Origin of the sequence: Snodgrassella sp. B3882, from assembly GCF_026535915.1 — a bacterium.
Lineage (GTDB): Bacteria > Pseudomonadota > Gammaproteobacteria > Burkholderiales > Neisseriaceae > Snodgrassella.
On sequence record NZ_JAFNPF010000005.1, the window covers coordinates 1 to 48,319 of the forward strand.

Below are 48,319 nucleotides of genomic sequence, written 5' to 3' on the forward strand. Positions count from 1 at the left end.
GTGCTGCGGTGCTGCGGTGCTGCGGTGCTGCGGTGCTGCGGTGCTGCGGTGCTGCGGTGCTGCGGTGCTGCGGTGCTGCGGTGCTCATAATTTTCTCCAGCTTATTTTATTTATGTATATATTTTATCATATTAATTTAACATAAGCAATATATTCCGCAATTTTTCTTAATTAAAATAAACATATACGCATTTATCATTAATTAAAATTAATTCATTTTGGATATTTAGCGGATATTAATTTTACTGGTTTCCTGACCAAGGTTGGGTGTGTCTATTACGAATCATTATTGTGAGGCATATCATATTCAAATTACTGCAAAAACATATTTATTCATTTTGCATTATTATTATAAGAAATGAGATTGAATAATAAAATAAATTAATACGTTGATATTAGAATATGATTTCAACTCAATATGGCAACCATCAAGTTGGCATTGCAATAATCAGCTAATTTACTATCTGGCCAATAATTCTCCAAGCAAAAAAAACCGGGCTAGTGCCCGGTTGTTTCTATAGTTCTTTTTTACTAGGAATTATAAGCTTCTTTGACCTCCCGCCAAGCTAGACGTTTGAATGTCAGCTTATCTTTTGCACAAAGGACATTTTGAATATCTTCTGACTCAATTAGTCCCTCTGTTGTTGCAACAACCGGAAGTTTTTCCATACAACTATCTGGTGAAGGTGGTGTCTCACCCAATGGCCGCCAGTTACCGGTAGCACCAATATTTTGTGTGATTTCCGAAAGTATCTCAAAACCAGTTAATCCTTCTTTAGTCACAATTCCCAGCGGATTATTTTTGTCAAAAACAATATGTGGGCTCTTGTCTGATAATCCTGAACCTGTTCGCAGGTTAAATTGGATCAGTCTGGTTTTGGCTGATACATCCTGTGTATGAATCAAAGAAGTACATGGATCTGCTATGTTTGGTTTTATCTCACCTTTTTTAATGCTATATATTCTTGTGGGAATAATACCTGTGGTCAGTAAGCGCGAAAAATTAGATACCACACGCTCACCATCTTGAGGATCTAGATTGATATACCATCCTTTATGTAACGTCTGGTCAAATTTGTTCTTACTTATTGTGCGATATTGTCCACTTATATTGATTCTCTGTTCAAGCAGATCATTTTGGAACACCTCTGATTGTCCATCGGCCAATTCATAGTCATCATAAATGCCATAAATGGTTTGCTGATCGACGTTTTCTAAATCGTCCTCATATATATCACTACCTGTACCAAACACCACAATCAGTTTGGCGTTGCTGTTTGCCTCACGATCAGCTTTGACAACCAATGGTGCTGTTGTAATTGGTTTATGGGCAGAGAATATCTTCACACCCTTCCAGGTGCTCGGATCTGGATTACGTATATCGAAGCGGAACATATTACCTGCATAGTCACCGGCATACACGATATCGGCAATATTATCGCCATCAATATCAAAAGCTGTTGGGCTGGATAAGCCACCTTTGCCATTAACCGCTATAATTTTTTTGATTAAATCACCTTTGTTACCTAAGGGTTTATATCCGTCAGTACCAACATCAGCGCCCAGTATATTGTAGACATATAATGCGCTTTCTTGAGCTTCTTTTCTTGCGGTATCCTGAGCCAGTGTGTCAGTGTAGTTGTAACCATTGCTGATAAAGGCTGCCGCAACGATATTATGTTTATATGACTTAGTATCGGCCAAACTGGTTCCATAGTTGACTCTTATACGTGCTACAGCAGGGGTTCCTACGGTGTAACCCAATTTATTGTTGACGCCATCTTCGGTACGGAATAACTGTAAATTTTTATACCAGTCAGGCGAGTTCATATTTTCAACGCCAATATTAGCTCTGGTCAGAATATCTTTACCACCAATATTGATGGCAAACGCGCCTCGTCCACCCTGTCCCATGGTTGATACCATAAAGGTTTGCTTAATACCGTCACCACGATCATCTGTCTGCTGCACAATCATGCCACCATTTAGCAAATAACGGTGTGGCTTGTCGGTGGAAAATTGTCCATATTCATTATCTGTCAGATCTTTAAAATAATGGGTGTTCAGATCACTGTTGTCGTTACTTTGCCGCTGCATATTCAATGGCATGTAATTGAACTTCAGATCATAGGGTTTGTTATTATCATTGGTGGCACCAAAGACATAAACCAATCCATCATTAGATGAGGTGATCAAGTATTTCTGGTGCCGTGCATTCGGTAGTGCATCACCAAAGGATAGCAAAGGATTATTTAGAATATCACCAATATTCCGACTGCTGCCAAAATCTTTCACATCCTGACGATCGCGATAATTGAGTACAAATAAATCATTATCGCCAACTCTAATCAGACTGTCTTCTTTAGCTCGCGCCATCCATGTTAACAATCCATCATGCCACTCGGCTGCATTGGTTAAGTTTTTTTGTGCATTCGGATGTTTAACATCGCGTATTTTAAAGGTGGCATTACTCATGCCACTGCTTTGGATTGAATCGGTGGAATACAGATAGCTCTGCTTACCATCATTCACCACGAGTTGACGATTTTGATAGGTTGGCTGCACGCTACATGAATTTGGATCATCACCTCGATTATGGATACAAATCTGACTGCTCCAAGTGCTGGTATCCACTTTTGCCGTAAATGAAGTATCCCCTTCGGTGGTACTGGAAATACCGACTGTTGAAGCGACTGTTTCAGTCATGACAATGGCCGTAGAGGCAGCAACAATTTTCTCCAGAATATTTTCAAAAGTCGCGAGTACGCTGTCTTTGTCGGCCGTAATATCAAAAAAACGACCATCCGGATTTGAAATTGGATCATGTTTACCTGTTCCTGCCGGTGTAGCTGCATAAAATAATATATCGCTGGTATCGCGTTCCAGTCTTGGGTTATTTGGGTCATAATAGTTATATCGCTTCAGATCCATACCAACGGTAAAGGTTTCCGCTATCTGAGTATAGGGCTTGCCGGTCAATGGATTGATCGAATCCCATGCTTTACCCGCATCATCTGTCAATCTTCTTGGTCTTTGTGTAAGAGGATTAGGATCAGTTCTGCCGGTGCATAACAATTGGTTTTGATAGGTTGGTAGGTCATAACCCGAGTGACCGCCTTGACTACCGGATATTCGATCTATGGTTACCCATCCCTTGTTGCCCCACCCCATAGACTGCAATGCACTACAAGCCTGATAATAATCATCTTGATAAATGTAGTGGCCAAAATTTTTTGTTGCCAGGCGATTGGTAAAATAACCTAAATATTTGTCGTTATCGCCCACTGGCGCTGGCACTGGTTGATTGAGGGCATATTCACATCCTGGCGAATTGATATTGCCAGGTCTAAAACAATCTGGCAGGTCATTAAACATAGATCTTCGTCTATTACTATCAAAATAGCCATCAAAAATCTCTCCGCCTGGTTTTTCATTTTTGTTATTAAAATGACCATATCTGTCATACCATACACCTTCTGTATCTGAGACTTGAGGATCAATTAAACCATTGTTAGTTATCTGATAACCATTGGTTAACAATATAACATATGATCTCTGACAACGATATTTTTGTCCTTTCATTACAACATGTTTGAAGATTTTCGGAAGTGCCGGAAAAATATCAGTACCTGCAGATATATTCAATTTATCGATATCGTTCAGCATCATTTTTAATTGCCGGTCATCAGATAAATCCAGATATTTATGATCTTTTTTTCTTGTGTCTTCCTGCACACCATAGATCCAAGGGTATTTGTCTTGATGTTCAAATTTGCTAAATCGGTCATTGAATGTGCCAATTACATTTTGGCTTTTGAAATAGGCATCAAATACATCGGTCTCCTTTTTTGAATATGCGTATCGCATACTTACATCTTTATTAAAATCGGAAAAAGGAGCAAGTGAAAAATAAATATCATTGCGATATTTGTTGATGATGAGCTTAGTCACTTCCTGAACTTGTTCCAAGGCTGATTTATTGGCAGGCCCCCAGAGTCGAGATGTTGTACCACCATTACGAGGGTCAGGGTATGAATAACCGTTTTTATATCCTTCTGCCTTGTCTTTTTCAACCCGATCGATCAGATCTTGTTTACTAGCAAACCAAGTACACATTGTCCAATCAGTATTAGGATAACCACCAAACTGAGGGATTGCGCAAACGCCTTCATTAGGTGCTTCCTTACGCCGCCATAACATTTGGGTATTATTATCAATCGCTAAAACTAGATTTGGTTTAACTTTTTGCGGAGTGGTGGTCTTTTTATTTTGTAATACTAATGGAACATCGGCAAAGATATTGGGAGCTGCATAGACCTGTAATGACATTAACAGTCCAGCTAGCAAAGTTAGCTTATGAAATCGATATTGTTTGGTTTTCATAATTTTATCCGATTTAATCAATATTTTAAATAATGATGTTAATTTAAATTTTTATACCATTATCCTTTAATAAATTATCATAATCAAGTTTTAGAAAATTTTTGTGACGTTTATGAGAGTTGTGCTTAACAAGAAAGCAGCAATACTTAAGTTTTTTTTTTCATATTAGATGTCTAAAACTGATATTTATCCAAATTTTTTATTATTAAATATTATGTAATTGATTGATTTAATGATATTAAATAATTTAGAAATGAATTAAACGTAATAATTTTCATTGTCATTTAAGAAGTGAACTCTTGGCTATGCTATTTTATACATAATGACCACTGTGGTTTTTTAAGTGAAGAATTGGGTAAATTATGGTGTCTGAAATTAGGCGTAAGTGTTATTAGTATTGTCTGGCAATAGTTTTATAGGATTAATTTTATCTCTTTAGGAAATTAAGCTAAAATAAATTCAAAAATGTGATAAGGGAATTGTGTTTTGGAAGCTGAGATCGTCTAAGTAAGTTTGGTTATTGAGCCAATTATCTTGAATCAAGCTTTCGTAATAGTTATATCATATATCCTAATTATTACAGTGTTTGCTGATTTCTGTTTAGCTAAAAGCCATAGGTTATTGTTTTGGTTTTCTATATGCTGGCTCACTTTGGTTCATCAACTAGATTTTTAAAGACTGCACGATTGGTAAGCAAATATTTTTTGAGACGTTTTTAAAGGGAACCATACCAATTCTTTCAAAAATAGTACATTAAAGGTTGATGATGGTATTAGCCTACACGTAGATATGAGTAAAATTGAAAAAAATAGGCTGGCTAACTAATGGAGTCTAACCGGCAATACAGGCAAGATATATTCAACTAAGAAGATTGGATTCTATTGTATGTGTTGGTTTGTCAAAAATATGATCTGGCCGTTTAGCAGTTTTTTGAATCTTTGTACACTATATGATTAGGAATTAGGATCTTTTTTAGAATTGTGAGCTGAAACTTAAGGCAAAATTGGTGTAGATATTACGCTTGTTGACTTATTATGATCATTTTATGATCATTCTTATGAGTATGTTATATGCTTTTTATATTTTCATTCGCAGTCTAATATATAAACATATTGACGAAAAATTGGATATAGTGTGAATCAATCTGACTAAGCTTTATAAAATGTTCACTAACCATTTTTGGACAAAGAGATTGGTTAAAACAATTTGCTGTTTAATTGGCGAATGATTTAGCTGCATGATCTTAAGCCCAAAGAAAATAAGTACATCATTTTGATCGCTTGGATAGAACAATTAAGTTTATTGTTTTTGTACAAACAGTTAAGAATATATTGAATATTTAATATTAGATGGACGGATATATAAAGTATGTGGTGTGAATTACGAATGGTGAAAAGATTTTCATTGGTTATTTGCAAGAAAATAATTTAGATATCCAGATGGAACTCAAATTACTCTTATCAGATAATGATTTTCACCAAATTTTTAGGCATGAATGTAACTGGCGATCATGTCTTTAAGCCTTTTGCCAGTAAGTTACTTATATGCGTTTATATTAAGTTTAAATAAAAGCTGCTTAGTTATCTAAGCAGCTTTGGTATGGTTAATCTTCGGCAGGCATTTCACCGTCGGTATCATCAAGCTGACCTTCGGTGTTCTGGGCGGTAATGCCCACTTTGCTGCGAATTTTCTGATTGATCTCGTTGGCTATTTCATGATTGTCTTTGAGCCACTGGCGCACGTTGTCTTTACCCTGACCGATTTTGCTGCCGTTATAGCTATACCAAGCACCCGCTTTTTCGACGATGCCCAATTTGACACCAATATCGATTAATTCGCCTTCCCAACTAACGCCTTCGCCATAGAGGATATCAAATTCAGCCTGTTTGAATGGTGGGGCCACTTTATTTTTGATGACTTTAACTCGGGTCTCGTTGCCGATGACTTCATCGCCTTTTTTGATCTGACCAATTTTGCGAATATCAAGGCGTACGGATGAGTAAAATTTTAGCGCATTGCCACCGGTAGTGGTTTCAGGGTTACCAAACATAACGCCGATTTTCATGCGGATTTGGTTGATGAAGATCACCAGTGTATTGGTTTTTTTGATGTTACCGGTTAGTTTGCGTAGCGCCTGACTCATAAGACGAGCTTGTAAACCAACATGGCTGTCGCCCATTTCGCCTTCGATTTCTGCTTTAGGTACCAAGGCAGCTACGGAGTCTACTACTACCATATCTACGCCACCGCTGCGCACCAGCATATCGCAGATTTCCAGTGCTTGTTCACCCGTGTCTGGTTGGGAAACCAGTAATTCTTCTACTTTTACGCCTAATTTACGCGCATAGATGGGATCGAAGGCGTTTTCTGCATCGATAAAGGCACATACGCCGCCGTCTTTTTGGCATTGGGCAATGGCTTCCAGACACAGAGTGGTTTTGCCTGAAGACTCAGGACCGTAAATTTCTACGATACGACCACGTGGCAGCCCACCCACGCCTAAGGCCAAATCTAGACCCAGTGAACCAGTGGAAATGACGTCGAGATTCTCATCGGTATGGCTGCCATCCATTTTCATGATGGAACCTTTACCGAAATTTCGTTCTATTTGCGCTAGCGCTGCAGCCAGCGCTTTGCTTTTTTCATCTGACATGAAATTACTCTCTATTTTAGAATTTTTAACTTGATGCTCTAATTATCGCATAAGCGTTTGGAAAGGTGTTCAGCAAAAGTTATTGGAATTATTTGGATTTAACCATCAATATGTTTGTGATCACTGGCGTAAGCACCCATTATAATGAATATGCAGGCAATTGGGTTGATGAATGTAGGCGAATATTTTTACAATTTTTTATTTGGGCTGGTTAGTTAAGCTGTTGGTGCATTAATTGATCGCTAAAAATGATACACTATGTTGATATAAAAATTTTATTTATTGGTTGAATTTGATAACGGTTGTCGATATGGAAATTTGATCAGTCAACTGAGGTTTATAACGATATGAATGCTTTCGCCAGTTTAGGCTTATCTGAAGAAATTGTCTCAGCTCTTATTGAACAGGGTTATCACTCGCCAACGCCAATTCAGGAAGCGGCTATTCCTAAAGCTTTGGCTGGTAAGGATTTGCTAGCTGCTGCTCAAACCGGCACGGGCAAGACAGCTGCGTTTATGCTTCCTAGTTTGGAACGGCTAAAACGATATGCTAACTCGAGCACTTCTCCGGCTATGCATCCTGTACGTATGCTGATTTTGACACCTACACGAGAACTGGCTGATCAAATTGATCAGAATGTAAAAGGTTATTTAAAAAATTTGGCGCTGCGTCAGACGGTGTTGTTTGGCGGTATGAATATGGATGCGCAGAAACAAATTTTGTCTCAAGGCTGTGAGATTGTGGTAGCCACTGTTGGCAGATTGTTAGATCATGTACAACGTAAGAATATTGCGTTGAATAAGGTGGAAATTGTGGTCTTGGATGAAGCTGACCGCATGCTGGATATGGGTTTTATTGATGATATCCGCAAAATTATGCAGATGCTGCCGGCACAGCGTCAGACTTTGCTCTTTTCTGCCACTTTTGCTCCGGCAATTCAGCGTTTGGCGCAGGATTTTATGCAGCAGCCAGAAGAAATTCAGGTGGCAGCACAAAATACGACGTCGGCCAATGTGGAGCAGCATATTATCGCGCTGGATAGTGGTCGCAAACGTGCGCTGTTGCAGCGGTTAATTGTTGATCTGGATATTAATCAGGTTATTATTTTTTGCAATACTAAGCAAAGTGTGGATCAGGTAAATCGTGAACTCAACCGCCGCGGTATCAGTGCACAGGCAATTCATGGTGATAAATCACAACAAACTCGGCTGGAAACTCTAGCGTTATTTAAGGAAGGCAGTTTGCGCGTATTGGTGGCTACGGATGTGGCTGCTCGTGGTTTGGATATTGCTGAGCTACCATTTGTGATCAATTATGAGTTACCGCTCAATGCGGAAGATTATGTTCATCGGATTGGTCGTACAGGACGAGCTGGAGCGGAAGGAATCGCTATTTCGCTGATGGATGAGCTGGAACAGAAGGCTTTTCATGCTATCAAGGAATTGACGGGCAATGATCTGGTGATTGAACGGATTGAGGGTTTTGAACCGCGCTGGGGGGATCATGCTGTTAGTCAGGATAAAGCTGAAAAGGGTTCCAGTGTAAAGGTGGAGCGTCCATTGGCTGTTACATCTGAACGAGCAACAAAGTCGACTTCCACTAAGGTTAATCATCGGGCAGATAGGTCTAAGGAGAGTAAGGGAGACAGTATTGACTGTCAGCAAATTCCTGGTCGTACACGCCGTTTCAGCAGGCACAATCATCCACAATGTGCTTTGTTGCAGCATAATTATGGTGCTCTTAAAACTAAACTACAGCTTTAAGGTTTCAAGTTAAGTTTTGCAGGTATTGCGATGATATTTAGGATGGTATTCTTCCCCACCCACTTGATTATTGCACTATGTCTGCTTGGCTTTCCATTTTCAATGTGATGTGCGTTGTCATTTCGGCGTTGTGAGGTAGATACTTGCAACGCTTTAACTTTGATTTGTCAGTTATTGAAGTCGGTTTGAGATTTTTTACTGCTATAATTTTTGATAAATTATTGTATTTTCATATAGTATTTTAATGATTACTGAATTTGCAGCTGTGGTTATGCAACTGTTTTGGATAATTTGTTAAAAAATATTTGGGTAATGTACCAATTATCGGTATAATGCGCTGCTGTGGCGGGTCTCCTCGCATGGTTATTTAGGACACCGGGTCAGGTGCGGAAGCAAGCAGCCCATCTTAAAGCGACCAGTGCCGGGGGTCGGGCTCGTCACCCTCATCTCTGATTTGATCTCTCTAACATTCCCACTTTTCTATTTTATTTAGCTATTGCTCATTCTGATTTGTTAAGCTGTTTGCGCTTAGGTTCAAAGCATTTATCGTGGAATGATTATTTAAATTCGATACATAATTAGATTTAACAAATCTATGTCAGACCTCATATCCCAAGAATTTGTTAGGTGATTTGTGCTTAGTCAGTAAATTTAATCGCTCAAAAATTGGATTTAACCAAAACAAAATCTCTGTTTTTATGGAAAGATAAGGCTTTCTTAGCTATTGAAGATAAGAATACAGAAAAATTTATTTATTGGTAGCTTTATTGTATTTTGGTCTGTTTAATGCGGGTTGGTGCGCGAAGTTACAGGCTTTCCGATTAAGGTTATAGTGACGTTGCATAGTTTGTTTAATAATTTAGAAGATGACTTTAATGCGCTGAATGAGGAGGTTCATTATCCAGACTTTTTTGCTGTCGTTCGCAAACACGGCGTTTATACTGTCTCGATTGTGCTTAGTTACTCAGGGCGGGAAATTTTGCATATGGTTAGCAAAATTCCGCTAATGGTATTGGATAAAGCAAGATCAATAGTCGATTGAATCATTAATTTGATTGTGGTGAATTTAATATTGTGGTCTGAGATAACATTAAAGCCAGTTATACTAAACTGGCTTTACTGATATATTGGTACGCCCACGGGGAATCGAACCCCGGTTACCGCCGTGAAAGGGCGATGTCCTAACCGCTAGACGATGGGCGCAAGGATCTGGTGCACCCGGAGCGATTCGAACGCCCGACCCTCTGGTTCGTAGCCAGATACTCTATCCAACTGAGCTACGGGTGCGTGAAAGATGTGTAGTATAGAAAAGTATCTTACTTCTGTCAATATGGGTTGCTAATCAAAATGTTAATTATATGCAATTGTCTGTTTTATATGAATAAATTTGTAGTTTATATTTTGGCTGGGATTTTTTGCAAAGAATGCTAAAGTATTCAATAGAATCATTTATTCTGGTTGATGTTTTGCGTTAGAATTAAAGCTTTTTGGCATAAGTTTATTTGCGTCATGAGTATTATTACTGAAAATGACGCCGCTGCATTTGCCGAGCTGGCAGCGGTTTTATTCACGCTGCCGTTACCTGTAGCGATTGTTGATTTGGAAACGACAGGTGGTCACTTTGAACAAGATCGCATTACTGAAATTGCTATTTTGCGTTTTCATCAGGGAGTCATCAGCCGGCATCAATGGTTGATCAATCCGCAGCAGCCGATCAGTGACTTTATTAGTGAGCTGACTGGTATTAGTAATGCTATGGTTCAAAACGCACCGGTCTTTGCAGATATGGCAGCAGATTTATTGCCGTTATTACGTGGACATTTAATTGTCGCGCATAATAGCCGTTTTGATTATACCTTTTTGCGTTATGCTTTTGCCCGTGTGCAGATCAGTTTTGCCGCTCTGACACTGGATACGGTGCCGTTTTCTCGCAAATTATATCCACAATTTTTCAAGCACAATTTGGATGTCATTATTGAACGCTTCAATATTGCCATGTCCACCAATGAACGACATCGGGCAATGGGCGATGTTGTGGCCTTAACCCATTTTTTGCAGGAAAGTTTGCGCGATAAAAAGCCAGCAGTGTGGCTTTCGCAATGGGAGCAATTGATTCGTCCTGGATATTTGCCTGCAGGTCTCAATTCTGATTTGTGTCAGCAAGTTTATGCCCTGCCTGATAGTCCCGGACTGATAATCTGGCAGTTTAAGCATGGCGCTGATGTGCTGATGCTTAAGGAGCAAGCTTTTACTGATACGATTAATCAGTTACGGCATAAACCCAGTTATAAGCGATGGCAACAGGCTACTGCTATTCGGTTTGTGCCGGCGATCAGTATGGCTCATGCAATGTGGTTGCGGGGTCGTTATCAACTGCAACATGCTGAAGTTAGCTATTTTAATGATGATTCTGTGTCTTCAACTAATTGGTATACGATTTCGTTTGTACCCAATCAAAAGGGGCAATTGCAAGCCAGAGTGGTGCGTTTGAAAGAAGGTATTCTGACGCATGCACCTTATGGATTATTTATGCATCCACGAGCTGCTAAACGCGCTTTAGCATCCTGGGCTCGGCAGTATGATTTATGTCCCGCCAGTCTGGATATTTTGCCGCAAACGATCGGTCAACATGATCTTTGTCCGAAGCAAGCTGCGGGACAATGTGACGGACAATGTCGTCAAGATGAGGCCATTGCGACCCAGAATCAGCGCATTTTGCAGCATGCCGCTTTATTACCGGTGTGTGATTGGGGAAAATGGCACCGCTTGCGTATTACCGAGGTAAATAAGCTAACTGCTGAATCTGTGCAGTTGGAATTTCAAGCTGGATGCGTACGGCTAGATAAGAACCTTTGGTACTTTCATCCGATGTTGCCCAAAATTGTTAAGTATAGATTAAAACAATTACAAGGTATTGAGTTTTTAGGCTAAACAAAAAACCACCGGCTGCTAAGTGATCAATGCAGCCGGTGGTTGGTGATAGCAATTTGGTTTTAAAAGCTGATCCGGCTTTGCCGGCAACCATGTCATGCATCAGGGTTATGGTTTATGGTGCAGACTTTCATTACGATGGTTGGCTTTAGGACCAATACGATCTGGAACCTGATCTGGCAATCCGTTAACCGGAACAACCTCTGCAGTAATTATATCTGCATAAGTTGGGATGGTATCTGAATCTGAATGGCTATCGCCAATGTCTTTTTCGGTTAGAAAAGCCATGGTTACGCTTTTATCCGCACGCTTAATCAATTGTTCCTGAATGGTGCTGTGTTCCATTAACTGACGAGCATCTACGCTTAATTGTTGTAGTACTTTTTGATAGCTACGGTTCATTTCATCAACAGCGCTGGCGGTATCGATAAAGTGTTGGTCGACTTGCTGACGATACTGATCAAAACTGGCTTTGACAGCCTCATATTGCTGGCGTTTTTTTTCGCTGCGATTACTGCGCATAATGAACCACATCAGTCCTAATCCGGCAATAAAACCGATAATCAACGCAATAAACACATATAGCCACAACTGATTACTCATTTCATTTTCCTTTTTTCATGCCGTCTTACCATTTTCTGATTAATATTGCTCAGCGAAGCAATTATTGCATCATAACATAGACTTTTGCTGGCAAATACCGTTGCCTATTAACTTTTTCAGTCGAAACGCAACGTTACTGATAGAAAAAATGGACAAGCGGAATCAAGATAATCAAACTAAAAACAGCAGCAATCAAGTCATCCAGCATGATACCCAATCCACCATGAAAACGTGCATCAAACCAGCGGATCGGCCATGGTTTTACTGCATCAAAAAAGCGAAATACTGCAAAGGCAATAATCCACCACATCGCATTGGATGGAACACAAAATAAAATCAGCATCATAGCTGCAATTTCATCCCAAACGATACCTCCATAGTCAGGGCGATTTAAGCACCGTTCTGTTATAGCACAGATTGGAATACCCATCAGGAAAAGTATCAGAGCCAAAACGATGTTTTGCCATAAGGGTAAATGCAGTGTTTGCCATAGTGCTGCTAATGGCAATGCGGGCAAAGTACCAAACGTACCGGGAGCTTTCGGTGCCAGTCCGGCACCAAAACCGAAGCCTAGCCAGCAGATGGGGTGTTTGCATAGCCAACGCCACGTAGGCGTAATGGGGGTTGTGGATGCAGTATTAGCCAAAATGATCAAATCCTTGTTGCTGTAATTGAATGATGTTGCCCGCCTGATCGTGTAACTTTAAATGTGGATCCTGATGAATGAAACCGATACGGGTTACTGGGGTATTGGTTTCCGTCGCAGCGGCCATGATTGCTTCTCGCTGTGCTGGTGCAGCGGTAAACACCAGCTCATAATCGTCACCTCCAGCTAATAGCCAATGTCTAAGCTGGGCTAAGCTGAGAGCGGGTTGCTGTTTTAACGCAGGCAAAGTAGGTATTAAATCTACATTTATGGTTGCGCCCACGTTGCTGGCTGTCAAAATATGCCCGATATCTTGTGCCAGTCCATCGGAAATATCCTGTGCAGCATGTGCCAAAGGCAATAGTTGCTGCCCTAGCGCCACTCGCGGTTCTGGTCTTAGTCGTTGGTGTTCACATTGCATAAATACTGATGTTGGTAAGGTAGCTTTATGCCAGTGTACATCTAATGCTGCCGCTGCCAACCCCAGCTGTCCAGATACCCAGATATCGTCATCCGGCTGAGCGGCATCGCGCCTTAAAGCTTGTTGACTGGGTGTTTCTCCGATAATGGTAACGTTAAACACCCAATTGCCTTTAGTAGTATCTCCGCCAATTAGTGCTACGTTGAAACGGGCAGCCAAGGCAAATAATGCGTCACAAAATGCCGTTAACCAATCTTGATTTAATTCAGGTAAGGCGACACTGAGCAATGCCCAGCGCGGTGTGGCACCCATGGCTGCCATATCCGACAAATTGACCGCGAGTACTTTATGGGCCAAATCTGCAGGTGCCACATCTGGAAAAAAATGTGTTCCACCCACTAGCATGTCAGTACTCAAATGTAAATCATAACCCTTGCGCGGTCTAATAATGGCTGCATCATCACCAATTCCCAGAATGATTTGCTCATCTTGTTGCTGGCGGAGCAGATATTGACGAATAAAATCAAATTCTTTCACGATAAACCGTCTTTTGAAATTTCATCAAATTAGTCAATACCAAAGCAGATTTAGAGTCATTAGCTTTGACCAAATTAGATGATTAAAAATATAAATATGTAAGTAAAGTTCAAGTGCGAACTGGAAATGACATCATAAATTAAAAACCATTTCTAAAAAAGTTGATATTGTTCGCTGGTTAAGTTTGATTGATGATATATGAATAATCAGGTGTTATTAATTTATTGCGGAAGTTACCGCGCATACCTTGATAGATAAATTAAGCTGGTTGCTAAATATCCAAATAGCACATTAAAAAAACACTGCGGTTGTAAGATTGATAGAGAATGATTTCTCGGTGCAGAATAGATTTGATTTAAGGCTATTAAACCTGATTAAGATGGCAAATGTTTGCATGACACAGCCCAAACATATTGATGACCACAGCTCAATGCCTTCGGCGAATCTTCATTCAATACCTTTATTCAGGCAGGCATACGTTACCATTTACATTCATGTTTAACTCTTATTGCTGTTTAAGCATGTTTTCTTACATTGGCAAAGCCATTTTTTCATCAATCATAACTAATACCAAAGTTTAAAATAAGCTGTAAACATCATGAGCCCCCCTCACTATGATCCTATCGAACCAAAAGCGATCATTTCGGATTGAATTATTTGGTTTAGAGCTAATAGTAGCTTATATATAAACAGCACAATCAGCCTCTAATTCTGGGCACAGAGAATTGATGCAATCTGTGTTAATATGCCTATGTTCTTGATTAGGAGAATACATACAGCTGTGGCTGGCTTGAAATATTAGTTGTTTTAAGAAATACTGACTAAAAAGGGCGGAAACATCAAATTAGTGAGAAGTTAAACTATTATTTAAATTAATCGCAAGCTATTTTGAATTTGGATATGGCTAACCTCGCAGCTGACCCAGCTATAACAACAGCTAACTGCATCCAATATTATCTTCTTAAAATACCCATTCATCTATGCACAATATTCTTATTCTTGGTGCCAGATCACCCGCCAGTCTAACCTGGGCACGGCTACTGGCGAAGGCTGGCTATAGGGTGCATTCGGCAGACAGCTTACTCTTTGCCCCAAGCCGTTTCAGTCGATATAGCGTCACCTTTACTTGTCTGCCCAAGCCAAAACAACAACCGAAGCAATGGCTACAGCAGCTGTTACAACTGTTGAAACGTGAAAAGATCGATGCCATTATTCCAACTTGTGAAGAAGTGTTTTATCTGGCATCTGCTCAAACACTGATTCAACAGGCTCACCCCTGTCAACTTTTTACCAGCACCATCACATTATTAAGACAATTGCATCACAAAGGCTTATTTGCCCAAATGACGCAAAACTGGTCACTGACCACCCCTGAAACCGTTTTACTCACTGATCAACTTTCATTCAATACATTTAAACAGCAACAATTTATAGCCGATAGCCAATGGGTTTTTAAACCGGCTTTTTCACGCTTTGCTACCAAAACCTTGCTTTGTCCAAAAACAATTGACTACAGCGAGCTTCAGGCCTGTCCACAATACCCCTGGGTGGCACAGCAGTTTATAAGCGGCAAAGAATATTGTAGTTATAGCATCATCCGTCATGGTCAGATCATTGCTCATAGCTGTTATCACCCAAAATATCGCATTGGTCAGGGTGCGGGTATTTATTTTGAACCTGTAGATGAAAACCAAATTCACCAGTTTGTCGAACACTTTGCGGCGCAAACCAAATATCATGGACAAGTGGGATTTGATTTTATTCAACACTCAAATGGTGAAATATATGTGATTGAATGTAATCCACGTGCCACTAGTGGTATTCACTTTCTTTTACAGCTACCTGAAGCAGAGCAGACAAACATTGTCCATGCTGCTTTAAATCCCGATAGAGCTGTCGCGCTAGACCAACTCAATATGCAACAAATGCTACCGGCCATGCACAATTGGGGTATGCTGATGAATCCGACAATGAGTCGTTCATGGTTCAAAAAAACCTTTTGGCGTGACTTTATGCATGCACATGATGTCATGTGGGAACGCAAGGATATGCTGCCATCTCTAAGCCAATTGTTTCCTACAGCTGAATTTCTGCTTCGCGCTGTGGCCTTTCACACTGATCCATTAAGCGCAACAACGTTAGATATTGAATGGGATGGCACACCGGTTTCTTTTGGATAAAACAAATAACCATGCTAAATACACCATACGCCACCACTGCATCGCCATCCTGTCAGGAATTTACCCGACAGCTATGTCTGCACGGCGACACCTATGTCACCAATGCACCGTTTAAAGTAACCAGCATTAATATGGATGGAGAAGAGTTGCCAGCTATCTGGAACACCAGCAACGATCCTTACATCAGTTGGGTTTGCAGTCTACTGAATAGTTTTGGTCCTGCGGTACGAGCTGAACTAAAATTGATCCCAACATCAACAGTGAGTCGTCGCCTGTTTAATGGCTTATCCCATGTGGCCGAATTCTTATTAAAGCGTAGTGGCTTGGGCGGAGGTGTCTTTGTGGAAAACTGGTTTTTACCCACCACCTTGTACCCGCAACAACGAACTGCACACAGCATCATTCACGCTGTTACCGCGTTAGAAAAACAGGCTATCGACCAAAAGCTGGGGCATCTGCCAATATTTGTGCGTTCACTTACCCCTGTTTTGCATGAAGACATCATAACAAAATTACAACACCATGGTTTTTTATTGATCCCAACCAGACAAATTTGGCTTGCCGACAACATTCAGGATGGTTCATGGCGTCAGCGCTCACACAATAAAAGAGATTTAAGTCTTGAAAGAAAAAAGGCAGCGTCCACAGAATGGATCGAAGGCAAGGACTTCAGTGATGCTGATTTTGAAAGAAGCCTGTTTTTATATAACCAGCTATATCGGGGCAAATACCCGGAATTTAACCCAGAGTTCACCTTGTCGTATCTTAAAACTGCCGTTGCTACAGGCTTCATGAAATTCTATGGGTTAAGATCAGTATCACAGTCTAACAATGAAACACACCATCCCAATCATCCCCCCTCCTCCAACCCTGCTCCTTTGAGTGGTTTTGTCGGTATCGTCCGGCGCGATCATATATTTACTACACCACTATTTGGCTATGATCTTACTCAACCAACTAAAGAAGGGCTTTATCGTCGCCTCATGCTTAAAGTCAGTTTAGAAGCAGAACAGCATCAAGGCATCTTACATTGCAGTGGAGGAGCCGACCAATTCAAATCTTTACGCGGCGCACAAACCCATATCGAATATGCAGCAGTTTGGATCAACCATTTGCCATTATCACAGCGTGCAATCTTGCAAACATTGGCAAAAACCATCAATACCCTTATCGCCCCGTTCGTCACCAAAAAATCATTTTAAGCTTATTGCCAGCTGGGTTCACATCTTATTATGGTAATAAACCACTGAGTTCACCCTGAAACCAATTTACCCGTGGATCCGGTGTAGGACGAGTTAAAGCAAAATAATTAACAATATTGGCAGCTTGTTGTACTAGCAAGGGTATCAACTCCCCATTGCGCACATAAGGTGCCGCCACTTCTTCAGATAACAAACCTAAATGACTACCCGCCAGAATAAACATCAGCGTTGCCTGCTGCTTATGCGCTACCGCAGTCGTATTGCCAGTCATCAGACCATTACCTTGCTGCTGGTGTGCATAAGTACGTTTGACCCATTGATATTCTTCAATGAGCAAATTTAACGTCAAATCCTTAAGCTTAGCCGCAGGATGAGAAGCATGACAATAAATATACTCACGCTCTTCAAATACCAACTGATACTGTAGATTTTTTAGCAGACTATCATAATATCCAACCCCAAAATCCATCTGATTATTGGCAATAGCAATTTCAATATCCTGTGGCGCACAGATATCAATCGATAACCTTAACTCCGGATAATGTTGATAAGCACTAGCAATGACACGGTTAAAAATACGTTGAAAATCAGCAGGCAAAAATTCAACCAGCCCAATACGCAACGTTCCAGATAAAACCGAGCGATGCCATTTAATATTTTGTACTTCACGATGAAATTCAGTCGTAGCTTGCAGCAACAAAGTACAAGCTTCATATAACTGGTGACCTGCCTTAGTCAGCGCAAAACCCGAACGACCTCGCCGACACAGCACCACGCCCAGACTTTCTTCAAGGTGAGCCAGATGAGTGCTAATGGCAGATTGCGACATATTCAGACGCTTTTGCGCTGCGGTTACACCCTGACATTCCACAATAGCCACAAAAGCCTGTAAAGCTTTTAAATCATGCTTAATCAAAGTGTGTAACATACAATACTCATCGCTTAAAATTCAATAAAAGTAGGAATCGCAACTTCCTCACCACAAACTGCCGTTAACACCTGATTTAGCATAGCAAAAAATTCACTGCCATCCCGTGCTGATCGCCATTGACCGTCTTTGAAGGCAAAATGATAACCACCACTACGGGCTGCGATCCACAACTCCTGAGTCGCCACATGACGATTGACCACAACCTGTTCATCATCTTCTGATTCAATCGTTAAAACATTACCACCATATTCACAATCCAACGTCCAGCCATGATCTTCAATTGTTTCTTCAATATAACCAAACAAATCATCACTGTACTGTATAAATTCACTTTCAGTCATTTTACTTACCGTCATCCCTACACTTTCTTACAAACATAACCTAATCTTGCCATATAATAGAAGCAAATCCCAGTAAATATCCGCAACACCTATGTTGGGTATTTTCAACTAAACAGCAGTTCCTATAATGAGAGTTTACACATGTCTCGTCTTTTAACATTAACTTTGCTGACAGCCTGCCTGCTCACCGCCTGTGGTTACAAAGGCGATTTATACCTTCCAAAAGAAAAAGGGAAAGCCAAATTCGGTCCCGTACAGACTGGTCTTTCCATAGAACCTATTGATCAGAGGAAATTACCCGAAAATGACTGATTCAATTCAATGTGAACAAGTTTCCTACCGCGACTTAGCGACACAATATGGCACCCCCTTGTACGTCTACAGCCAACAGGCAATGACCGCAGCGTTTGATCAATATCAGCAAGCCTTCTCATCTTTACAACCGCTAATTTGCTATGCGGTCAAAGCCAACAGTAATCTTTCCATCTTGCGCCATTTTGCCCAAATGGGTAGTGGCTTCGATATCGTTTCTGCTGGAGAATTGCAGCGTGTATTAATGGCAGGTGGCGATCCGGCTAAAACCATCTTTTCCGGTGTTGGCAAAAGCGCAGCTGAAATAGAATTTGCCCTGTCAGAAAATATCTCCTGTTTTAACGTAGAGTCACTGCCCGAACTTGAGCGCATCAACACCATCGCGGGAAAAATGGGGCTGAGCGCACCAATATCACTACGCATCAATCCAGATGTTGATGCCCGTACCCATCCGTATATCTCTACCGGTCTGAAAGCCAATAAATTTGGCATAGCTTATACCGAAGCCATAAGCGCATACCAACATGCTGCTAGCTTACCGCATCTCAACATCATCGGTATAGATTGTCATATAGGCTCACAACTGACAGATCTGAGCCCATTAGTTGAAGCTGCAGAACGCATGCTCGTGCTAATTGATCAGCTTTCAACTCTAGGAATTGAATTTCAACATATAGACTTAGGCGGTGGAATCGGCATCGTTTATCAAAATGAAAACGTTCCGGATTTATCCGCCTATGCGGCAGCAGTGACCAAACTATTCAGCGGTCGTCACCTCAAACTAATCCTTGAACCTGGTCGTAGCCTCATAGGTCAAGCCGGCGGACTACTTACCACCGTTGAATACATCAAACAAAACGAAGAAAAAAACTTCGTCATCGTTGATGCAGCCATGAATGATCTATTACGCCCCACTTTATATCAGGCTTATCATGGCATCATCAATATCAATCCAGACAGAAAAAATACCTTTAAAGCCGATGTGGTCGGTCCCATTTGCGAAAGCGGTGATTTTCTGGCTAAAGATCGGTCTATCGCAGCAGAAGCTGGCGATCTACTGTTAATACAAAGTACCGGTGCCTACGCTTCCAGTATGGCGAGCAACTACAATACTCGCGGTCGCGCAGCCGAAGTGTTAGTAAATGGCCCTAAGCATCGTCTTATTCGGCAGCGAGAGTCCATACCCTACCTACTCGCTCCAGAAATTGCTTGCCTGTAATCAAGCCCTCATCAGAATTGACCTATTCTCAAGCAATACAAACCGAACAAATAAAGCGGATGGTCATTTTAGTTACTCATCAGCGATATAGCATGCAAATGTGTGGGTTGGAAGTTACTGGTGGCGAAGTGCAACGAATATCGCCTGAACACCGTTTCTACACTAACGGAGAAAGGATAGAAGCCCGAGTGTTACAAGCAGGCGACCTGTTGCAAAATAAAGACGGCAATTAAGTAACCATTCTGAGCATAGAAACGTTACCCAATTATGAAAAAGTTTATAACTTTAATGTACAGGACAACGAAAACTATTATGTAACCGAAGAAAGAATTTTGGTGCATAATGGGTATAGAGAAAGACAAATCACTCAAGCAGAATATGATAATTTAAGAAGTAAAACACCAAGTAGAGCAATACAAAAAAGTGTAAATAAAGATGTTTCTCTTACTATGAAAGATCTCGCTTTACCTAATTTAACAATAGATAAAAATTTGCCTGCAGATCATATTGTATCAATGGATGAAATTACTAGAATGGAAGGTTTCGGAAAACTGACACAAAAACAGCAGTTGGAAGTTTTAAATAATGAAAAAAATTTTATTGGTTTAAGTGCGACTGCAAACACTTCTAAAGGAAGTAAATCATTTGTAGAATGGACTGAATATAAGAAAGAAAAAATAAAAGTAGATGAGACATTTAGGCAGGAGATGATAGAAAATCAAAAAAATTTAAAAATTGAATTACAAGAACAGATAAATAATTTTTTAAAAGGTGAACAATGAATATCCTAGAAATTTTGAAGGATAATAATTTAAAAAATGTTGTTTTAATAAATAAAGAACATATAAAATTTGATTTATTACCTAATGTTTGGAAAGAAATAATATTGGAGACAAATAACGAGCAGAAGAAAAAAATAATATTAAATTACTGGAATTCTTTTAAAGAGAAACTATCAAAAATATATCAAATTCTATCTAATGATTTAATTAATGTATGTGTAATAGAGCATAATAAAAAAATTAAAATGATATACATTTTTGATAGCAATGGTGATATCATCACTTATCAAGGAGAATTGCCATGTAAGAATAGTTCATTTTTAGCGAAAATGCCTCAAGAAATAGCTATATTCTATCAACAAATACATAATGGCTGGAATGATACTATAAATGGAGCTCTTGGATTTGTATCAATAGAAAATATAAAATATTTAGATGAGTTAGAGTGGGGAATTTTAGAAAAAATTGATATTCCTGAAATTGATTTAAAAAATACCTATTATATATTTCATAATGGAGCTGGAGGATATATATGTATTAATAATTTTGATGGAAATTATCAATACCTAATTTGGTGGAAAGATGAAAAGCCTGAGTATAATATAAATTTCTGGTCTTATTTTGACGCATGTGTTCAGATAAATTTTGGGTATAAAGAATTGTAAGAGATTAGTGAGGCTATTACCATATAATTTTACTTAATTCTTCGAAATAACAAAAACTATTATGTTTCCGAAGAAGGAATTTTGGTGCATAATGGGTATAAATTCAACGATGATGGAAGCTTAATAACATTATAACTGGTAAGCCGAATCCTGATGCATTAAGGCATCATAATGAATAAAAAGGAGTAATGGGGTTAGTAGATGAGTTTATTCATGCTAATCATGCCAAAATAGGATTATATATGGGACAAGAGATAATAATATGAAATGGAAATTCGTCAAAAAATTAAACGATGCCAACTTTATCAATCAAGTTGAACATAAATTAGCAATATCTTTCCCAAATGAGTTAAAAGAAATTGTTATAAAATATAATAATGGTATGCCTGAACCTAATACTTTTGATACTGAAAAATTAAAAGGTAAAAGTTTTGGTGAATTACTAGATTTCAATTTAGATTCCGCAAACAACATACTTGAAAATTATTCATGGATTCAGGATAAGCTACCTGCCAACGTTATTCCTTTTGCTGTTGGAGCAGGAGGTGATTATTTATGTTATGATTTTAGAACAAAAAAAATAATCCAGAAATAATTTTTTGGGATCATGAACAAATATCAGAAATTGAAGGGAATAGATTAGTAGTTCCAGATCATGAATACGAATATGAATATTATAAATTGGAATATGTTGCTGATAATCTAAATGACTTGTTGAATAAGCTGTATGACGATAAAGATGAAGAGGAAAAGGAATGGGAAAATAGAGAAATTCTATGGGAAATTTTTATGACAGAAGAACAATTAAAAGAGTTAGATGATAATGAATTAAAAAAAGTGAATCAAAGAAGAGCCAAAAATAACTTACTGCCAATTATAAAATAAATAAGCTCTGAAAATTTTCAGCACTCAAAACAATAAACTATACGGTAATTAAAAAATGTCCGGTGGTATATAATGGGTAGAATAAAGATGTTGAAGTACAAATTTCTCTAGTAAATAAGAATGAGACTATTAGAAAGATGGAGAAAAAATTATTTCTGTAGGATTAGCAAATGAATTTCTTAATAATGATCTAATGCAACAAGTTTCAGGAAAGTTTAGAGATGGCAAAAACTGTCTTTGATGGCATTGATGTAGTTTAGAAGAAAGCTCTAAATTTAAGAATGAAACTCAAACAGGGAGCGGGACCTTAACCACAAATCAACAACGATCTGGAGAATGGAGAGCATATCGTTTGAACTGGAAAAAATCTAATCATTTAAAAGTAACAACCATTTCAATAAACGATATAGCAGACAGACTTAGTCAAGTAAATTTGGATACGGGTAAGATAACAAACACAACAACGAGATCATGAATTTAAAATTAGATTATATTAAAAATGTATTGATAAATAATACGAAAAATCTTTTAAAAAAAAGAGGATTTATTTATGACAATAGAAAAGAATCTTTTATAAGAGAAGATTCATCGAGCAATAGACAAATTATCTCTTTTTTCTTTTACGCTCATGATACAAATATCCAAGTAGAAATTAAGGCAGAGCTAAAAATTAAGGAAATTGAAGATATTTATTATGGTTCAATTAGATATACAGATATAAAATACGATGACATAAAGACATTGTCGGCAAATATAGGTGTAATAATTGCATATCAAGAAAATAATGTAATTATAGGTGGTCCTAATCGAAGTAAAGTTATTTATTTAATCGAAAATAATAGCGATGCTGAATTATTATCAAATGTAATTCCAAAAAGAATAAATGAATATATTTTACCTTTTTTTGAATATAATACTTCTATTCAAAAAATCGATTATTTATTGAATAGTCATATTAAAGAAATATCTCCTTTTCGTTTTCTTTATCCATATAGATCTTGCATAGGTATTATTGCTGCAAAATTAAATAATTCTCCTTGTTTAAATGAAATAATTAGTAATTATAGGGAAAAATTAAAAAACTCTAGAGAAGAATTTCAAAAACAATTTGAAAGTGTAGTTAATCAAATTAATAAAATATAAATTAAAAAAAGTTGAGCATAGATTTAATAAATACTGTAATAATTTAACATACGAAATGGTTAAATTATAATTTTCATGTTCGAGATAATGAAAACTATTATGTTACCGAAGAAGGAATTTTGGTGCATAATGGGTATAATAATAAACTTAGAAAACCAAGTAATACAAATACTAATTTTGATCATTCTAAAACAGTTAAACATGCAGATGGAAGTGTTAGTTATACCGATAAAAAAGGAAATACTGTAAAATATAATGTAGGTGGATATCCAGATTTTTCACCATATTCTAAAAAAGATGTAGAAGTTCCAGGAATGAATGGTAATTATAGTCATGATTCAGCATTAGCTAATAAGCAAGCAGGATTATCAAGTACACCTGATGGCTATGTGTGGCATCATGTTGAAGATGGGAAAACAATGCAGCTTATACCTAAAAATATACATAATAAATTTCCTCATACAGGAGGAGCCTCAGGATTAAAAAACGGAACGTTACCATTAAATATATTATTATGAATAAATTAAATAGTTTAAATAAAGTAGACAAGTTATCAAATGAGAAAACTTTAAAACAATTGGAATTAAATTTAAAGTTTAGTATTTATCCAGATTTCAAAAAAATATTAATTAATTATAATGCAGCAAAACCTCTCTATACATATTACAAGAAAAAAAAATTAAATTTTAATCTTGCATATTTATTAGGCTTTTCAAATAAAGAATTTGAGAATTTTAAATCTGTATATACTATTTATTTAAAAAGAATGCCAGAAAACATGCTCCCAATAGGAATCATTGATGGAGGCGATTTATTATGTATGGATAACAAAACAGGAGAAGTTTATTATTGGTTTCATGAAGAAGATGATTGGGGATTTGAAGGAAATAAAAAATACCCGACTAAAGTAGGTGATTCATTAAAGAAATTTTTAGATTTTTTAATTCCTAGTGAGAAACCAACTAAAGAAGAATTAGAGAGAGTTGAAAAAGAAGGAAAAACTATTCATACCTCTGATGATTTTGATGATTTATTTTCTGATTATATAATAAAAAATTGATAATATATTTTTTTGCATCGTATTAGGTATTTTCATTTTGATAAGATTATACTTAACAAGAAAAAAGAGATGATTTATTCCCTTCTTTTGATTTAAAAACTATATAATTTTGATGTACAGGACAACGAAAACTATTATGTTACCGAAGAAGGAATTTTGGTGCATAATGAGTATAAGCATGACTTACCTACTAGAAATAATGTGGCTAGTGGAGAAGCTGGAAAATATCAGAGTAGAACTGTCGGTGATACTGAGTGTCAAAATTCTGGCGGAGGAGAAAGGGTATGGACTGATGGAAATAAATGAGACAAGAACAATCGTACAAAATGCGGAATATGTTAGGAATGAAGCTAGAAGCCCTTATGTTAAAGGTAGTGAAGCTCCAGAGTTTTTACAAGCTAAAATAGAAGATGAATTTTACAGATATTCTCAGGTTATGAATGATTCCTCTAACCCTCTAGAAAGATTAGAGCTTATAACTAATACAGAAAATTCTGTGAGTTATTTTGAGAGTTTAATGGATAAATTTAACATTTTTGATAGTGTTACAGTAAAAAAATAAAATTAATTATGAAAGCATTTATTTCACCTTATAAGGTAAAGGAATGGAAAATTAATAAATCAGAATTTATAGAATCATTGGAAAAAGGCTTTGCAAAAATAGAAATAAAGCAAATAAATAATGAAAATCGTAAGTTTTGTTTGGAATGGTCAATTAAAATTAATGATTCAATTTATATTGAGGGTATGTTAGACAAAACATTAAATTGCGTTTATTTTGAAACAAATGATGTTGAGTGGGGCTATACTTTTTCAAAATGGGTCCGGAAATTTATGCCTAAAGATGAAGAAATAATTATCTATGATGAAAGTTATGATATTGTTGAAAAATTAGATGAAAATACGAATAAAAATATTATAATAAGTAAATTTTCATAGTGTTTACACAAGATAATTTTCAAGAATGGATATTTTATATTGATACTAAAATGGATTCATTTACTAATGAATTCGCTAGAGAAAATAATTTAACCCTAAATTATAGTATTAAGTCTTTGGATGAACTCGAAAACTGAATTTTAAGTACTTTTATAGATAGTTCTGAGCTAATAGATGAGCCTAAATTATTGGATTCATAAGCAATATATATAGGGGAGACTTTTAGGAAACAGATAGGTGGTAAATGGTATATGGATTTAGAAGATAAAAAAATGCCTATTATCATATGCCTGTATTGACAGGTCCTAATTATAAAGGTTTATTTTATCTTGCACCATTAACATATGTCGCAGCTTGTATTTCAAGAAACAAAGGCAATTACATCAGTAAAATATTAAAGAATTGTATGAAAGATATGAATATTCCTATAAATGAATAATTTAAAAAAACCTCTAAAGAGGCTTTTTTATTTGAGTTTTGAAATAACGAAAACTATTATGTTACCGAAGAAGGAATTTTTGTACTTAATGGGTATGGTAAAGGGGAAGGACTTGAAGGAAACAATTGGGCTTTTGATGAGACTAAAGATATGGCTATGAGGGGAGGAGCAGATTATAGAGATGCATTAGATGAATTATTTATAAGAACAGGAATACCTGAAGAGGATTTTGAAGTAACTAAGTGGGGTATAGATGTAAAGGGAGAGGCTATTCCTGTGTAATATCTAGGGTCTAAAGGTGCTCTGGTGAATATAGATATTCCAGAATGGAATAATGTTAAACCAAATGGAAATTAGGAAAAGGACCTCATTCACCTCATATAGAATATCAATCACCTAAAAAAGGGAAAAATAGGATTAGAGGGCATATATTCGTTGATGAAGTATCTGCTACAAAATCATATAAATTAAAAATAGCATAAAATGAAAAATAAAATAGATGAATTGCAAAATGCCACTACTTTATTAAAGTTAGATTATAAAATAATTTCAGGAAATGAAGCGAATGATATAATAAATAAAATATTTAATATATATATCAACCTTTAAAATAAATGGGCATTTATTAATTGGAAATGATAATTCTACCAAATTAAAAACTGATGAAAATGAGTGTACTTTTTCCTTCAGTTGGATATTTGCTTTAAAATTAAGTGGTTTTAGAAATTATCTCCAGTCTGGTCTTGATAATGGGCATTAAAAAAATGATCGATGAGTGTATAGATTGTACTTGGAAAAATTTCAATAATTTAGCTGCTAAAATTGAAAATAGCGTAGTTTTATCCTATATAGAGAAATTAAATTTTCACAATTATCCTCTGCCAAAGCTATTTAAAGAAGCTTAAGATTCATATAAAATTGCAGCTTTGGTTAATCCAAAACTGCTTGAAATTTAAAAAAAAATATAAGTAAAGAATAAGCAGAAATGATAAAAGCATCTATATAGGCTTCTTACTAATGAGGAAAAGCATTCTGTTATTCAAGAAAGGATTCAAGCGTACAATGAGGATAACGAAGACCAATCACTCGAGCTTAATTTCTTTAAAAAAAACCAACTACAACAAAACAAAAAAAGAGTAAAAAAGTAGTTCTTATCTCAATGCAACCGTAGAAAGACCAATATGCAATGGAAATTCGTCAAAAAATTAAACGATGTGAACTTTATCAATCAAGTTGAATCTAAATTAGCAATATCTTTCCCAATAGAGTTAAAAGAAATTGTTTTAAAATATAATAATGGTGCGCCTGAACCGAATACTTTTGATACAGAAAAACTAAAAGGTAAAAGTTTTGGTGAATTACTCAATTTCAATTTAGATTCCGCAAACAACATACTTGAACATTATTCTTGGATTCAGGATAAACTCCCTGCCAACGTTATTCCCTTTGCTGGAGGAGCTGGGGGTGATTATCTATGTTATGATTTTAGAACAGAAAAAAAGAATCCGAAAATCATTTTTTGGGATCATGAACAAATATCATATATTGCTGAGAATAGATTACTAGTTCCAGATCATGAATACGAATATGAATATTATAAATTGGAATATGTTGCTGATAATCTAAATGACTTGTTGAATAAGCTGTATGACGATAAAGATGAAGAGGAAAAGGAATGGGAAAATAGAGAAATTCTATGGGAAATTTTTATGACAGAAGAACAATTAAAAGAGTTAGATGATAATGAATTAAAAAAAGTGAATCAAAGAAGAGCCAAAAATAACTTACTGCCAATTATAAAATAAATAAGCTCTGAAAATTTTCAGCATTCAAAACATGATTTCAAATCTAAATAAAAAGCCTATAAGGAGGCTTTTTAATTTTAGTTCTTAGAAATAATGAGAATTATGTTACTGAAAGAGAATTTTGGTGCATAAAGGGTATCCTTCTAAAAGAGCTAGAAATCATACAGCGAAAACAATAAAAGAAGCTTCAAATGGAACCTGAAAATTGGCTAAAAACGATTGGGTCGATTAGGTAGTAAAAAAGAATTAGAAACTTTATCTAATCCAGATGCAGTGTAATGATCTTAAGGAAAAGAGAAAAATATGATTTTCAGAAAAAAATAAAATACCGTTATTACTAAAAGTGGAAGTGAGCAAGGCAAAATGATTACTAGCTATGGGCAAAGCGGACCTAGAGGATAAAGTGGAGCAACAATATTCGGAGCTAAATCTACTGATGCTAGTTTGCCTATCAAGCATGAAAATATAATAAATGGAACAATACCTATCCCAGAAGGAGGAGCTATAGCTCCTGCTGATCAAATCTATCCGTAGAATCAACCGACAAGTAACTTAAATAATGCACATATATATCTAAATCAGAAAACAGTTTTCTCAACCACCAGAGAGTTTAATTAAACTAGAATGAATTGATAAAAGTTTATGGATTGGGAATATTTATACCGGATATGACTTGGCAACTATAATCAATCAAATGGCTTCGTTATTCCTTTTTTCTGGATATTAAAATAGTATTTTTTATTGAATATGCGGACTATAATTTATATTTTAAGCAATTGTTATCTGTGTATTGTATTAAAACCAGCTTCTTTTTTACCATTAGATTTAGGCAGTTTAAAATACAATATGATTGTTATATAAACAATGACCCATTAAGAAAGTTGATTTATGCTGTGGAAATTTTCTCAACGAGCACAGGCTCAAAAAAGCTCTGTTATTCGTGAAATTTTAAAAGTTACTGAACAAGACGATGTTATTTCCTTTGCCGGTGGTCTGCCCTCTCCTGATACCTTTCCAATAGCCGAAATCCAATCAGCTGTGAATACGGTATTCGCCAGTAATGATGTCTACGGTGCATTGCAATATGGTCCAACTGAGGGTTATGCCCCATTGCGCCAATGGATAGCCGATTATTTATCACATCGCGATCAGGTTGCTGTTAGTGCTGATGAAATTTTGATTGTGACCGGCTCACAGCAAGCACTTGATTTAATCGGCAAAGCCTTAATTGATGAACACGACAAGGTATTGGTCGAATCGCCAACTTTTCTGGGAGCGTTACAATCCTTCAATCAGTATAATCCTGAATATATTGCCGTTGAGAGTGATCAGGAAGGATTAATCCCTGAATCTATCGATGATGAACTTGCTAAATCAGCAAAATTTTTTTACACCATTCCAAATTTTCAGAATCCAACCGGCCGTCGGTTGTCGGTATCTCGTCGACAAGCATTGGCGGTAAAAACAAAACTAAACGATTTGGTACTGGTTGAAGATGATCCATATGGCGAATTAGACTATCGGGGTCAACGTTTGCCCGCTTTGTATACTCTGGCACGTGAAAATACTGTGTATTTAGGGTCCTTCTCCAAAATTCTAGCTCCTGGGTTGCGCTTAGGCTATGTGGTAGCTAATAAGCTGTTTATCAGTAAATTGGTGCAGTTAAAGCAGGCTTCCGATTTACATACGCCTAGTCTGACTCAATACATTGCCTATCAGATTGTGAGTAAAAATAATTTTCTCAGTCAGCATATTCCAAAAATCCGCCAGCTATATAGTACTCGCTGTCAGTATATGTTGCATTCTTTAGCTCAATATATGCCCAAAGAGGTTCATTGGAACGAACCTGAAGGCGGCATGTTTATTTGGGTTGAACTACCACAAAACATGAATGCGACGGAATTATTGCGTGAGGCAATCAGTAGAAAAATCGTTTTTGTTCCTGGTGAAACTATGTTTGCCCAGCGAGATAAAACCAATTGTTTACGGCTGGCTTTTGTGACTGTGCCGGAAGAAAAGATTGATCGTGGCATCAAGATTTTGGCTGAGATCATTAATCAGCATATTAAAAAATAAGCACTATGTTGGTTGATTATGCTGGTTATGATGTGCCTATACGGTTTGGCCGACAAGGTAACTTCAGTTAGCTTCACAAAATAATGCGTCGTTGAGCATCATCTTTGCTTAATTGTAGGATGATGCTTTTGATCTAGATTTGGACTGTTGATTAATTATCTATACAGCAGCAATTAAGAATAACTCAAATTTTATCTTGAGCGATATGCTATAGGTTAAGCTGTTTAATAGATTTAAGCAGTTAAGTAATTTAGATGACTTATAATTTTAAGGATAGGAAATTATTGCTGATGTGTTACGCCAACTATTTGGTCAAAGTAGCAGTCATTAATAGGTATTTTTATTTGCAAACGATTGATATCTTGACTGCAATTAAATTTAGGAATGATGGCCAGTGATGGTTCCACTTATCCTTATCCTAAATTCAGCTTAATTGCTTCCTTGACGATGACATTTTTAAGATGTTTTCAACTTAAGCACATTGTTGATATATAGATACTCGATCCCCTAAACGTTGCTTTTAAGGTATCCCATAGGACAATGAGTTAGCAAAAATGAATGTCTGACGTTATAAGATGCTATTGATGGTAGGTAAAAAACTTATGTAAAAAGGACTGGATATTATCCAGTCCTTTTTGGTCTTGCTACATAAGATTATTGAACTTTAATTTCAACATCTACGCCTGCTGGCAAGTCCAGTTTCATCAATGCATCGGTGGTTTTATCAGTCCAGTCGATAATGTCCATCAAACGCAAGTGAGTGCGGATTTCCAGCTGTTCACGTGAGGTTTTGTTCACGTGTGGAGAACGCAGTAGATTGAAACGTTCAATTTTGGTTGGCAGAGGAATTGGACCTTTTACCACAGCGCCAGTACGTTTGGCTGTGTCCACGATTTCCTGAGCTGAACGGTCAATCAGGGAGTAGTCATAAGCTTTTAGACGAATACGGATTTTCTGGTTTTTCATATCTATATTCTTCCTGATTAAGCTTCAACTTTAGCAACCACGCCGGCACCAACTGTACGGCCACCTTCACGAATCGCAAAGCGTAAACCTTCTTCCATCGCGATTGGGTGAATCAACTCTACATCGATGGTTACGTTTTCACCTGGCATTACCATTTCCACGCCTGACGCCAAGCTTACTGCGCCGGTTACGTCTGTGGTACGGAAATAGAATTGCGGACGGTAGTTTGCGAAGAATGGAGTATGACGACCACCCTCTTCTTTGCTCAATACGTATACTTCCGCTTTGAATTTGGTGTGTGGAGTGATGCTGCCTGGTTTTGCCAATACTTGACCACGTTCTACTTCTTCACGTTTGGTACCACGCAACAATACACCTACGTTATCACCAGCTTGACCCTGATCCAGCAATTTGCGGAACATTTCTACACCGGTACAAGTGGTTTTTTGGGTCTCTTTCAGACCAACGATTTCAATTTCGTCACCAACGTTGATTACGCCACGCTCTACACGTCCAGTCACTACGGTACCACGACCTGAAATTGAGAATACGTCTTCAATTGGCAACAGGAATGGTTTGTCTACAGCACGTTCTGGAGTAGGAATGTAGCTGTCTAAAGCATCAGCCAACGCCATGATTGAGGTTTCACCGATATCTGATTGATCACCTTCCAAGGCTTTCAGAGCTGAACCTTTAATCAATGGAACGTCGTCACCTGGGAATTCGTAGCTTGACAGCAAATCACGGATTTCCATTTCTACCAGTTCCAACAACTCTTCGTCGTCTACCATGTCACATTTGTTCATGTACACGATGATGTATGGTACGCCTACCTGACGTGCCAACAGGATGTGCTCACGGGTTTGTGGCATAGGACCGTCAGCGGCAGACACCACCAGAATCGCTCCGTCCATCTGCGCTGCACCAGTAATCATGTTTTTCACATAGTCAGCGTGTCCTGGGCAGTCTACGTGCGCATAGTGACGTTCTGCTGTTTCGTATTCTACGTGAGAGGTGTTAATAGTAATGCCACGGGCTTTTTCTTCCGGTGCATTGTCAATCTGGTCGTAAGCTTTAGCTGCACCACCGAATTTTTTAGACAAAATGGTACAGATTGCAGCGGTCAATGTGGTTTTACCATGGTCAACGTGACCGATGGTGCCAACGTTTACGTGCGGTTTGCTCCGCTCGAATTTTTCTTTAGCCATGAGCTAAGTTTCCTTGAATAAAGATCAATTAAAGAACGATGATAACCTAAAAGCGTCATGCTTTTAGGTTATCTATAAACACTTTAGCCTTTACGAGCAGCGATGACTTGCTCAGCTACGTTATTAGGCGCTTCAGCGTATTTTTTGAATTCCATGGAGTAGGTAGCGCGACCTTGGGTAGCGGAACGCAGATCGGTTGAGTAACCAAACATTTCTGCCAATGGTACTTCGGCACGAACTTTCTTGCCACCAATACCATCATCATCCATACCCAGTACGATACCACGGCGACGATTCAGGTCACCCATCACATCACCCATGTAGTCTTCCGGTGTTTCTACTTCAACCGCCATAATTGGCTCCAGTAATACTGGAGAAGCCTTACGCATACCGTCTTTGAATGCCATAGAACCGGCTAATTCAAATGCGATTTGTGAAGAGTCTACATCATGGTAAGAACCGAATGTTAGACGTACACGAATATCCACTACTGGATAGCCAGCCAAAATACCGTTGGTCATGGTATCACGGATACCTTTATCCACTGACGGGATGAATTCGCGTGGAATCACACCACCTTTAATCTCGTCGATGAATTCGTAGTTCACACCACCTGGTTCCAGAGGTTCCATGGTGATCACTACGTGACCATACTGACCTTTACCGCCAGACTGTTTCACGTATTTAGCTTCGGATTCCACTGATTTACGAATGGTTTCACGATAAGCCACTTGTGGAGCACCAACATTAGCTTCTACGCCAAATTCACGTTTCATACGGTCAACAATAATTTCCAGATGCAATTCACCCATACCGGAAATAATGGTCTGACCAGATTCTTCGTCGGTTTTCACGCGGAAAGAAGGGTCTTCTTTAGCCAAACGATTCAAAGCCAGACCCATTTTTTCCTGGTCAGCTTTGGTTTTCGGTTCAACTGCTACGTGAATTACTGGTTCTGGGAATTCCATGCGTTCCAAAATAATTGGTGCATCAGAATCACACAAGGTTTCACCAGTAGTCACGTCTTTCAAACCAATTACGGCTGCGATGTCACCAGCACGAACTTCTTCGATTTCATCGCGATCGTTCGCTTTCATCTGTACCAGACGACCAATACGTTCTTTGGTGCCTTTCACAGAGTTCACTACGGTATCACCGGATTTTACTACGCCGGAATACACACGGATGAATGTCAGCTGACCAACGTATTTGTCGTTCATCAGTTTGAACGCTAAAGCTGAGAATTTTTCGTCGTCACTGGCTTTACGGCTGTCTTTTTCACCATCAGGTTTTTCACCGGCAACTGGTGGAATGTCAGTCGGACTAGGCAGATACTCAACCACGGCATCCAATAAGCGTTGTACACCTTTGTTTTTAAAGGCTGAACCACACAGAACCGGCTGAATTTCACCAGCCAAGGTGCGGGTACGCAACGCAGCAACGATTTCTTCCTCGCTTAGCTCTTCGCCGCCAAGGTATTTTTCCATCAGCTCTTCATTGGCTTCAGCCGCAGCTTCCACCATTTTTTCGCGCCATTCTTCAGCGACGTCTTTTAGATCGGCAGGAATATCTGCATACTCAAATTTCAGACCTTGAGTTGCATCGTCCCATACGATAGCCTGCATTTTCAGCAGGTCGACTACGCCTTCGAAACCATCTTCCGCACCCACCGGAATCACAACCGGTACTGGATTGGCACGCAGACGAGTTTGCATCTGCTCTACCACGCGGAAGAAGTTAGCGCCCTGACGGTCCATTTTGTTGACAAAAGCCAGACGAGGCACTTTGTATTTGTTGGCCTGACGCCATACAGTCTCAGACTGAGGCTGTACACCGCCCACAGCACAGTAAACCATCACTGCGCCATCCAGTACACGCATAGAACGTTCTACCTCAACGGTAAAGTCTACGTGTCCCGGGGTATCAATAATATTTAAACGATGTTCTTTAAACTGACCTGCCATACCTTTCCAGAAGGTGGTCACAGCAGCAGAAGTAATGGTAATACCACGTTCCTGTTCTTGTTCCATCCAGTCAGTAGTGGCCGCACCGTCATGTACTTCACCCAGTTTATGGGTCATGCCGGTGTAGAACAGAATACGTTCTGAAGTGGTGGTTTTACCAGCATCAATGTGTGCAGAAATACCGATATTACGGTATTGCTCAATAGGGGTTTTACGAGCCACGATAATTGCCTTTCTGCATTAGAAACGGAAGTGAGAGAAGGCTTTATTGGCTTCAGCCATACGATGTACTTCCTCACGTTTTTTCAATGCGCCGCCGCGGCCTTCAGCCGCATCAATCAATTCACCAGCCAGACGCAAATCCATGGATTTTTCGCCGCGTTTACGAGCCGCGTCACGAACCCAGCGCATGGCCAAAGCCAAACGGCGAGCAGGACGAACCTCAACAGGAACTTGATAGTTTGCACCACCAACACGACGGCTTTTTACTTCAACGATCGGTTTGGCGTTGGCAATAGCTTCGTTAAACACTTCGATGGCTTCTTTGCCGGTTTTCTTTTCAATCTGTTCCAACGCGCCGTATACGATGCGTTCTGCTACAGATTTTTTACCGTCAATCATCAGCACATTCATGAATTTAGATAATTCGATACTGCCGAATTTCGGATCTGGCAATATGTCACGTTTTGGGACTTCTCTACGTCTTGGCATTTCAATTTCCTTAAACTATTCAGCTGGGATTTACCCACGAATATTTATGTAAATATTCACTTACTCGACAGTTAATCTGCCGATGCGTCCAATTATTTAGGACGTTTTGCACCGTATTTAGAACGGGACTGTTTGCGGTCTTTAACACCAGCGGTGTCCAAAGAACCACGTACAGTGTGATAACGCACACCTGGCAAGTCTTTTACACGACCGCCACGGATCAGCACTACGCTGTGTTCCTGCAAGTTGTGGCCTTCACCGCCGATGTATGAAATCACTTCATAACCATTAGTCAGGCGCACTTTGCACACTTTACGCAAAGCTGAGTTAGGTTTTTTAGGAGTGGTTGTGTATACACGAGTGCACACACCACGTTTTTGAGGACAAGCCTCCAGAGCAGGTACTTTGTTGACGTAAACTGGAGCCTTACGTCCTTTGCGTACCAATTGGTTGATAGTAGGCATATTTTCTCTTTTCCTGTTGAGTCAATACATGCCGACACCATGCCGGCAAAGTGTTCAATTCTAGCACCTTGAGATATATTCAGTCAAGATGATTAATCTTTTAAGTGTCTATAATATATATGTTTCGATACACAAAATTAAAAACCGCTGAAATGGATTCAGCGGTTTGTTCAGTCTATTTAATCAGATTTGAATTTTATTCACTCTGATCAACTGTTTCAGCAGCAACTTGCTCCTGCCATTTCTGGCGACGGCTGCGGTGGTAAGTCAGACCGGTACCTGCCGGAATCAGACGACCTACAATCACGTTTTCTTTCAGACCACGCAAGTCATCACGTTTACCCATGATGGCTGCTTCGGTTAACACGCGCGTGGTTTCCTGGAAGGAAGCCGCAGAGATAAAGGAGTCGGTAGACAATGATGCTTTGGTAATACCCAACAATACGTTATCAAAACGCACCGGTTCTTTACCTTCTGCCAACAATTTTTCATTGGCGATCATCACGTCACCACGTTCAACCTGCTCACCGGTAATGAAGTGGCTGTCACCGGCATCAGCGATGTTCACTCGACGCAGCATCTGGCGAATAATCACTTCGATGTGTTTGTCGGAAATCTTCACACCCTGCAGTCGATACACTTCCTGTACTTCCTGCACGATGTAGCGCGCCAGCGCTTCAATACCCTGCAAGCGCAGAATATCGTGTGGATCTACCGCACCATCAACAATGACTTCACCACGATTCACCACTTGACCATCATGTACCAACACCTGTTTTTCTTTGGAAATCAGGGTTTCGTACGCCACACCATCTGCATCGGTGATGATCAGACGCTGTTTACCTTTGGTTTCTTTACCAAAGGATACGGTACCAGTTACCTCAGCCAGCATACCCACATCTTTCGGGGTGCGTGCTTCAAACAACTCAGCTACACGTGGCAAACCACCGGTAATATCACGGGTTTTAGATGAAGCCTGCGGAATACGTGCCAGCACATCACCTTTACCCACTTCCTGCCCTTCGCGCACGGTAATCACCGCACCCACTGGGAAGGCCATGGAAACGGCGGTTTCGCTACCGGCCATGCGAATTTCTTCGCCTTTGTCATCCAATAGCTTAACGGTTGGACGCAGAAGCTTAGACTGGGTAGAGGAGCGACGTTTACCATCGATCACCACCAGCGTAGACAAACCAGTCACATCATCGGTCTGTTTTGCTACAGTCACGCCTTCTTCGATGTTTTCGAAGCGTACACGACCGGCAAATTCGGTGATCATCGGACGGGTATGCGGATCCCATGTAGCCAGGGTCTGACCAGCTTTAACTATGCCACCATCTTTGACCTGCAACAGTGCACCGTAAGGCACTTTATGGCGTTCACGCTCACGACCGATATCGTCATGAATCACGATTTCAGATGAGCGACCAATAACAACCAATTCACCTTTATTGTTGGCTACGTAGCGCATCTGGCTGGAGAAGCGTACGGTACCGCCGGATTTGGCTTCAACCTGACTGGCTGCAGCAGCTCGAGACGCCGCACCACCAATGTGGAAGGTACGCATGGTCAGCTGGGTACCCGGTTCACCAATGGATTGCGCCGCAATCACACCGACAGATTCACCAGCATTCACGAGTTTACCGCGCGCCAGATCTCGACCATAACACTTGGCACACAAGCCATGGCGAGTTTTACAGGTAATCGGTGTGCGTACTTTAACTTCATCGACACCGGAATTATCGATTAAATCAACCAGACTTTCGTTTAACAAGGTTCCAGCATCAACCAATGTTTCGCCGCTGGTTGGATCCACCACATCTTCGGCAGTGACGCGACCCAGAACGCGGTCACGCAGGGATTCGATAATATCACCACCCTGTACCACAGCTTTCATCACGAAACCATCATTGGTACCGCAATCATCTTCAACCACCACCAAGTCTTGAGTCACGTCGACCAGACGGCGAGTCAGATAACCAGAGTTCGCGGTTTTCAGCGCCGTATCGGCCAGACCCTTACGCGCACCGTGGGTAGAAATAAAGTACTGTAATACGGTCAAGCCTTCGCGGAAGTTGGAAGTGATCGGCGTTTCAATAATGGAACCATCTGGTTTCGCCATCAAACCACGCATACCAGATAGCTGTTTAATCTGCGCCGCAGAACCACGGGCACCAGAGTCAGCCATCATGTAGATGGAGTTGAAGGATTCCTGATCAACCAAATTGCCATCACGGTCAACCACTTTCTGGGTAGACAGATTATCCATCATCGCTTTGGCGATCTTATCACCGGTACGACCCCAGATATCGACAACTTTGTTGTAGCGTTCGCCGTTGGTAACCAAACCCTGACGGTATTGGTCTTCAATCTCTTTCACTTCGGCATTGGCTTCAGCCAGCAACTGTGGTTTGCTTTCTGGCACCAGCATGTCATCTACACAGATGGAGATACCAGCACGAGTAGAGAACGCATAACCGGTATACATCAGATGGTCAGCAAAGATGACGGTATCGCGCAAGCCACAGCGACGGAACGAAGCATTAATCAGCTTAGAAATTTCTTTTTTCTTCAGCGTTTTGTTAATGTGTTCGAACGACAGGCCTTTAGGCAAAATTTCTGACAGCAACGCACGACCAACGGTGGTTTCGTAGCGATTTACCACGGGCACAAACTCATCCTGACCGTTTTTCACCCATTCGCGCAGACGCACGGTAATTTTGGTACCGAGCTCAACCTGACGGGTCTGATAAGCACGATGAACTTCTTTCACATCGGCAAACAGGCTACCTTCACCTTTGCCGTTAATTTTGTCGCGGGTCATGTAATACAGACCCAAGACAATATCCTGTGACGGTACAATAATCGGATCACCATTGGCTGGTGACAACACGTTATTAGAAGCCAGCATCAGAGTGCGTGCTTCCATTTGCGCTTCCAGACTCAATGGTACGTGTACCGCCATCTGGTCACCGTCAAAGTCTGCGTTGAACGCAGTACAAACCAATGGGTGCAGCTGAATCGCTTTACCTTCAATCAGAATCGGTTCAAACGCCTGAATACCCAGACGGTGCAAGGTTGGTGCACGGTTAAGCAATATTGGATGTTCACGAATCACATCTTCGAGAATATCCCATACAATCGGTTCTTCCTGCTCCACCATCTTTTTGGCTTTTTTGATGGTGGTGACAGTTGGATCAAGTTGTTCCAGTTTGTGGAAAATAAATGGTTTGAACAGTTCCAAAGCCATTTTTTTCGGCAGACCACACTGGTGTAGACGCAGGTAGGGTCCCACGGTAATCACCGAACGGCCGGAATAATCCACACGCTTACCCAGCAAGTTTTGACGGAAACGACCGCCCTTACCTTTAATCATGTCGGCCAGTGATTTCAACGGACGCTTATTGGCCCCGGTCATGGCTTTACCACGACGACCATTATCCAATAGTGAATCAACCGCTTCTTGCAGCATACGTTTTTCATTGCGTACGATGATGTCTGGTGCACGCAATTCAAGCAAGCGTTTCAAACGGTTATTACGGTTGATGACACGGCGATACAGATCATTCAAGTCAGAAGTAGCAAAACGACCACCATCCAGCGGTACCAGCGGACGCAGATCCGGTGGCAATACTGGCAACACGTCCATAATCATCCATTCCAGCTTCATGCCGGAACGTTGGAAGGCTTCCAGTACTTTTAGACGTTTCGCAATTTTCTTGATTTTGGTATCGGAGCTGGTGGAATCCAATTCCTGCCGCAATACCATCACTTCATGCGCAATATCCATAGCGCGCAATAAGTCGCGAATACCCTCAGCACCCATTTTGGCTTCGAAATCACCGCCATATTCTTCATATTTGCTGATGTACTCTTCTTCACTGAGCAGTTGACGCGGCTGCAATGAAGTCAAGCCTGGGTCTGTAACCACATAAGCTTCAAAATACAGAATGCGTTCAATATCGCGCAATGTCATATCCAGCACCATACCCAAGCGGGATGGCAACGATTTCAGAAACCAGATATGCGCTACGGGTGCGGCCAATTCAATATGCCCCATGCGTTCGCGACGCACTTTGGACAAGGTTACTTCCACACCACATTTTTCACAGGTTACCCCACGAAACTTCAGGCGTTTGTATTTACCACACAAACATTCATAATCTTTGATCGGGCCGAAAATTTTGGCACAGAAGAGACCATCACGTTCTGGCTTGAACGTACGGTAGTTAATCGTTTCCGGCTTTTTCACTTCACCGTACGACCAAGAACGAATGGTATCCGGCGATGCAATGCCGATTTTGATCGCGTCAAATTCTTCTTCGGCACTGGCATTTTGCAGCGGATTAAATAAGTCTGATAAAGCTTTCATATTTGCTCCTGACGATGCCGCATGCAGTAGCAGCTACTGCATGCGACCGGTGTCGGTTAATAACGTTCCAAATCCATATCCAAGCCCAAAGAGCGAATTTCTTTCAACAATACATTGAAAGATTCCGGCATACCGGCATCGATTTTGTATTCGCCTTTAACAATGTTTTCGTACATTTTGGTGCGACCGTTCACGTCATCTGATTTCACAGTCAACATTTCCTGCAAGGTATAAGCAGCACCATAAGCTTCCAGTGCCCACACCTCCATCTCACCAAAACGCTGACCACCAAACTGAGCTTTACCACCCAGCGGCTGTTGTGTCACCAGACTGTACGGACCAGTTGAACGGGCATGCATTTTTTCATCCACCAAATGGTGCAGTTTGAGGTAATGCATCACACCCACGGTGACCTTACGGTCAAAAGCTTCACCAGTACGACCATCATACAGGGTCATCTGCGTACGGGTATCGTTAAAGCCCAGTTTCTGGATTTCCGGATCGTCTTCAGGGTAGGCCAGTGCCAACATGTTTTTGATTTCGGATTCTTCCGCACCATCAAATACAGGGGTGGCAACAGTCATCCCTTTACGCAGATGTTGAGCCAGATTGATGATTTCTTCATCATTAAACTGAGACAAATCTTCTTTCTTACCACTGCTGTTGTATACCTTCTCAAGGAAAGCACGAACTTCATCAGCAGCACGTTTTTCGGTCAGCATGCGGTCGATGCGTTCACCAATACCTTTGGCAGCCCAACCTAAATGCACTTCCAGAATCTGACCAATATTCATACGGCTTGGTACACCCAGCGGATTCAGTACAATATCCACGGAACGGCCGTCAGCCATATACGGCATGTCTTCAACTGGCAGAATGCGAGATACCACACCTTTATTACCGTGACGACCAGCCATTTTGTCACCGGCTTTTAGGCGGCGTTTGATGGCGATAAAGACTTTAACCATCTTCTGTACGCCCGGCTGCAGTTCATCGCCCTGAGTCAGTTTTTTCTTCTTGATTTCGTACTGAGCGTCTGATTCTTCATGTTTAGCTTGTAAACTTTCTTTAATCAGTTCAACCTGTTTAGCAATACTTTCATCACTCAGGCGAATATCAAACCATTCATGGCGACTTGGCAACGAAGCAAGATACTCTTTAGTGACTTCGGCACCTTTTGCCAGTTTTAATGGACCACCGTTTACTTTCTGACCCAAAATCAAGCGTTCAATACGATCAAAGGCATCGTCATTGAAAATACGCAACTGGTCAGTCAGGTTTTGACGATAGCGTTTGAGCTCAGCTTCAATAATGGCTTTGGCGCGTTTATCGCGTTCAATACCTTCACGGGTAAATACCTGTACGTCAATCACGGTACCGCTCATGCCGGTAGGCATACGTAAAGAAGTATCTTTTACATCGCTGGCTTTTTCACCAAAAATAGCGCGTAACAGTTTTTCTTCTGGCGTTAGCTGAGTTTCACCTTTAGGTGTCACTTTGCCCACCAACACGTCACCAGCTTCAACTTCAGCACCGATGTACACAATACCGGATTCATCCAAACGATTTTGCATGCGCTCAGACAGATTCGGAATATCGCGGGTAATTTCTTCCGCCCCCAGTTTGGTGTCACGTGATACCACATTCAATTCTTCAATGTGAATAGAGGTATAACGATCACCGGCAACCACCCGTTCTGAGATTAGAATCGAGTCTTCATAGTTGTAACCATTCCATGGCATAAACGCGATGGTCATGTTCTGACCCAGTGCCAATTCACCCAAATCGGTTGACGCACCATCAGCAATCACGTCACCACGGGCGATCACGTCACCTTTTTGCACGGCTGGACGCTGATTGATGTTGGTTGACTGGTTCGAACGGGTGAATTTCACTAAATTGTAAATATCCACACCCACTTCACCAGCGGTCGCTTCATCGTCGTTAACGCGTACCACCACACGGTTGGCATCAACGTATTCAACGATACCGCCACGACTAGCAGCAATGGCAGTTGCACTGTCGATCGCAACAGAGCGCTCAATACCGGTACCCACCAGAGGTTTTTCTGCCCGCAGACAAGGAACTGCCTGACGTTGCATGTTGGCACCCATCAAGGCACGGTTCGCATCATCGTGCTCCAGGAATGGAATCAATGAAGCTGCCACAGAAACCACCTGCCCTGTTGCCACGTCCATATATTGCACGCGGTCAGGGGTGGCCATAATGGTTTCACCTTTTTCACGACAGGTAACCAGATCACCAATAATGCGACCTTCATTATCTAAATCAGCATTGGCCTGAGCAATAACAAAACGACCTTCTTCGATAGCAGATAGGTAGTCAATATCATTAGTTACTTTACCATCCACAACACGGCGGTAAGGGGTTTCCAAGAAACCGTATTTATTGGTACGCGCATAAACAGCCAGAGAGTTAATCAAACCAATGTTCGGACCTTCCGGTGTTTCAATCGGACACACGCGGCCATAATGGGTTGGATGTACGTCACGTACTTCAAAGCCGGCACGTTCACGCGTCAGACCACCCGGACCCAGCGCAGAAACACGACGCTTATGCGTAATTTCAGACAATGGATTGGTCTGATCCATAAACTGAGATAACTGACTGGATCCAAAAAATTCTTTAATCGCAGCAGATACAGGCTTAGCGTTGATCAAATCATGTGGCATTAGATTTTCGGATTCAGCCTGATTCAAACGCTCTTTTACAGCTCGTTCTACACGTGACAGACCACTGCGGAACTGATTTTCAGCCAGCTCGCCTACGGAGCGCACACGACGATTGCCCAGATGATCGATATCATCGACTTCACCATGACCATTTCGCAGTTCAACCAACGTGGCAATAACAGACACGATATCTGGAATAGTCAGAACATTGTTGCCTTCTTTATCAGCATCGGCAAAGGTTTGCGTCATCAGACGACCATACCAAGATTCCAACTGTGCTTCCAATAGTTTCTGCTGATAAGTGCGAGTATTGAATTTCATCCGACCAACACGAGACAGATCATAACTGTCTTCATTGAAGAATAAGCGGTTAAATAACGCTTCAACAGCATCTTCAGTTGGTGGTTCACCCGGACGCATCATGCGATAAATGGCAATGCGTGCAGCCTGCTGCCCATCGGTTTCATCGGTGCGCAGTGTATTGGAAACATAGCCACCCTGATCCAGATCGTTGATATAGAGGGTAGAAATTTCTTTAATTCCCTGAATATCAAACTGAGCCAGTAATTCTTCGGTGATTTCATCATTGGTTTTTGCCAGAATCTCACCTGTATCAGGCACGACAACATCAGTGGCCAGTACTTTACCAATCAAACTTTCAGGTTCAACTTCCAACCATTTAATATCGGCAGCAACGATATCACGTATGTTTTTAGCATTGATGCGTTTACCCTTTTGCACCAATACTTTGCCGTCTTTATCCATCAAATCGTATTTGGCCGTTTCGCCTTTCAGACGAGATGGAATCAGATTGGTATGCACGCCATCTTTAGACAAATAGTAACTTTCACGGTCATAGAACATATCCAAAATCTGTTCAGGCGTGAAACCCAATGCTTTCAATAAAATCGTTACCGGCATCTTACGACGACGGTCAATACGGAAATACAGCAGGTCTTTTGGATCAAATTCAAAATCTAACCATGAACCACGGTAAGGAATAATTCGAGCTGAGAACAGTAGTTTGCCTGATGAGTGTGATTTACCACGGTCATGCTCAAAGAATACGCCGGGCGACCGGTGCAACTGAGACACAATTACGCGTTCTGTACCATTGATGATGAACGAGCCACTCGGTGTCATCAAAGGTATTTCACCCATGTACACTTCGTTTTCTCGAACTTCTTTAACCACATTAGGCTTGGATGACTCTTTGTCCAAAATAACCAGCCGGATGCGCGCACGTAATGGTGCGGCATAGGTAATACCACGTAACTGACATTCTGGAATATCAAACAGTGGCTCACCTAAGACATAGTGAGTAAATTCAAGACGAGCGTAACCATTATGACTAATAATTGGAAAAATAGATTGGAAAGCTGCCTGAAGACCAATATCCGCACGTTGGTCAAAAGGGGTCTCCATTTGCAAAAACTGCGAATAAGAATCCAACTGGGTAGCCAACAGAAACGGTACTTCCAACACATTGGCACGCTTGGCAAAGCTTTTGCGGATGCGTTTTTTTTCAGTAAAAGAGTAGGACATGGACAGTCTCCAAAAGGGAGGTTTGGCAAGTAAGGTTTTATAAGTATTTAAAAGACGACCAAATCAGCTATAAATTAAGAAAGCAAAATTTGGTAAAATATCGGCATTTATGTAAATATTTATAAAAATTCACTCTATATAGACAAGCGAAAGCAGGCTGGTAGCCTAAGCTACCAGCCTGTAAAACGCAACTGAGATTACTTAATTTCTACAGATGCGCCAGCTTCTTCCAGCTGTTTCTTGATGTCGTCAGCTTCAGCCTGTGAAACACCTTCTTTAAGGGTTTTAGGTGCGCCGTCAACCAAGTCTTTAGCTTCTTTCAGACCTAAGCCAGTGATGGCACGAACCACTTTGATCACGCCAACTTTTTGCGCACCGGCAGAAGCCAATACTACGTCAAATTCGGTTTTTTCTGCAGCAGCAGATGCACCGCCGGCAGCAGCACCACCAGCCACAGCCAATGCAGCTGCAGACACGCCAAATTTTTCTTCAAAAGCTTTAACCAGATCGTTTAATTCCATAACGGTCAAGTTACCTACTGCTTCTAAGATGTCTTCTTTAGTAATAGCCATGCTATTAAACTCCAATATTTAAGAATGAAAATTTATATTTAAATAGAATAAAAATTATGCAGCTTCTTCACCGGCTTTTTTCTCAGCCAATGCAGCCAATGCACGAGCGAAACCTGAAACAGGTGCTTGCATAATACCCAACAATTTGGCCAGCAATTCGTCGCGACTTGGAATAGAAGCAAGTTCTGCTACCTGAGCTACATCCAGCAACTCACCATTGTATGAGCCTGCTTTCAGCACAATTTTTTCATCTTTTTTCGAGAACTGGTGCAGTACTTTTGCAGCAGCAACCGGGTCTTCAGATACCGCATAAACCAACGGACCAACCATTTGGTCAGCCAAGGCGGCAAATGAGGTACCATCTACTGCGCGACGAGCCAAAGTATTTTTCAATACATGCAGGTAAACACCTGCTTTACGGGCATTGGCACGCAGTTCGGTCATGCTAGCAACACTGATACCACGATACTCGGCAATCACCATAGTCTGTGCGTTAGCGATAGCGCTAGCGATCTCAGCAACGGCTGCTTGCTTGGTTTCAATATTGAGACTCAAGGTCTACCTCCCACTGTTTTTAATCAGAGTAATACACGTATCACTCCACCCAGCGCGGCAACCCAAAAAGACATCTGTAAGCAGGATACCTACATAAGATTATCTGGGACTACCGTCTGCGTAGGGTTGGGTTTTAAAATTTACATCAGTAAATTCCCTACGGTCTTGGACATCTACTTATCGCTAAGTAGCCCTACATATAAATATAAAATTTATATGAATTTTTGCGGTAGTCGGATTGAAGAATCCGACTACCAAATATAATTAGCTGTTTACTGAAGCAGTATCTACACGCAAACCTGCGCCCATAGTACTGGATACAGCGATTCTACGTAGATATTGACCTTTAGCTGCAGCTGGTTTGGCTTTAATAATGGCATCCAGCAAAGCATTAAAGTTTTCACGCAGATCAGCAGCTTCGAAAGAAGCACGACCAATAGTAGCGTGAACAATACCCGCTTTATCCGTACGATACTGTACCTGACCTGCTTTAGCATTTTTCACCGCTTCAGCGACATTTGGCGTAACAGTACCCACTTTTGGATTTGGCATTAAGCCACGAGGACCAAGAATGGTACCTAACTGACCAACCACACGCATGGCATCTGGAGAAGCAATTACCACATCAAAATCCAGATTACCCGCTTTAACTTCGGCAGCCAGATCATCAAAGCCCACTACATCTGCACCCGCAGCTTTAGCTGCTTCGGCATTAGCACCTTGAGTAAACACCGCGACACGCACAGTTTTACCAGTACCTTTAGGTAATACAACAGAACCACGAATAACCTGATCAGATTTACGTGCGTCAATACCCAAATTAAAAGATACATCAATTGATTCATCGAATTTGGCAGTAGCATTGGCTTTAACCAGATTCAATGCCTCATCAATAGCGTACAATTTGTTGGTTTCAACAGCAGCACGAATAGCCTGCATACGTTTAGAAAGTTTTGCCATTTACACACCCTCCACATCTAAACCCATTGAACGGGCACTACCAGCGATGGTGCGTACCGCTGCGTCCAAATCAGCAGCAGTCAAATCAGGCTCTTTGGCTTTGGCAATTTCTTCCAACTGCGCACGAGACACTTTACCCACTTTTTGTGTCAATGGGTTTGAGCTGCCTTTTTGCAAACCAGCTGCTTTTTTCAGCAGAATGGATGCAGGTGGGGTTTTCATCACAAATGTGAATGATTTATCTGCAAATGCAGTAATGACAACTGGAATTGGCAATCCTGGCTCTACATTTTGTGTAGCTGCATTGAATGCTTTACAAAATTCCATAATATTCAAACCGCGTTGACCCAAAGCTGGACCTACCGGAGGAGATGGATTGGCTTTACCTGCAGGAATCTGCAGTTTGATATAGCCGACTATTTTTTTTGCCACTTTCGTAACTCCAATTAAACGGGTGATGGCGCAGCATTTGCTGCTTCCCAAAAATAAGACCGACAATTATAAAGAAAATTTCTTTTCATTACAAGTGTCGATCTGATTTTAATACCAATATGTATTTTAAATTTTTTCAACTTGAGAAAATTCGAGCTCAACTGGCGTTTCACGACCAAAGATTTGAACAGCAACACGCAATTTATTGCGCTCGTAATTAACTTCTTCAACAATACCATTGAAGTCTTTGAATGGGCCTTCGTTAACACGCACTTGCTGACCAACATCAAAGAGAACTTTAGGTTTGGGTTTTTCAACGCCACTTTGTACTTGATGCAATATTGCATCAACTTCTTTGCTGGATATAGGCAACGGCTTATTAGCTGTACCACCAATAAATCCGGTAACACGTGGGGTGTTTTTAACCAGATGCCAAGAAGCATCGGTCATGTCCATTTCTACTAGCACATAGCCTGGGAAAAATTTACGCTCAGTAATACTGCGGCGTCCATTTTTAATATCCACCACTTCTTCTACTGGCACCAAAATCTGACCGAAATAATCGGACATATTTTCCCGCTCAATACGCTCTTTTAGGGTTTTTTGTACGTTCTTTTCAAAACCGGAATAAGCATGTACTACGTACCACTGTTTTGCCATGACTAACTCCTTTTCATAAAGATGTCGAATAGCAGCCACGAAATCAGGCTGTCAACACCCCAGATAAATAGCGACAGGATACCGACAAATACAAGCACAAACAAGGTCATGCGTAAAGCTTCATTGCGCTCAGGCCATACAACTTTTCTTGCCTCAGACACACTATCGCGCACATAAGCGGTCAGCTCACGCCCACCAGTACTCCAGAAAAAGACAATAATAATCGCAGCTACAACACCAATTAGCGGAAACAGATAACGCACATAAATCGGCAATTGCGCTCCATAAGCATAAAATGCCCAAACACCAGCAGCAACCAAGATAGCAGACAAGATATATTTGACCAAATCAAAGCGTTTGGATCGCTTAACCTCTTGCTGTTGCAATTGCTTAGCCTCAGCTTTTAATTGTGCTTTGGTTTTGGTTACCACATCTTTCGATGTTTTGTTGCCCATATAACCACCTTTTAACTAATACAAAAAGACTAACCGACCTATGGCCGATTAGTCTGTTTCTTGGCAGGCCAGGAGGGTCTCGAACCCCCAACCCTCGGTTTTGGAGACCGATACTCTACCAATTGAGCTACTAGCCTAGAAAAACTTATTAAGCTTCAACTTTAGCAACCACACCGGCACCAACTGTACGGCCACCTTCACGAATCGCAAAGCGTAAACCTTCTTCCATCGCGATTGGGTGAATCAACTCTACATCGATGGTTACGTTTTCACCTGGCATTACCATTTCCACACCTGACGCCAAGCTTACTGCGCCGGTTACGTCTGTGGTACGGAAATAGAATTGCGGACGGTAGTTTGCGAAGAATGGAGTATGACGACCACCCTCTTCTTTGCTCAATACGTATACTTCCGCTTTGAATTTGGTGTGTGGAGTGATGCTGCCTGGTTTTGCCAATACTTGACCACGTTCTACTTCTTCACGTTTGGTACCACGCAACAATACACCTACGTTATCGCCAGCTTGACCCTGATCCAGCAATTTGCGGAACATTTCTACACCGGTACAAGTGGTTTTTTGGGTCTCTTTCAGACCAACGATTTCAATTTCGTCGCCAACGTTGATTACGCCACGCTCTACACGTCCAGTCACTACGGTACCACGACCTGAAATTGAGAATACGTCTTCAATTGGCAACAGGAATGGTTTGTCTACGGCACGTTCTGGAGTAGGAATGTAGCTGTCTAAAGCATCAGCCAATGCCATGATTGAGGTTTCACCGATATCTGATTGATCACCTTCCAAGGCTTTCAGAGCTGAACCTTTAATCAATGGAACGTCGTCAC

General features: G+C 40.4%; 41 protein-coding genes, 3 tRNA genes, 1 other RNA gene and 1 pseudogene. 22 read left to right on the plus strand and 24 right to left on the minus strand.

All coding sequences use genetic code 11. The features are described from left to right. Positions 1-531 precede the first annotated feature (531 nt). A complete protein-coding gene (locus J3U68_RS09965) occupies positions 532-4,383 on the minus strand; it encodes a PilC/PilY family type IV pilus protein (protein WP_267376576.1) in 3,852 nt (1,283 codons plus the stop codon). A 1,603-nt stretch (positions 4,384-5,986) separates the two neighbouring features. Next, a complete protein-coding gene (gene recA, locus J3U68_RS09970; RefSeq protein WP_267376579.1) occupies positions 5,987-7,036 on the minus strand; it encodes a recombinase RecA in 1,050 nt (349 codons plus the stop codon). 347 nt (positions 7,037-7,383) lie between these two features. Here recA and J3U68_RS09975 point away from each other — a divergent pair, with 347 nt between their 5' ends. The 3 genes from J3U68_RS09975 to J3U68_RS09985 all read left to right on the plus strand — a co-directional run bounded on the left by J3U68_RS09975 (position 7,384) and on the right by J3U68_RS09985 (position 9,841). Then, positions 7,384-8,799 (plus strand): DEAD/DEAH box helicase, encoded by a 1,416-nt coding sequence (locus J3U68_RS09975; RefSeq protein WP_267376581.1) that lies wholly within the window; start codon positions 7,384-7,386, stop codon positions 8,797-8,799. Between the two features lie 344 nt (positions 8,800-9,143). Beyond that, positions 9,144-9,241, plus strand: an RNA gene (ffs, locus tag J3U68_RS09980) — signal recognition particle sRNA small type. Between the two features lie 354 nt (positions 9,242-9,595). Beyond that, positions 9,596-9,841 (plus strand): hypothetical protein, encoded by a 246-nt coding sequence (locus tag J3U68_RS09985; RefSeq protein ID WP_267376583.1) that lies wholly within the window; start codon positions 9,596-9,598, stop codon positions 9,839-9,841. 86 nt (positions 9,842-9,927) lie between these two features. Here the strand turns inward: J3U68_RS09985 and J3U68_RS09990 are convergent. Both J3U68_RS09990 and J3U68_RS09995 read right to left on the minus strand, forming a co-directional pair. Beyond that, positions 9,928-10,002: transfer RNA gene (locus tag J3U68_RS09990), tRNA-Glu, on the minus strand. A gap of 7 nt (positions 10,003-10,009) precedes the next feature. Then, positions 10,010-10,086, minus strand: a tRNA-Arg gene (locus tag J3U68_RS09995). A 222-nt stretch (positions 10,087-10,308) separates the two neighbouring features. On the opposite strand from J3U68_RS09995, the gene J3U68_RS10000 reads away from it, so the two are divergent. Continuing rightward, positions 10,309-11,730, plus strand: coding sequence for a 3'-5' exonuclease family protein (locus J3U68_RS10000; RefSeq protein ID WP_267376585.1), 1,422 nt, complete (start codon positions 10,309-10,311; stop codon positions 11,728-11,730). 108 nt (positions 11,731-11,838) lie between these two features. On the opposite strand, the gene J3U68_RS10005 is transcribed toward J3U68_RS10000, so the two are convergent. The 3 genes from J3U68_RS10005 to thiL all read right to left on the minus strand — a co-directional run bounded on the left by J3U68_RS10005 (position 11,839) and on the right by thiL (position 13,937). Beyond that, complete coding sequence (locus J3U68_RS10005; protein WP_267376587.1) at positions 11,839-12,333, minus strand: YhcB family protein; 495 nt, start codon at positions 12,331-12,333, stop codon at positions 11,839-11,841. Positions 12,334-12,466: 133 nt separating this feature from the next. Continuing rightward, entirely contained in the window at positions 12,467-12,988 is a 522-nt protein-coding gene (locus J3U68_RS10010; protein WP_416384665.1) for a phosphatidylglycerophosphatase A, read from the minus strand. Next, positions 12,972-13,937 carry a thiamine-phosphate kinase gene (gene thiL, locus J3U68_RS10015; RefSeq protein WP_267376591.1) on the minus strand — a complete coding sequence of 322 codons (966 nt, stop codon included), beginning with the start codon at positions 13,935-13,937 and terminating at the stop codon, positions 12,972-12,974. The genes J3U68_RS10010 and thiL overlap by 17 nt, the downstream gene beginning before the upstream one ends. A 980-nt stretch (positions 13,938-14,917) precedes the next feature. On the opposite strand from thiL, the gene J3U68_RS10020 reads away from it, so the two are divergent. Next, the gene (locus J3U68_RS10020) at positions 14,918-16,117 is read left to right on the plus strand and encodes an ATP-grasp domain-containing protein (RefSeq protein ID WP_267376593.1); all 1,200 of its coding nucleotides are present in this window, start codon (positions 14,918-14,920) and stop codon (positions 16,115-16,117) included. Further along, on the plus strand, positions 16,087-17,319 hold the full coding sequence (locus J3U68_RS10025) for a hypothetical protein (protein ID WP_267376595.1): 1,233 nt from the start codon (positions 16,087-16,089) through the stop codon (positions 17,317-17,319). The genes J3U68_RS10020 and J3U68_RS10025 overlap by 31 nt, the downstream gene beginning before the upstream one ends. 28 nt (positions 17,320-17,347) lie before the next feature. On the opposite strand, the gene J3U68_RS10030 is transcribed toward J3U68_RS10025, so the two are convergent. Together J3U68_RS10030 and cyaY are read right to left on the minus strand one after the other, a co-directional pair. Further along, on the minus strand, positions 17,348-18,247 hold the full coding sequence (locus J3U68_RS10030; protein ID WP_267376598.1) for a LysR family transcriptional regulator: 900 nt from the start codon (positions 18,245-18,247) through the stop codon (positions 17,348-17,350). Positions 18,248-18,261: 14 nt separating this feature from the next. Then, entirely contained in the window at positions 18,262-18,606 is a 345-nt protein-coding gene (cyaY, locus tag J3U68_RS10035) for an iron donor protein CyaY (protein WP_267376601.1), read from the minus strand. A gap of 126 nt (positions 18,607-18,732) precedes the next feature. Between cyaY and lptM the strand changes: the two genes are divergently transcribed. The 16 genes and pseudogenes from lptM (at position 18,733) to J3U68_RS10110 (ending at position 29,916) form a co-directional block, all read left to right on the plus strand. Further along, positions 18,733-18,903 (plus strand): LPS translocon maturation chaperone LptM, encoded by a 171-nt coding sequence (gene lptM / locus J3U68_RS10040; RefSeq protein WP_267376604.1) that lies wholly within the window; start codon positions 18,733-18,735, stop codon positions 18,901-18,903. Further along, positions 18,896-20,122 carry a diaminopimelate decarboxylase gene (gene lysA / locus J3U68_RS10045; protein WP_267376607.1) on the plus strand — a complete coding sequence of 409 codons (1,227 nt, stop codon included), beginning with the start codon at positions 18,896-18,898 and terminating at the stop codon, positions 20,120-20,122. The genes lptM and lysA overlap by 8 nt, the downstream gene beginning before the upstream one ends. Continuing rightward, positions 20,113-20,355 (plus strand): hypothetical protein, encoded by a 243-nt coding sequence (locus J3U68_RS10050; protein WP_267376609.1) that lies wholly within the window; start codon positions 20,113-20,115, stop codon positions 20,353-20,355. Before lysA ends, J3U68_RS10050 begins: the two co-directional genes overlap by 10 nt. A gap of 102 nt (positions 20,356-20,457) precedes the next feature. Beyond that, complete coding sequence (locus J3U68_RS10055) at positions 20,458-20,904, plus strand: hypothetical protein (RefSeq protein WP_267376611.1); 447 nt, start codon at positions 20,458-20,460, stop codon at positions 20,902-20,904. Beyond that, a complete protein-coding gene (locus J3U68_RS10060) occupies positions 20,901-21,569 on the plus strand; it encodes a hypothetical protein (protein ID WP_267376613.1) in 669 nt (222 codons plus the stop codon). The genes J3U68_RS10055 and J3U68_RS10060 overlap by 4 nt, the downstream gene beginning before the upstream one ends. Before the next feature lie 262 nt (positions 21,570-21,831). Beyond that, positions 21,832-22,164, plus strand: a complete 333-nt coding sequence (locus J3U68_RS10065; RefSeq protein ID WP_267376616.1) for an SMI1/KNR4 family protein — start codon at positions 21,832-21,834, stop codon at positions 22,162-22,164. An 86-nt stretch (positions 22,165-22,250) separates the two neighbouring features. Further along, positions 22,251-22,454 carry a hypothetical protein gene (locus J3U68_RS10070; RefSeq protein ID WP_267376619.1) on the plus strand — a complete coding sequence of 68 codons (204 nt, stop codon included), beginning with the start codon at positions 22,251-22,253 and terminating at the stop codon, positions 22,452-22,454. A 471-nt stretch (positions 22,455-22,925) separates the two neighbouring features. Further along, the gene (locus tag J3U68_RS10075) at positions 22,926-23,597 is read left to right on the plus strand and encodes a hypothetical protein (protein ID WP_267376622.1); all 672 of its coding nucleotides are present in this window, start codon (positions 22,926-22,928) and stop codon (positions 23,595-23,597) included. Positions 23,598-23,719: 122 nt separating this feature from the next. Then, complete coding sequence (locus J3U68_RS10080) at positions 23,720-24,115, plus strand: HNH endonuclease (protein ID WP_267376625.1); 396 nt, start codon at positions 23,720-23,722, stop codon at positions 24,113-24,115. Continuing rightward, positions 24,112-24,657, plus strand: coding sequence for an SMI1/KNR4 family protein (locus J3U68_RS10085; RefSeq protein ID WP_267376627.1), 546 nt, complete (start codon positions 24,112-24,114; stop codon positions 24,655-24,657). The genes J3U68_RS10080 and J3U68_RS10085 overlap by 4 nt, the downstream gene beginning before the upstream one ends. 105 nt (positions 24,658-24,762) lie before the next feature. Continuing rightward, positions 24,763-24,819, plus strand: a pseudogene (locus J3U68_RS10730) (hypothetical protein); the annotation flags it as partial. 16 nt (positions 24,820-24,835) lie between these two features. Continuing rightward, a complete protein-coding gene (locus J3U68_RS10090; protein WP_267376629.1) occupies positions 24,836-25,219 on the plus strand; it encodes a restriction endonuclease fold toxin-2 domain-containing protein in 384 nt (127 codons plus the stop codon). A gap of 8 nt (positions 25,220-25,227) precedes the next feature. Beyond that, complete coding sequence (locus J3U68_RS10095; RefSeq protein ID WP_267376632.1) at positions 25,228-25,596, plus strand: hypothetical protein; 369 nt, start codon at positions 25,228-25,230, stop codon at positions 25,594-25,596. Positions 25,597-26,110: 514 nt separating this feature from the next. Continuing rightward, complete coding sequence (locus J3U68_RS10100) at positions 26,111-26,317, plus strand: polymorphic toxin type 47 domain-containing protein (RefSeq protein WP_267376670.1); 207 nt, start codon at positions 26,111-26,113, stop codon at positions 26,315-26,317. 899 nt (positions 26,318-27,216) lie between these two features. Then, positions 27,217-27,840: an SMI1/KNR4 family protein gene (locus J3U68_RS10105; RefSeq protein WP_267376635.1), complete on the plus strand. Its 624-nt coding sequence runs from the start codon at positions 27,217-27,219 to the stop codon at positions 27,838-27,840. Positions 27,841-28,728: 888 nt separating this feature from the next. Beyond that, a complete protein-coding gene (locus J3U68_RS10110; RefSeq protein ID WP_267376639.1) occupies positions 28,729-29,916 on the plus strand; it encodes a PLP-dependent aminotransferase family protein in 1,188 nt (395 codons plus the stop codon). Between the two features lie 654 nt (positions 29,917-30,570). Here J3U68_RS10110 and rpsJ read toward each other — a convergent pair. The 15 genes from rpsJ to J3U68_RS10185 form a co-directional block, all read right to left on the minus strand. Next, positions 30,571-30,882, minus strand: a complete 312-nt coding sequence (gene rpsJ / locus J3U68_RS10115; protein WP_267376641.1) for a 30S ribosomal protein S10 — start codon at positions 30,880-30,882, stop codon at positions 30,571-30,573. A gap of 17 nt (positions 30,883-30,899) precedes the next feature. Then, the gene (gene tuf, locus J3U68_RS10120; RefSeq protein WP_267376642.1) at positions 30,900-32,090 is read right to left on the minus strand and encodes an elongation factor Tu; all 1,191 of its coding nucleotides are present in this window, start codon (positions 32,088-32,090) and stop codon (positions 30,900-30,902) included. Positions 32,091-32,173: 83 nt separating this feature from the next. Next, positions 32,174-34,276, minus strand: a complete 2,103-nt coding sequence (gene fusA / locus J3U68_RS10125; RefSeq protein ID WP_267376644.1) for an elongation factor G — start codon at positions 34,274-34,276, stop codon at positions 32,174-32,176. An 18-nt stretch (positions 34,277-34,294) separates the two neighbouring features. Continuing rightward, positions 34,295-34,765: a 30S ribosomal protein S7 gene (gene rpsG / locus J3U68_RS10130; protein ID WP_037487646.1), complete on the minus strand. Its 471-nt coding sequence runs from the start codon at positions 34,763-34,765 to the stop codon at positions 34,295-34,297. A gap of 92 nt (positions 34,766-34,857) precedes the next feature. Continuing rightward, positions 34,858-35,229, minus strand: a complete 372-nt coding sequence (gene rpsL, locus J3U68_RS10135; RefSeq protein WP_267376649.1) for a 30S ribosomal protein S12 — start codon at positions 35,227-35,229, stop codon at positions 34,858-34,860. 196 nt (positions 35,230-35,425) lie between these two features. Then, positions 35,426-39,601 (minus strand): DNA-directed RNA polymerase subunit beta', encoded by a 4,176-nt coding sequence (gene rpoC, locus J3U68_RS10140; RefSeq protein ID WP_267376651.1) that lies wholly within the window; start codon positions 39,599-39,601, stop codon positions 35,426-35,428. A gap of 56 nt (positions 39,602-39,657) precedes the next feature. Continuing rightward, positions 39,658-43,839, minus strand: a complete 4,182-nt coding sequence (rpoB, locus tag J3U68_RS10145) for a DNA-directed RNA polymerase subunit beta (RefSeq protein ID WP_267376653.1) — start codon at positions 43,837-43,839, stop codon at positions 39,658-39,660. Between the two features lie 197 nt (positions 43,840-44,036). Continuing rightward, positions 44,037-44,411, minus strand: coding sequence for a 50S ribosomal protein L7/L12 (rplL, locus tag J3U68_RS10150; RefSeq protein ID WP_267376655.1), 375 nt, complete (start codon positions 44,409-44,411; stop codon positions 44,037-44,039). 54 nt (positions 44,412-44,465) lie between these two features. Next, the gene (rplJ, locus tag J3U68_RS10155) at positions 44,466-44,966 is read right to left on the minus strand and encodes a 50S ribosomal protein L10 (protein ID WP_267376657.1); all 501 of its coding nucleotides are present in this window, start codon (positions 44,964-44,966) and stop codon (positions 44,466-44,468) included. A gap of 264 nt (positions 44,967-45,230) precedes the next feature. Continuing rightward, entirely contained in the window at positions 45,231-45,926 is a 696-nt protein-coding gene (rplA, locus tag J3U68_RS10160; protein ID WP_267376659.1) for a 50S ribosomal protein L1, read from the minus strand. After that, positions 45,927-46,358, minus strand: coding sequence for a 50S ribosomal protein L11 (gene rplK, locus J3U68_RS10165; protein WP_267376662.1), 432 nt, complete (start codon positions 46,356-46,358; stop codon positions 45,927-45,929). Between the two features lie 126 nt (positions 46,359-46,484). Next, positions 46,485-47,018: a transcription termination/antitermination protein NusG gene (nusG, locus tag J3U68_RS10170; protein ID WP_267376664.1), complete on the minus strand. Its 534-nt coding sequence runs from the start codon at positions 47,016-47,018 to the stop codon at positions 46,485-46,487. 2 nt (positions 47,019-47,020) lie between these two features. After that, positions 47,021-47,473, minus strand: a complete 453-nt coding sequence (secE, locus tag J3U68_RS10175) for a preprotein translocase subunit SecE (RefSeq protein WP_267376666.1) — start codon at positions 47,471-47,473, stop codon at positions 47,021-47,023. Positions 47,474-47,534: 61 nt separating this feature from the next. Beyond that, positions 47,535-47,610, minus strand: a tRNA-Trp gene (locus J3U68_RS10180). Between the two features lie 11 nt (positions 47,611-47,621). Then, positions 47,622-48,319 (minus strand): EF-Tu/IF-2/RF-3 family GTPase (locus J3U68_RS10185; protein WP_267376668.1); only part of this gene is annotated, 698 nt, incomplete at its 5' end.

Coding starts and splice junctions, on each gene's coding strand:
- J3U68_RS09965 (WP_267376576.1), bottom strand. CDS start 4,383: ATGAAAACCAAACAATATCGATTTCATAAGCTAACTTTGCTAGCTGGA.
- recA (WP_267376579.1), bottom strand. CDS start 7,036: ATGTCAGATGAAAAAAGCAAAGCGCTGGCTGCAGCGCTAGCGCAAATA.
- J3U68_RS09975 (WP_267376581.1), top strand. CDS start 7,384: ATGAATGCTTTCGCCAGTTTAGGCTTATCTGAAGAAATTGTCTCAGCT.
- J3U68_RS10000 (WP_267376585.1), top strand. CDS start 10,309: ATGAGTATTATTACTGAAAATGACGCCGCTGCATTTGCCGAGCTGGCA.
- J3U68_RS10005 (WP_267376587.1), bottom strand. CDS start 12,333: ATGAGTAATCAGTTGTGGCTATATGTGTTTATTGCGTTGATTATCGGT.
- J3U68_RS10020 (WP_267376593.1), top strand. CDS start 14,918: ATGCACAATATTCTTATTCTTGGTGCCAGATCACCCGCCAGTCTAACC.
- J3U68_RS10025 (WP_267376595.1), top strand. CDS start 16,087: ATGGGATGGCACACCGGTTTCTTTTGGATAAAACAAATAACCATGCTA.
- J3U68_RS10030 (WP_267376598.1), bottom strand. CDS start 18,247: ATGTTACACACTTTGATTAAGCATGATTTAAAAGCTTTACAGGCTTTT.
- cyaY (WP_267376601.1), bottom strand. CDS start 18,606: ATGACGGTAAGTAAAATGACTGAAAGTGAATTTATACAGTACAGTGAT.
- lptM (WP_267376604.1), top strand. CDS start 18,733: ATGTCTCGTCTTTTAACATTAACTTTGCTGACAGCCTGCCTGCTCACC.
- lysA (WP_267376607.1), top strand. CDS start 18,896: ATGACTGATTCAATTCAATGTGAACAAGTTTCCTACCGCGACTTAGCG.
- J3U68_RS10060 (WP_267376613.1), top strand. CDS start 20,901: ATGAATATCCTAGAAATTTTGAAGGATAATAATTTAAAAAATGTTGTT.
- J3U68_RS10065 (WP_267376616.1), top strand. CDS start 21,832: ATGAAATGGAAATTCGTCAAAAAATTAAACGATGCCAACTTTATCAAT.
- J3U68_RS10075 (WP_267376622.1), top strand. CDS start 22,926: ATGAATTTAAAATTAGATTATATTAAAAATGTATTGATAAATAATACG.
- J3U68_RS10085 (WP_267376627.1), top strand. CDS start 24,112: ATGAATAAATTAAATAGTTTAAATAAAGTAGACAAGTTATCAAATGAG.
- J3U68_RS10090 (WP_267376629.1), top strand. CDS start 24,836: ATGACTTACCTACTAGAAATAATGTGGCTAGTGGAGAAGCTGGAAAAT.
- J3U68_RS10095 (WP_267376632.1), top strand. CDS start 25,228: ATGAAAGCATTTATTTCACCTTATAAGGTAAAGGAATGGAAAATTAAT.
- J3U68_RS10105 (WP_267376635.1), top strand. CDS start 27,217: ATGCAATGGAAATTCGTCAAAAAATTAAACGATGTGAACTTTATCAAT.
- J3U68_RS10110 (WP_267376639.1), top strand. CDS start 28,729: ATGCTGTGGAAATTTTCTCAACGAGCACAGGCTCAAAAAAGCTCTGTT.
- rpsJ (WP_267376641.1), bottom strand. CDS start 30,882: ATGAAAAACCAGAAAATCCGTATTCGTCTAAAAGCTTATGACTACTCC.
- tuf (WP_267376642.1), bottom strand. CDS start 32,090: ATGGCTAAAGAAAAATTCGAGCGGAGCAAACCGCACGTAAACGTTGGC.
- rpsG (WP_037487646.1), bottom strand. CDS start 34,765: ATGCCAAGACGTAGAGAAGTCCCAAAACGTGACATATTGCCAGATCCG.
- rpsL (WP_267376649.1), bottom strand. CDS start 35,229: ATGCCTACTATCAACCAATTGGTACGCAAAGGACGTAAGGCTCCAGTT.
- rpoC (WP_267376651.1), bottom strand. CDS start 39,601: ATGAAAGCTTTATCAGACTTATTTAATCCGCTGCAAAATGCCAGTGCC.
- rpoB (WP_267376653.1), bottom strand. CDS start 43,839: ATGTCCTACTCTTTTACTGAAAAAAAACGCATCCGCAAAAGCTTTGCC.
- rplL (WP_267376655.1), bottom strand. CDS start 44,411: ATGGCTATTACTAAAGAAGACATCTTAGAAGCAGTAGGTAACTTGACC.
- rplA (WP_267376659.1), bottom strand. CDS start 45,926: ATGGCAAAACTTTCTAAACGTATGCAGGCTATTCGTGCTGCTGTTGAA.
- nusG (WP_267376664.1), bottom strand. CDS start 47,018: ATGGCAAAACAGTGGTACGTAGTACATGCTTATTCCGGTTTTGAAAAG.
- secE (WP_267376666.1), bottom strand. CDS start 47,473: ATGGGCAACAAAACATCGAAAGATGTGGTAACCAAAACCAAAGCACAA.